Annotated in this window: 47 protein-coding genes (2 of these 47 running past the window's edge); 13 read left to right on the top strand and 34 right to left on the bottom strand. The window is 51.5% G+C overall.

What is annotated here, in order from left to right; translation table 11 throughout:
* On the top strand, positions 1-691 hold the 3' portion of the coding sequence (locus ACJJIE_RS03155; protein ID WP_444893513.1) for a patatin-like phospholipase family protein. Its footprint begins 614 nt before the window's first position; 691 of the gene's 1,305 nt are visible here — the last part of the coding sequence; its start codon lies off the left edge, out of view; the stop codon is at positions 689-691.
* Between the two features lie 44 nt (positions 692-735).
* Here the strand turns inward: ACJJIE_RS03155 and ACJJIE_RS03150 are convergent, their stop codons facing one another.
* Complete coding sequence (locus tag ACJJIE_RS03150; RefSeq protein ID WP_413662420.1) at positions 736-2,415, bottom strand: NAD-dependent malic enzyme; 1,680 nt, start codon at positions 2,413-2,415, stop codon at positions 736-738.
* Between the two features lie 282 nt (positions 2,416-2,697).
* Between ACJJIE_RS03150 and ACJJIE_RS03145 the strand changes: the two genes are divergently transcribed.
* Entirely contained in the window at positions 2,698-4,665 is a 1,968-nt protein-coding gene (locus ACJJIE_RS03145; RefSeq protein ID WP_444893512.1) for a DUF3604 domain-containing protein, read from the top strand.
* Positions 4,666-4,964: 299 nt separating this feature from the next.
* Here ACJJIE_RS03145 and ACJJIE_RS03140 read toward each other — a convergent pair whose 3' ends face one another.
* Both ACJJIE_RS03140 and ACJJIE_RS03135 read right to left on the bottom strand, forming a co-directional pair.
* Entirely contained in the window at positions 4,965-5,414 is a 450-nt protein-coding gene (locus ACJJIE_RS03140) for a GyrI-like domain-containing protein (RefSeq protein WP_444893511.1), read from the bottom strand.
* A gap of 100 nt (positions 5,415-5,514) precedes the next feature.
* Positions 5,515-6,432 carry a helix-turn-helix transcriptional regulator gene (locus ACJJIE_RS03135; protein ID WP_282934675.1) on the bottom strand — a complete coding sequence of 306 codons (918 nt, stop codon included), beginning with the start codon at positions 6,430-6,432 and terminating at the stop codon, positions 5,515-5,517.
* Between the two features lie 842 nt (positions 6,433-7,274).
* Here ACJJIE_RS03135 and ACJJIE_RS03130 point away from each other — a divergent pair.
* On the top strand, positions 7,275-7,610 hold the full coding sequence (locus ACJJIE_RS03130; RefSeq protein WP_282932341.1) for a hypothetical protein: 336 nt from the start codon (positions 7,275-7,277) through the stop codon (positions 7,608-7,610).
* Between the two features lie 93 nt (positions 7,611-7,703).
* Here the strand turns inward: ACJJIE_RS03130 and ACJJIE_RS03125 are convergent, their stop codons facing one another.
* The 16 genes from ACJJIE_RS03125 to ACJJIE_RS03050 form a co-directional block, all read right to left on the bottom strand.
* Entirely contained in the window at positions 7,704-9,287 is a 1,584-nt protein-coding gene (locus ACJJIE_RS03125) for a bifunctional AfsR/SARP family transcriptional regulator/alpha/beta hydrolase (RefSeq protein WP_444893510.1), read from the bottom strand.
* 680 nt (positions 9,288-9,967) lie between these two features.
* The gene (locus ACJJIE_RS03120; RefSeq protein WP_444893509.1) at positions 9,968-10,258 is read right to left on the bottom strand and encodes a YopT-type cysteine protease domain-containing protein; all 291 of its coding nucleotides are present in this window, start codon (positions 10,256-10,258) and stop codon (positions 9,968-9,970) included.
* On the bottom strand, positions 10,233-10,610 hold the full coding sequence (locus ACJJIE_RS03115; RefSeq protein ID WP_282932338.1) for a hypothetical protein: 378 nt from the start codon (positions 10,608-10,610) through the stop codon (positions 10,233-10,235). The genes ACJJIE_RS03120 and ACJJIE_RS03115 overlap by 26 nt, the downstream gene beginning before the upstream one ends.
* 223 nt (positions 10,611-10,833) lie before the next feature.
* Positions 10,834-10,998 carry a hypothetical protein gene (locus ACJJIE_RS03110; protein WP_444893508.1) on the bottom strand — a complete coding sequence of 55 codons (165 nt, stop codon included), beginning with the start codon at positions 10,996-10,998 and terminating at the stop codon, positions 10,834-10,836.
* A gap of 331 nt (positions 10,999-11,329) precedes the next feature.
* Positions 11,330-11,968 carry a LysE family translocator gene (locus tag ACJJIE_RS03105; RefSeq protein WP_282932336.1) on the bottom strand — a complete coding sequence of 213 codons (639 nt, stop codon included), beginning with the start codon at positions 11,966-11,968 and terminating at the stop codon, positions 11,330-11,332.
* Positions 11,969-12,064: 96 nt separating this feature from the next.
* The gene (locus ACJJIE_RS03100; RefSeq protein WP_282932335.1) at positions 12,065-12,529 is read right to left on the bottom strand and encodes a thioesterase family protein; all 465 of its coding nucleotides are present in this window, start codon (positions 12,527-12,529) and stop codon (positions 12,065-12,067) included.
* Positions 12,526-13,923 carry a Si-specific NAD(P)(+) transhydrogenase gene (gene sthA / locus ACJJIE_RS03095; RefSeq protein WP_108733649.1) on the bottom strand — a complete coding sequence of 466 codons (1,398 nt, stop codon included), beginning with the start codon at positions 13,921-13,923 and terminating at the stop codon, positions 12,526-12,528. The genes ACJJIE_RS03100 and sthA overlap by 4 nt, the downstream gene beginning before the upstream one ends.
* Positions 13,924-14,070: 147 nt before the next feature.
* Positions 14,071-14,313 carry a (Na+)-NQR maturation NqrM gene (nqrM, locus tag ACJJIE_RS03090; protein ID WP_444893507.1) on the bottom strand — a complete coding sequence of 81 codons (243 nt, stop codon included), beginning with the start codon at positions 14,311-14,313 and terminating at the stop codon, positions 14,071-14,073.
* The gene (locus ACJJIE_RS03085) at positions 14,310-15,371 is read right to left on the bottom strand and encodes an FAD:protein FMN transferase (protein ID WP_444893506.1); all 1,062 of its coding nucleotides are present in this window, start codon (positions 15,369-15,371) and stop codon (positions 14,310-14,312) included. Before ACJJIE_RS03085 ends, nqrM begins: the two co-directional genes overlap by 4 nt.
* A gap of 14 nt (positions 15,372-15,385) precedes the next feature.
* Positions 15,386-16,609 (bottom strand): NADH:ubiquinone reductase (Na(+)-transporting) subunit F, encoded by a 1,224-nt coding sequence (gene nqrF / locus ACJJIE_RS03080; RefSeq protein ID WP_108733652.1) that lies wholly within the window; start codon positions 16,607-16,609, stop codon positions 15,386-15,388.
* A 17-nt stretch (positions 16,610-16,626) separates the two neighbouring features.
* Entirely contained in the window at positions 16,627-17,235 is a 609-nt protein-coding gene (gene nqrE, locus ACJJIE_RS03075; RefSeq protein ID WP_020413086.1) for an NADH:ubiquinone reductase (Na(+)-transporting) subunit E, read from the bottom strand.
* A gap of 3 nt (positions 17,236-17,238) precedes the next feature.
* Complete coding sequence (locus ACJJIE_RS03070; protein WP_282932331.1) at positions 17,239-17,895, bottom strand: NADH:ubiquinone reductase (Na(+)-transporting) subunit D; 657 nt, start codon at positions 17,893-17,895, stop codon at positions 17,239-17,241.
* Positions 17,896-17,897: 2 nt separating this feature from the next.
* Complete coding sequence (locus ACJJIE_RS03065) at positions 17,898-18,680, bottom strand: Na(+)-translocating NADH-quinone reductase subunit C (RefSeq protein WP_282932330.1); 783 nt, start codon at positions 18,678-18,680, stop codon at positions 17,898-17,900.
* The gene (locus ACJJIE_RS03060; RefSeq protein ID WP_108733655.1) at positions 18,673-19,884 is read right to left on the bottom strand and encodes an NADH:ubiquinone reductase (Na(+)-transporting) subunit B; all 1,212 of its coding nucleotides are present in this window, start codon (positions 19,882-19,884) and stop codon (positions 18,673-18,675) included. The genes ACJJIE_RS03065 and ACJJIE_RS03060 overlap by 8 nt, the downstream gene beginning before the upstream one ends.
* A gap of 2 nt (positions 19,885-19,886) precedes the next feature.
* Complete coding sequence (locus tag ACJJIE_RS03055; RefSeq protein WP_444893505.1) at positions 19,887-21,227, bottom strand: Na(+)-translocating NADH-quinone reductase subunit A; 1,341 nt, start codon at positions 21,225-21,227, stop codon at positions 19,887-19,889.
* A 373-nt stretch (positions 21,228-21,600) separates the two neighbouring features.
* Entirely contained in the window at positions 21,601-23,061 is a 1,461-nt protein-coding gene (locus ACJJIE_RS03050) for a glyceraldehyde-3-phosphate dehydrogenase (protein WP_444894742.1), read from the bottom strand.
* A gap of 304 nt (positions 23,062-23,365) precedes the next feature.
* On the opposite strand from ACJJIE_RS03050, the gene mfd reads away from it, so the two are divergent.
* A complete protein-coding gene (gene mfd / locus ACJJIE_RS03045; RefSeq protein WP_444893504.1) occupies positions 23,366-26,845 on the top strand; it encodes a transcription-repair coupling factor in 3,480 nt (1,159 codons plus the stop codon).
* A gap of 123 nt (positions 26,846-26,968) precedes the next feature.
* Positions 26,969-27,964 (top strand): CsiV family protein, encoded by a 996-nt coding sequence (locus ACJJIE_RS03040; RefSeq protein WP_444893503.1) that lies wholly within the window; start codon positions 26,969-26,971, stop codon positions 27,962-27,964.
* 514 nt (positions 27,965-28,478) lie between these two features.
* Here the strand turns inward: ACJJIE_RS03040 and ACJJIE_RS03035 are convergent.
* The 5 genes from ACJJIE_RS03035 to ACJJIE_RS03015 form a co-directional block, all read right to left on the bottom strand.
* Positions 28,479-28,694, bottom strand: a complete 216-nt coding sequence (locus ACJJIE_RS03035; RefSeq protein WP_020413094.1) for a cold-shock protein — start codon at positions 28,692-28,694, stop codon at positions 28,479-28,481.
* A gap of 299 nt (positions 28,695-28,993) precedes the next feature.
* Complete coding sequence (locus ACJJIE_RS03030) at positions 28,994-30,100, bottom strand: mechanosensitive ion channel family protein (protein WP_282932325.1); 1,107 nt, start codon at positions 30,098-30,100, stop codon at positions 28,994-28,996.
* Positions 30,101-30,181: 81 nt separating this feature from the next.
* Complete coding sequence (nagZ, locus tag ACJJIE_RS03025) at positions 30,182-31,198, bottom strand: beta-N-acetylhexosaminidase (protein ID WP_444893502.1); 1,017 nt, start codon at positions 31,196-31,198, stop codon at positions 30,182-30,184.
* A 33-nt stretch (positions 31,199-31,231) separates the two neighbouring features.
* Complete coding sequence (locus ACJJIE_RS03020) at positions 31,232-31,861, bottom strand: TetR/AcrR family transcriptional regulator (RefSeq protein WP_282932323.1); 630 nt, start codon at positions 31,859-31,861, stop codon at positions 31,232-31,234.
* A gap of 284 nt (positions 31,862-32,145) precedes the next feature.
* Positions 32,146-32,784 (bottom strand): LOG family protein, encoded by a 639-nt coding sequence (locus ACJJIE_RS03015; RefSeq protein ID WP_282932322.1) that lies wholly within the window; start codon positions 32,782-32,784, stop codon positions 32,146-32,148.
* Between the two features lie 160 nt (positions 32,785-32,944).
* Here ACJJIE_RS03015 and lexA point away from each other — a divergent pair, with 160 nt between their 5' ends.
* Positions 32,945-33,550, top strand: coding sequence for a transcriptional repressor LexA (gene lexA / locus ACJJIE_RS03010; protein WP_444893501.1), 606 nt, complete (start codon positions 32,945-32,947; stop codon positions 33,548-33,550).
* A 63-nt stretch (positions 33,551-33,613) separates the two neighbouring features.
* Here the strand turns inward: lexA and ACJJIE_RS03005 are convergent, their stop codons facing one another.
* From ACJJIE_RS03005 to ACJJIE_RS02990, 4 genes are all read right to left on the bottom strand, one after another.
* Complete coding sequence (locus tag ACJJIE_RS03005; RefSeq protein WP_282932320.1) at positions 33,614-33,871, bottom strand: hypothetical protein; 258 nt, start codon at positions 33,869-33,871, stop codon at positions 33,614-33,616.
* Between the two features lie 354 nt (positions 33,872-34,225).
* On the bottom strand, positions 34,226-34,717 hold the full coding sequence (locus ACJJIE_RS03000) for a DUF6586 family protein (RefSeq protein WP_444893500.1): 492 nt from the start codon (positions 34,715-34,717) through the stop codon (positions 34,226-34,228).
* A 3-nt stretch (positions 34,718-34,720) separates the two neighbouring features.
* Positions 34,721-37,408 carry a type I DNA topoisomerase gene (gene topA / locus ACJJIE_RS02995; protein ID WP_444893499.1) on the bottom strand — a complete coding sequence of 896 codons (2,688 nt, stop codon included), beginning with the start codon at positions 37,406-37,408 and terminating at the stop codon, positions 34,721-34,723.
* Between the two features lie 207 nt (positions 37,409-37,615).
* Positions 37,616-38,146, bottom strand: a complete 531-nt coding sequence (locus ACJJIE_RS02990) for a hypothetical protein (protein ID WP_282932317.1) — start codon at positions 38,144-38,146, stop codon at positions 37,616-37,618.
* 145 nt (positions 38,147-38,291) lie between these two features.
* Here ACJJIE_RS02990 and ACJJIE_RS02985 point away from each other — a divergent pair, with 145 nt between their 5' ends.
* Positions 38,292-38,735 carry a universal stress protein gene (locus ACJJIE_RS02985; protein ID WP_282932316.1) on the top strand — a complete coding sequence of 148 codons (444 nt, stop codon included), beginning with the start codon at positions 38,292-38,294 and terminating at the stop codon, positions 38,733-38,735.
* A gap of 48 nt (positions 38,736-38,783) precedes the next feature.
* Here ACJJIE_RS02985 and ACJJIE_RS02980 read toward each other — a convergent pair whose 3' ends face one another.
* Entirely contained in the window at positions 38,784-40,649 is a 1,866-nt protein-coding gene (locus ACJJIE_RS02980) for an ATP-binding cassette domain-containing protein (RefSeq protein WP_444893498.1), read from the bottom strand.
* Positions 40,650-40,805: 156 nt separating this feature from the next.
* Between ACJJIE_RS02980 and ACJJIE_RS02975 the strand changes: the two genes are divergently transcribed.
* Complete coding sequence (locus ACJJIE_RS02975; protein WP_444893497.1) at positions 40,806-42,812, top strand: transglycosylase SLT domain-containing protein; 2,007 nt, start codon at positions 40,806-40,808, stop codon at positions 42,810-42,812.
* Between the two features lies 1 nt (position 42,813).
* On the opposite strand, the gene ACJJIE_RS02970 is transcribed toward ACJJIE_RS02975, so the two are convergent.
* Positions 42,814-43,068, bottom strand: coding sequence for a glutaredoxin family protein (locus ACJJIE_RS02970; RefSeq protein WP_444893496.1), 255 nt, complete (start codon positions 43,066-43,068; stop codon positions 42,814-42,816).
* A complete protein-coding gene (locus tag ACJJIE_RS02965) occupies positions 43,065-43,925 on the bottom strand; it encodes an FHA domain-containing protein (RefSeq protein WP_282932312.1) in 861 nt (286 codons plus the stop codon). The genes ACJJIE_RS02970 and ACJJIE_RS02965 overlap by 4 nt, the downstream gene beginning before the upstream one ends.
* Positions 43,926-44,246: 321 nt before the next feature.
* On the opposite strand from ACJJIE_RS02965, the gene ACJJIE_RS02960 reads away from it, so the two are divergent.
* From ACJJIE_RS02960 to rcsF, 3 genes are read left to right on the top strand one after another with little or no spacing between them, the layout of a single operon-like run.
* Positions 44,247-45,167, top strand: coding sequence for a PP2C family protein-serine/threonine phosphatase (locus ACJJIE_RS02960; RefSeq protein ID WP_282932311.1), 921 nt, complete (start codon positions 44,247-44,249; stop codon positions 45,165-45,167).
* A gap of 17 nt (positions 45,168-45,184) precedes the next feature.
* A complete protein-coding gene (locus ACJJIE_RS02955) occupies positions 45,185-47,575 on the top strand; it encodes a bifunctional serine/threonine-protein kinase/formylglycine-generating enzyme family protein (protein WP_444893495.1) in 2,391 nt (796 codons plus the stop codon).
* A gap of 27 nt (positions 47,576-47,602) precedes the next feature.
* A complete protein-coding gene (rcsF, locus tag ACJJIE_RS02950; RefSeq protein ID WP_282932308.1) occupies positions 47,603-48,016 on the top strand; it encodes an Rcs stress response system protein RcsF in 414 nt (137 codons plus the stop codon).
* A 147-nt stretch (positions 48,017-48,163) separates the two neighbouring features.
* On the opposite strand, the gene rlmKL is transcribed toward rcsF, so the two are convergent.
* Positions 48,164-50,362: a bifunctional 23S rRNA (guanine(2069)-N(7))-methyltransferase RlmK/23S rRNA (guanine(2445)-N(2))-methyltransferase RlmL gene (rlmKL, locus tag ACJJIE_RS02945; protein WP_444893494.1), complete on the bottom strand. Its 2,199-nt coding sequence runs from the start codon at positions 50,360-50,362 to the stop codon at positions 48,164-48,166.
* A gap of 434 nt (positions 50,363-50,796) precedes the next feature.
* Here rlmKL and rmf point away from each other — a divergent pair, with 434 nt between their 5' ends.
* A complete protein-coding gene (gene rmf, locus ACJJIE_RS02940; RefSeq protein WP_108733677.1) occupies positions 50,797-51,048 on the top strand; it encodes a ribosome modulation factor in 252 nt (83 codons plus the stop codon).
* A gap of 63 nt (positions 51,049-51,111) precedes the next feature.
* Here the strand turns inward: rmf and ACJJIE_RS02935 are convergent, their stop codons facing one another.
* Both ACJJIE_RS02935 and ACJJIE_RS02930 read right to left on the bottom strand, forming a co-directional pair.
* Positions 51,112-52,149 carry a quinone-dependent dihydroorotate dehydrogenase gene (locus ACJJIE_RS02935; RefSeq protein WP_413662444.1) on the bottom strand — a complete coding sequence of 346 codons (1,038 nt, stop codon included), beginning with the start codon at positions 52,147-52,149 and terminating at the stop codon, positions 51,112-51,114.
* A 104-nt stretch (positions 52,150-52,253) separates the two neighbouring features.
* Positions 52,254-57,143, bottom strand: coding sequence for an NAD-glutamate dehydrogenase (locus ACJJIE_RS02930; RefSeq protein ID WP_444894741.1), 4,890 nt, complete (start codon positions 57,141-57,143; stop codon positions 52,254-52,256).
* Between the two features lie 315 nt (positions 57,144-57,458).
* Between ACJJIE_RS02930 and ACJJIE_RS02925 the strand changes: the two genes are divergently transcribed.
* Positions 57,459-57,671: the 5' portion of an AAA family ATPase gene (locus ACJJIE_RS02925; protein ID WP_282932305.1), read on the top strand. 759 nt of this gene lie beyond the right edge of the window; only the first 213 of its 972 coding nucleotides appear in the window; its start codon is at positions 57,459-57,461; its stop codon lies beyond the right edge, outside the window.

Raw genomic sequence — 57,671 nt, 5'->3', positions numbered from 1 at the left:
GGTTGCCCTGGTGGCAGCGGATATCACTACAGAGACCCGCGCGGTGTTTCCAGCCAAGGCGCCGCTCTACTTCGATAATCCGAGCGCAGTAAATCCGGCAGAGTTCGTGCGTGCCTCCATGTCGGTACCCGGCTTCTTTAAGCCCTACACCGTAAAGGGCATCCCCCAATTAAGTGAGTGCAATACTGTCGCCGAGAATTGGCGCAGCATTAAAGGCATCGGTGATCCCAAACGATTTTTCCGCGCTGGCTTTCCCAAAGATATTGAATTTGTTGACGGCGGCCTTGTCTCCAACTTCCCTTTCGATATCTTCCATAAACCCATAGGCACCCCCAAATTGCCAACCTTTGGGATCAAGTTGGAAGTGGACCTGTACCAGCCAAAATCAGATAAGGTAGGAAGGTTTGCGATGGGGCTGATCAGCACTTGTCGCAATATGCTCGACAACCATGTGCGCGCGAGCTTGAACGCGGAATACCATGCGCTGGTAAAAGAAATCCCCATTAACCCCACCGATACCGGAGAAAACCCGCACTGGCTGGATTTTTCCATGCCGGACCACCACTGCGAACACCTGTTCCTATCTGGCGTCAATGCAGCAATTGAGTTTTTGAATCAGGGATTCCACTGGGAGGATTACTTGGTGTTGCGCCAACCGGACTCCTTTTATACCGGGGAAAAGCTGGCTTAAATGCAGGCCCGATGCGATAGTCGCAGCGGGCCCAGCACTCTTATTTAGAAAGAGCGACGACGGTAAGAACGGTAATCTGCACGCCAGAAGTTACGCTCTAGCAAACGCTCTAAATGCTCACGGCTCACCTTGGGCGCAACGCCATCCAATTGCGCTTGGGCAGCCACTGCCCTGGCAATATGCATGCTCACTTCGCGAATATCATTCAGGTGTGGCAATAGGGCACCCTCGCCATCTTTCACCACCGGCGCCTGCTCTGCCAGGGCGTTGGATGCTGCCATCAACATACTGTCAGTCACTTTGGATGCACCGGAAGCAATCACGCCGAGGCCAATGCCCGGGAATATGTAGACATTGTTACACTGCGCTACCGCATAGTGATGACCATCGATTTCTACCGCTGCAAAGGGACTGCCGGTAGCCACCAAAGCTTCGCCCTTGGTCCAGCTGAATATCTCAGTTGGAGTCGCTTCAGCACGGGAAGTGGGGTTTGACAGTGGCATCACCAAAGGACGGCGGTGCCCCTTATGCAAAGCTTCGATTACTGGCTGGGTAAACAAGCCACCCTGCCCCGAAACACCAATCAGGATGCTGGGCTCAACATTGCCGATCAGCGTCTCAAGATTCCAGCTGGACACTCCATCGTATTTGCTCGGGTCCTGGGCCAGAGCTGCCTGGAAGTCGTGCAGGCCTTTCATATCGGAAGTCACAAGCCCGTAGCGATCGAACATAAAGATCTGTTCACGAGCCTCGGCATCGGAAAGACCTGCCTGCACTTTTGCACTGACGATTTGCTCGGCAATACCACACCCGGCTGAACCGGCACCCACGATCGTCACCTTTTGCGCGGCGAGGGTTTCTTGCCAGGTTTTACAGGCAGCCAGGATAGTACCCAGTGCTACAGACGCCGTGCCCTGAATATCATCATTAAAACAGCACAGGCGGTCGCGATAGCGCTCTAACAACGGCGTGGCATTGGTTTGGGCAAAGTCCTCAAACTGAACCAATACCTTGGGCCAGCGACGCTTTACCGCTTCAATAAATTGCTCCAGGAATTCATCGTACTCTTCCTGGGAAATCCGCTCATGGCGCCACCCCATATACATGGGATCACTCAGCAAAGTGCGGTTATTGGTGCCAACATCCAAGGTGACAGGCAAGGTATAAGCCGGGCTGATGCCGCCACAGGCGGTATACAGAGAGAGCTTGCCAATAGGGATACCCATGCCGCCGATACCCTGATCACCCAACCCGAGTATCCGCTCGCCATCGGTCACCACAATAACTTTGACGTTCTCTTTAGTGGCGCTGCGCAGAATATCGTCGATATATTCCCGGTCCGGATAGGAGACAAATAATCCCCGGTGGTTGCGATAAATACTGGAAAACTCTTCACAAGCTGCACCGACAGTGGGGGTGTAGATAATCGGCAGCATCTCTTCCGTATGATGTTCGATCAGATAGAAAAACAACGTCTCGTTGTCGTCCTGGATTCCCCTCAGGTAGATATGTTTTTCCAGGCCAGTCTTACACTGCTGGAATTGGAGGTAAGCGCGCTTGGCCTGTTCTTCAATCGTCTCAACGGTATTCGGCAGAAGACCGACCAAATTAAACTCGAGACGCTCTTCCAAGCTAAATGCGCTGCCTTTATTGAGCAGTGGTATTTCCAGTAGGGAGGGGCCTGCGTGGGGGATGTAAAGTGGACGCTTTTCGTTGTTACTCATATGCCTGCTTTTGCCTATCGCCCGAAGCGATGATTATTGCGTAGCCATATTTCAATATGACTGAATTAGCCAACCATGTTCTTGAAGTTGCATAAATGTGCTAACTCAACTTGAGCCGAAGACTATCTATTGTGCCGATAGATAACAAGGCCCCCGGTGTGGCCCAATTCGCGAATAAACAGAGTCGCTCAACTATGCTAGCTGTAATTTATCTTCTCTTCGCAACGAATTCTTTTAAGTTAAAAAGCGATCCGACACATTCAGGAAATGGAGCCGCCATCGATGCACAAGAGCAAAGCTGGATTAACCCTGCTCCTCTTTATTCTTGTACTCAGCCTTTATAGTTGCAGTAAAAAGCCCGACGGAGATAAAAATACAAATTCAAACGCCCGACAGACAGAGGACGCCACTCCAGAAAAACAAAGGCCGCTCACGGCGATGGCACCGGAGATAGAAGCGGAGCTGGAAGCCCAACGGGACAGCGATAAACGCATCGCTCGCAATGTCTATTTTGGCGATACACATGTCCATACTGGCTGGTCGGTAGATGCGGGGTTGGATGGCGCAATTCTTACTCCTGGTGACGCCTATCGATTTGCCCTGGGAGAAACTGTTACCTCCAACAGCGGACTGAAAGCCAAGCTCAGCCGCCCTTACGACTGGTTCATGATCACCGATCATTCAGACGGTATGGGAGTTATCAGCGAGATCGTCGATGGCAACCCGGAAATGATGTCCAATGCCACCTTGAAAAAATGGCACGAGGCATTAATTTCAGGCAGCGAAGAAGCGACCAATGAAGCAAAAAGTGAAGTCATCGTGCTTCAATCAGAAGGCAAACTGCCCGAGCAGGTAATGGACCCGAAATGGATGAAATCCGCCTGGGAAAAAACCGTTGAAGCCGCAGAGAAATATTACAAACCCGGAGAGTTTTCTACCTTTATCGCCTTTGAGTGGACAGTTAACGCCGATGGTGGCGACAACCTGCACCGCAATATTATTTTTCGTGATGGCGCAGACCGCACTAAGACCCTGCTTCCCCTAACTACCTTTGATACCGAGAACCCGGTAAAACTCTGGGAGTGGATGAAAGCCTACGAAGACAAAACCGGCGGCCGGGTACTCGCCATTCCCCACAACGGCAATATGTCTAATGGCCGTATGTTTATCGAGCGGCAGTTTGATGGCTCCGAACTCACTCCGGAGTGGGCACAAATGCGCGCCCGTTATGAACCCCTTTATGAGCTGGTACAGGTAAAGGGACAAAGTGAGTCCCACCCTGCCCTCTCCCCGGAAGATGAATTTGCCAACTGGGATCTGTGGGATAGAGGCAACCTGATCTTAAAGCCCAAGCCCCCCGGTGCCCTGCAATACGAGTACTGGAGGGAGGCACTCAAGTCTGGCCTACGCCTGGAGGAGAAGCTGGGCACCAACCCTTTCGTGCTAGGCGCAAACGCAGCTACCGACACCCATACCGGGCTTTCGACACCGGACCAGGACAACTTCTTTGGCAAGTTCAAGACCCTGGAACCCAGTAACAAGCAGCGCTGGGCATTTCCCCTGCTCAAGGGGGTTGGTGGAGAGTACTTCGGCTGGGAACAAGCTGCCTCAGGCGTTACGGGAGTCTGGGCCAACGAGAATACGCGGGAGGCAATATGGGATGCGATGTACCGCAAAGAGACTTTCGCCACCACAGGCCCCCGGATCTCAGTTCGCTTCTTTGGAGGCTATGACTATAACGATGGGGATATTCACGGTGATCTGGTCGCCAATGGCTATAAAAAAGGCGTACCAATGGGCGGGAAACTACCTCAAGCCAGTGAGGGACAGGTACCGACATTCCTTATCGCAGCACTGAAAGACCCTGAGGGCGCCAACCTGGACCGCATTCAAATCATCAAGGGCTGGCTGGATAGCAGCGGACTCACCCGGGAGAAGATCTTTAATGTGAAGTGGTCTGGAAGCCGTAAACTGGATACCGAGGGAAAACTACCCCCGGTTGGGACTACTGTGGATATGAAGACGGCGGAATACACCAACTCCATCGGCTCCCCTCAGCTAGTCGCGGTATTCAAAGATCCCGACTTTAACCCCAAGGAAAGAGCCGTCTACTACCTGCGCGCCCTGGAGATACCCACACCCCGATGGACTCTATTTGACAAGGTACGCTTCGGTATTGAAATGGATGAAAAAGTACCCCTTACCCAGCAGGGGCGAGCATTCAGCTCGCCAATTTGGTATTCACCCTAGAGTTAAGGAGCCTCTGAATAACTCCGTGATACCTCTGGCATGCAGAGCGGTTCACAATCAAGGCGCGGCTTCGCAGGAATGTCTAGACCTTTCAAGAAGTCGCAACGCGGAGTGTGAATCGCTCTGCAAGCCCCGAAGGGCGGGCCTTGAAGGCCGCACCTGCTGCGTTGCAGCTCTTGCCAAGGGCTACGGCCATTCGCGGCGAGCTGCGCCTAACATCTGCAGCCTTCAAGACTCGCAGAGGCATTACGGAGTTATTCAGAGGCTCCTTAAATAGCCCGTATATATACGCGGTTCAACTACTTGATGGATATGGCTATCTGAACCTCGTTTCCATCCACATACTGCTCAAAATCTGTGGTGAAAGCTCGCTGATGGGGGCAATCCTCCGCAGCGAAATAACTCCAAACCTCACCCCACAAATCAATGGCGACCTGAGGCATTTCCCCTTTGGCTGAAAACATCAGGTATTTGCCGGGCAGTATTTGAATCGACTTGAAATCCTCAGACATATCCTTCGACAACATATCTGAACATGCATAGACATCAAAAAAACCGTTATGGTCAGATTCGTAGTTGGAGTAAACACCAAATACCTTAGGGTTGCCCCTTAATTTGGGGGCAGCCTCTGCGCCGAACCTATCCCAGAGTGGCGCTATTTTTGCCTTTTCCGGATCGGCCTCATTAGCATTCTTAGTACGGGTATAAAAACCCACCAAATCCAGACTCCCTAATTCTCTAACTTCCATATCGACAGGCCATTTTTCTAATTATTTGCAGGAAGCCGAATACTATAACAACTTCTGTAATACTGGCCAGGCATTCAAAGTCACAAAAAATCACAGACGCTTAATCAAGAGCGTCCATGAATTTCTGTCTCACCTCCGAGGGCGGGCGCCCATACATCGACTTATAAAGCTGGGTAAAATAGGACTGGCTTGAGAACCCACTCTCCAGAGCGATATCAACTAATCGCTTATTTGTAGTCTTCAATTGAAGATCAGCATGCTGTAGCCTGCGCTCATTAATCCAGGACTTGGGCGATTCCGACTTGAATACCCGGCTGAACCTATTCTTAAATGATGTAAGACTCATCCCAATATGCTTGGCATAGTTTGCTACAGACCAAGGTTGAGTTACGTTCTCCTCCATAAACCGGCGAAAACTCTCTGTTGCCGGGTTTACTTGACGAAGCAACTCATTAGCCAAGTAACAACCGCAATCCCCTTTTAGCTTCAAAAGGAGTAGCTCTTCCAATTTTAAGTAATTCAAACTTTCATCATTCAGTTCGCTAAATGCACTCAATGAATCCAAAGTGAAGCGCGTCAGATCACACGCAGGGAGAATAAAGGGATCTCTCTTAGGAGCACTTCCCACATGAGTTGCCAGAACAAGTTTGTTTTTAGCTTTTAGCAGTACACGTGTGTGCCGCTTATAAAACCGGGTCAACATTGCCGAGCTGATACTGACACTGATAATCAGTAAACTTTCCCCCTTAGGGAGGTTGCCAACCATAAAACCGCCAACAGCACCAGTTAACCAGACCTGCCCTGACCCCATACGGAACTCACGAATACCACAATTGATACTAGCTACACCGCCAATCACCATTAAAAGGTTAAACCCAGACAAGAATTCAAGTGATACATTTTGACCAGGTGGGACAGTTACCTTTTGAAACTGAAATAAATCATCTGAATAATGGCACTCAAATAAGACCTTCTGTCTCAAAGGAATGCCCAAGTCCTTTTGGTTTGGGAGAATCATGGGGTTCACCGCTAAGATTACATCAATGTTCCTTTAAGCCTCATCTGAAGTAGCTGAGGCCAAGCTACAATCATCGGTCCGATTACTTTCCCTACAACTTCTAGGAACGATCATTAAGAGGGGATCGGAGCCACTATCTGACTCACCTATTAAAGCCAACAACCGTTGAACTGAGCGTTTGAAGCATCAATTGAATATCTAGAATTGTGATATTTTTTATGGAACTAAAGTGCCATACTGCCTGATGTAATCGACACTAAACTGCCAATATGGGCTAGGGTAGATAGCCGCTACAAATCAAAAGTTCGCGGTACACTGTGCAACCACCAAATTTACCAGGGCATCCCCCAATACATTATGCCTGCCCCCTTTACACTTATTTACACTACCTCCAAAAGGCAAGATAAGGCCCTTCGTGCTAATACTTACATTTGAAATTGTCGCCAGATGAAAACTCTAAGTCTTACAACTTGCCCCCTATAAGAACTGCAAAATAACCAAGCTATTCCCCAATGATTCAACTATTGATCAAGTGCTTTTGAAACTAAGAAACAATTAATTTGTACCAGGTAGGTTTTTTACTTAAAATATGAGAAAATGCTCCAAAAGGTATTCTCCAGCTGCTCCACGGCAGAATTTGCACCATCAGAGTGCTTGGAGCTAGGCAGAATATTTACTGATAAACTGAGAGAAATTTACATAAAGCCTATGCAATCAGAAAATTTCATAGCAATACCTAACCTTTATATATCATTTATAAGCTAGTATTTATTAAGATCTTTTCTGTTAATCTTTGGATTTATCAGTATTTAAATCAATAAACTCTTACGCATTTGAGATTTATGTCAACTAGTTATTCTAAAGAATTAAATCGACTTGCCCAACTTATGTGGGAGCAAGAAGCGGAACTGGAACTCAAGCCCCAAGAAGAGAAAGAAGCCGCACCAGAGAAATCCTCAGTAGACAGTGCCCCCAGTGACGTTTTTTGGGGGAAATGGAAGGGGCGGTATATCGTGCTTATGCGCTATATATCAGGAAGAACAACTTCCAATGTGAAATTACCCAATATATATGCCGATGAGGCCGCTGCCCGTTCTGCAGCCCTCGATATCATTCGAAAATTCCCAGAAGCCTCGATCCGTTATCTTTCCGCTAAAGAATTGGCTGTTTATCTGTAGCTAAATTTTCGAGGATCATTTGCTAGAAGCTTCTTGTCCGGGTGGCTGCTCGCCAGCACCACCCTCCCTCCAATAGCCTCACTAAGTTAGCTATTAGTGCTTTGAAATAAATTGGCGAACCTCCTCTACAAATACCTTCGAGGCAGGCTCTCGCCCGAGAAGTAAGTGGCCATCGCTATTGAGACCGACAAATCGAGCACCCGGGATTGCTGAAGCGATTTCGCAACCTGTGTGAACCGGGATACGCTGATCCCCCAATGAATGAATGACCAAGGTAGGCACTGTAACTTTTTTGAGCTTGTCCCGCACATCAATACTGCCAAAAACCGATAGAAAACGGACAGCATTTTCGGGAGAGGTCGTTAGACGCTGGAACTCATTAAACCATGCCAGTTCGGCGGAATTTGCACTCGGCATAAATGACGAAGAAAAAATCTGCCTATAGGCAGGATTGTCCTGCCCCCAACCTGTCGCTGTCAGGGTCATTACAGCCTCACGCTCTTTAACCGTAGCTTCGCTCGCACCAATCCGCCAACCCGCGTGATAACCGCCAAACAAAATAAGCTGCCTGACTCGATTGGGATGCCGAACAGCATACTCAATAGATACTGCTGCTCCCTGAGATATCCCCAGCAGGGTAAAGTTATCGACGCCGCAAGCATCAACTACGGTCTCAAGGTCAGTAACAAATGACTCAAATGAAATATTGTCGACCTCCCAGTCCGAAAGACCATTCCCACGCTCATCGTAACGGATAAACTGGTGATCTAAAGAAAGCTCCTGAAATAGCGGACTCCAAATGGGAGAGTCCCAGTCATGCTCCAAGTGACTCAGCCAATTTGCAGCTTTAACAATAGGAAGCCCTTTTCCCATCTTGGCATAGGCAATACGCACTCCATCACTGGCCGTACAAAATTCAATCTTTTGCTGGGTTAGCAGTTTACGTCCATTAGCCAAATTATCGGCAGCCTCCTGCACTACCTGCTCCCCGAGCTTACAGGGCGACCACGCAATACCTGCTTTGCGGAAACGGTTTGACAGCCTTGAGCGCTCAAGCTCTATTTCACTATCCATCCCCTGTGATGCCATCGCCCGCAGCAACTGCGTCGCAGCATTTGGGTTATAGGGCTCCAACTCTTCCCAGCGGCGAGCCCAAATAAGCTGATCAGGCAAAGGAATCCCCGGATGGGAGGCTAGGCGCGACAACACCCTCCCCCGTAGATGGACGATCTCCTGGCGCTCTGCCAACAACCATTGCTGGAAAAGTTCCTGATCAGGGAGATCGACACCATCCAGGAAAGGCTCTTGTAGCTGTCGATAGATATCCTCCAGCTCCGATGCCAGCAGTTTGGGGGAATCAAGAGTTAAAGCAATTTGGACAATGTCGATAGCCACACCCTCCGTGTCCATACTGACACGCTCTCTGTCGGCTAGTAGGCGCTCTTTATCGGAGTCGTTGACTATCGATCGGATTTTGCTCAAAGACCAGCGCAACGATGCGCGCGGATCATCTGGCAACTCCCAAAATATTTCACACAGGCGATCCCGCCGGTGGGGCCTCGCCGCCAACAACAGAAAAGCCAAAAGGGCTCGGGTTATTTTAGAGGGCGGTAGATTGACCGGACTGCCATCACGAGTGACAAGAAAGTCGCCCAGCATCTGAACTGAAATACCCATGAATGAATTATTTACCCCTGAAAAATGAGATATCTTCTAGAGAGCCCCTGAATAGCTCCGTGATGCCTTTGACTTTCAGAGCGGACCTCAGTCAAGGTGCGGCTTCGCGGGGCCCAAAAGGAGTCACAGCGCAGAGTGATAGTGCATTGAAGGCTGCGGCCATTCACGGCGATGGTGCCCAACACCTACAGCTCCCAAGGTCCACAGAGATATTACGGAATTATTCAGGGGCTCCCTAGCACCCAAGAAATTTCCTGGCAATTTTCTCAAGGAAACCAAATGGCTGCAAACACCATTCATTACAGTTGTGAACCACTTGAACAATAGGCGCCCCACTTCGCTATAACGGGCCCAACGCTTAACAACTGGGCGGCAAAAATAAGGAGTAAAAGGTACCGCACGGTACAAAGGCGAGACTCGAACTTCAAGATTAGTCAGCAGGGGGAATTGCAGCGGACCGCCTAAAAAGTGGCAGGAATCAAATCCCATAGAGGGAGGGCGCGAAGCCGCTACTTACCGGCAACCAAAGCGCCCCTCAGCTTTATACGAAAAAGCTTATCAACTTCATCCGTCGCCAAAAGACAGGGGCATTTATCTCGGACTAGCAGCCCAGTTAATCCCGCCCCCAGAGCAAATGGTAACTATTTATACAAACTCAACACCCTTTTACTGAATTAAACCTAACGGTCTTTGTGCATAAAGAAATCAAACCCAATTGTACGCGTTGTTCTATACAGGCGTGATTTCCGATGGTAATGTTCATACCACTTCCGGAACCTATCATAAGTCAGGAATTTAAACTCGCCCTTATTAGGATCAAAATAATAGCTTGTCTTATTGGCACCTGCCTCTATACGAAATGCTGTTGCATGCCCCCAGCCATTCCCGGCAAATCTCATCATGCTGTAAATAGTGCCAGTTTGCTGCCTAAAGATATCTGATTCTTCAAGCGCACCAAAGCTCTCGTCCAACGTAACCGAAACCTTGCGACTTTAGATAATTCTGAGATTCCACAAGCATTTCACGGCTTTTATGAAATCTCCCCTCCTCACCATTTTTAAACTTAAAACGGTATATGGACGCGTAGCGCTGCGCGACCAGAGCGATCTTGGTGGAATCTATACTGTCGCCAGTAGTCAATGCAGCCTTCAAACCACCATGCAATGATTTAGTAATCCAACTCACCGCCAAGGCTTCACAAACGCCATCTTTCGAAAAGGCGTGCTTTTTAGTAATACTTGAATACCCACCCTGGCTAAACTTCCAGGTTAAAACCCCGCCCATATTAGAGGCATCTACATCAACAGCTGGAAAAATTGGCATTTTATCATCCTCACATCGCAACCGATATCCGGCTTCCATACCATCTGGCATTTATGCAAATAACACACAAATTATTACTTAAAGAAAAACAAAAAAATCTACAAAATAGATATCTTTCTAAAATCCGGAACAAAACGATCAATACAAATACACCACTACCCCGCTTTTACAAAGCTATAAGACTTAAAAATAAGGCAAGCAGCAGTCATTTATTTGAAAAAACTTACTCATATAAAACTATAAGCATGCTATATTTTTGCGGACCACAAGCCCACGATAAGCAACCAATATCACCATCAGGCAAACCAAACATAAAATAATTTTCGCCATTTAAAAAACCCACACCCTCAACAGCGGTATTTTTTAGATATCCCACCCAAATAGACATTCGGAAATTTCCCAGCACGGAAATATAATTAAAGCTAAGTAAACTAATAGTTAAGTTTATATTTACAATCAACAAACCCCAGCCGACAAATAGAGTTAAATCAATAGGCTCTTATTAAACTTTGTACGGGGTACGATAGCGCGACTAAAAAGCAGGGAAATATATACTCTCAAACGCATAAAAAAAGGAATATATACCGATAAACACGGCAAGATTAGAACAGTTAAGAGTAGATCTGGATAAAATGCCCAGTCTATTAGAAATTCGGTTGGACAATGCACCCTTCAAATATTGGCACATGGAGGCAATATTTAAAGGGCACAGCTCAGACTTAAGCGTCCTGGCGAACCACTAGAGCGGCAAAACCAAGCAATACGCTGCCACTAAAACGCTGAATCCATTTCTGTATCATTCCGCCTATAGAAACCGCTCGCCATTGCGACAGCATAATCGCAACCCCCAAGAACCACAGAAAGATAATGGATGCGTGAATCGAGACCAGTAAGAAAGCTTCATAGTAGCTAGCACTACCTACCGAGATAAACTGCGGGAAGGCGGCAAGGTAAAACATCGATACTTTCGGGTTCAGAATCTGGGTCAGGAAACCCTCAGCAAAATTTCGGCACGCATCACCAGGCGCTTTTGCGCTTGGCTGTAATCTATCGGGAGCCCTGTGAGCGGAAGGTCTCGAGAAAGTAGCCACTATCGTTTTTACGCCCAAATAGGCCAAGTAGGCAGCCCCGAGATATTTGATCAGGGTATAAAGTTCAGCCGACTGTAGAATAATCGCCGATAAACCCAGAATTGAGATGGCGCCGTGGGCAAACGTTGCCGAAACCAGCCCCAGAATATTCTCCACACCCGACCTCAGCCCCTTATCGGCCACCGTTTTAACAATGAGGACACTGTTCGGCCCCGGGGAAATTACTAACAAAAGGGAGACTGCGGCAAATGCAAGAATTTCACTCATAACAATAAACACCTTAAAGAAAGCCAATGGATAGGGGGTACATCTAAGGGGTATATCTAAGGAGGTCTCCGAGCCAAGGGTTGGCTCGGACTAAGGTCAATACAGGTAAGTTGCCGTACCGGTAGCAATCAATTCATCCGTGTCGTTAATCAACTCCATTCTCGTTACAACCAGCTTGTTACCGGTGCGCAGAATTGAGCCATGGCAGAGAAAGTGTTCTCCCCTGCCCGGCTTTAGGTAGTCTACACGCATGTCGACCGTACCCAGCTTTAATAGGCGATCCACTTTTTCTTTCCAGTGCACATCTCCCAGATGCTGGTAGGCGGCGACCATTGCGGTCAAACCACCAACCGTATCCAGGGCGGTGGCAATTACGCCACCGTGCAGGATGTTCTTCCACACATTGCCGATCAACTGTGGGTTCAGTTCAAAGCCTGCGGAAAGTGTGAGCGCCTCCAGGTCCAGGTCGCGCATCTCAAGTCCAATTTGTTGATTAAAAGGAATCTGCTCAAAAAATTCCTTTACCAACGCCTGAAACTCACTGGGTGAGGGTTCTGTCATAGGCGGGCAACCCGGTTGAGCCCATCCAGTGCAGCACTGCGATATGCCTCTGCCATGGTGGGGTAGTTAAAGGTGGTATTAACGAAATAATCGATCGAATTATTCGGTGCTGGTTGTTTCATAATGGCCTGGCCAATATGCACAATCTCAGCAGCCTCTGCTCCAAAGCAGTGAATGCCCAGGATTTCGTGAGTCTCGATATGGAACAAAATCTTGAGCATGCCTACGCGCTCACCAGAAATCTGCGCCCGCGCAGTGTGCTTGAACAGTGCGCGGCCCACTTCGTAAGGTACTTTGGCTGCGGTTAGCTCTGATTCGGTTTTACCCACAGAGGAAATCTCTGGAAGGGTATAAATCCCGGTAGGCGCATCTTCAATTACTCGATGGCCACGGCCCGCAATCGCTGCTGCAACCGCACGCCCCTGGTCATAAGAGGCACTGGCAAGGCTGGGCCAGCCAATCACATCACCTACCGCAAAAATATTTTCAATTTCGGTACAGTAATGATCGTCAACGCTCAATTGTCCGCGATGGTTCGCTTCCAGACCGACATTCTCCAGACCGAGGGAGCTGGTGTTACCAGTACGGCCGTTACACCAGAGCAATGCATCCGCATGAATACGTTTGCCGGACTGCATCTCCATAATTACGCCCTGCTCATTGGGCAGTACCCGCGCATACTCCTCCTGGTGGCGAACAGTCACGCCCATATCGCGCAGGTGATAGCTCAGCGCATCAGAAATCTCATCATCGAGAAATTCCAGCAGGCTGTTACGGGTATTAATCAAATCCACCTTAACGCCGAGGCCAGCGAAGATAGACGCGTATTCACAGCCGATAACACCAGCACCATAGATCATAATGGAGTGAGGGGTGTGCTGCATGTCCAGGATCATATCGCTGTCGTAGACCCGTTCGTGATCAAAGTCTACATCGGCGGGGCGATAAGGGCGTGAGCCAGTAGCAATAATAAACTTCTTCGCTGTAATAGTTTCCGCCGCACCATCGGGCATAAGCACCTCGACAGTATGTTCATCGCGGAACTTGGCTTCGCCGACGATTAGCTCAACCCGGTTGCGGGCATAAAATGAAGTGTGCATTTCCACCTGATAGGAAATGACTTTATTCACCGTCTGCATTACCTGGGGGAAAGTAAGGCGGCGGGGTTCACCCAATGCGCGAAAAACGCTCTGGGTGTTATAACGCATCAACTGTTTGACAGAGTGGCGCAGCGCCTTGGAGGGAATGGTACCTTTGTGAGTACAATTACCACCAACCACTTGGCGCTTTTCAATAACCGCAACGCGCATGCCCTTTTTTGCTGCGCTCATTGCGGCGGCCTCTCCAGCCGGGCCAGAACCAATTACTACCAGGTCAAACTTTTGCTCTGCCATTAAATGCTCTAATTCTATTTTCCAAACGGAGTCCACAGCGCGCTAACGCCATTTACTCAATACTAAATATACGGTTATCGACACCACTTGTGCCAATGACATAAAACAACAAGCCCGTTGATCACGGGCTTGTTGGAGAGGGAAAGCTTACTTGCGTTTAGATGCGTCGTAAGCGAGATCTTTGGCAGTCATCTGCTGCTGTCTTTGCCTCTCCTGTTCCTTTTCACACTCATCGTCATCGCCACCGCAGACTGTGCAATCCTGCTTCATGCCGATATTGTTGAGCCCGCCACAAGTTCCCTTTAACGGTTTGTTCTGAACCATGGCCCCGATCGCCATACCGGCAACAACGAGCAACATGGCCACAAAGGCAAATATGAAAATTGTCACTTCTCAGACCTCTCTACATAAGGTTTAAAGCCAGAGCTAGAACGCTCTTCGAAACCTGAATCAGTTTTCACCACCATAAAGACGGCTAGATTATCTCTTTCTGCCAACGCCATGCCGGCATCAGCACCGAGGACATTGATCGCGGTAGCCAGACCATCGGCTTCTGCACAGGTGTCGGCAATAACGGTTACCGATGCCAATTTGTGCTTAATGGACCGCCCGGAGCGTGGGTCAATGCTATGGGAGTAACGAACACCATCCCTTTCGTAGTAGTTGCGGTAGTCTCCACTCGTAGCTACTGCCTTCCCACTCACCGCGATTGGCTCCTGCACCATCTGCCCTGCCGTGCTGGGTACTTCAATGCCAATTACCCAGGTCTTACCCTTTGGATTCACACCCTTAGTTCGCAGTTCACCGCCAATTTCGACCAAGTAGTTTCGAATACCCAGGTCTTCCAATAGCTCCGCAACCCGATCAACTCCATGGCCCTTGGCAATCGCTGAAAGATCCACCTCAACGGGGCGGCTCTTGATAACAGTGTCTGGCTTACGGGTCAGGGTTAACGCATCGGAACCGACGACGGTTAGCAGATCGGCAATGTCTTTATCTGAGGGGATATGCTCCGGTTCGGGCTGGGGACCAAAACCCCACAAGTTGACCAGAGGGCCGACCGTCACCTCGAAAGCGCCTTCACTGCGGCGATAAATATCCAGGGACATTTCCAGTACATCTGCCAAGTGTTGGCTCACCGGGATCGCCTGCCCTACCGGGCTTTGGTTAAAGCGCATTAACTCAGAGTCGTCGATATAGGTCGACATCTCCTGGTTGACCTGCTGCAACTCATCGTCGATCAACTGCTGCAACTCACCCTGCTCCAGCCCAGAGGGCACCTGAACGACGGTGATGTGATAGCTGGTTCCCATGGTGCGGCCAGCCAACTGCCAGGACTCCGGCGAAGGAGCACAAGCCGATAAAATTACAGCCGCCCAAAGCAAAAACAGGGCCGTAAAGACGGGCCCTGTTTTTGAGTTTGTCGGGCCTGTGATTGCTTTTAGCAAGCTAAGCCCTCCAATTATCCGCCGAAGTCATCCAGCAGGATATTTTCATCTTCTACACCCAAGTCCTTGAGCATATTGATGACTGCTGCGTTCATCATGGGCGGCCCACACATGTAGTACTCACAATCTTCCGGAGCCGGGTGGTCCTTCAGGTAGTTTTCATATACCACGTTGTGGATGAATCCTGTGTAACCGGTCCAGTTGTCTTCCGGCTGAGGATCGGACAGAGCCACATGCCACTGGAAGTTATCGAACTCGGAAGCCAGACCGTTGTAGTCATCTTCGTAGAACATCTCGCGCAGGGAGCGCGCGCCGTACCAGAAGCTGATCTTACGGGTGGAGTTCAGGCGCTTGAGCTGATCAAAGATGTGTGAACGCATTGGCGCCATACCGGCACCACCACCGATAAATACCATCTCGTTGTCAGTTTCCTTGGCGAAGAACTCACCAAAGGGACCGTACACCTTAATCTTGTCACCTGCCTTCAGGCTGAATACGTAGGAAGACATCTGACCCGGCGGAATGCCCTCAGTGCGGGGCGGCGGAGTCGCGATACGGATGTTGAACTTAACAACACCTTTCTCTTCCGGGTAGTTAGCCATGGAGTAAGCGCGAACCACAGGCTCGGTCACTTTGGACTCCAGCTTGAAGAAGCCAAAGTGCTCCCAGTCGCCACGGTACTGCTCTTCGACATCGAAGTCGGCAAACTTGACATGGTGAGCCGGAGCTTCCAGCTGTACGTAACCGCCAGCGCGGAAGTCAACGTTTTCACCTTCGGGCAGACGCAGGGTCAGCTCTTTAATAAAGGTGGCCACGTTCGGGTTGGATTCCACAGTGCACTCCCACTGCTTAACACCAAACACCTCTTCCGGCACTTCGATTTCCATGTCTTGCTTAACCGCAACCTGACAGGAAAGACGCTTGCCTTCTTTTGCATCGCGCGGGGTAAAGTGAGCCGCTTCAGTCGGCAGCATATCGCCACCACCGGAATTCACCTTACAGATACACTGCGCACAGCTGCCGCCGCCGCCACAGGCGGAGGCCAGGAACAGGTTGTTGGCAGCCAGGGTTTGCAGCAGCTTGCCGCCGGCCGGTACGGTGAGAGTCTTCTCACCGTTAACCAGGATGTTGACGTTGCCGGTGTTTACCAGGCGCGAGCGGGCCGCAAGGATCACCGCTACCAGCGCCAAAACGATGACGGTAAACATCGCTACGCCGAGGATAATTTCAATACTCATTCTATTGTTTTCCCCGCTTAGATATCGATGCCGCCGAAGGACATGAAGCCCAGGGACATCAGACCAACAGTTACGAAGGTGATACCCAGACCTTTCAGGCCATCCGGAACGTCACTGTACTTCAGCTTTTCACGAATACCGGCCAGAGCGGTAATCGCCAGTGCCCAGCCGAGGCCGGCACCGAAGCCATAGGCAACACTCTCGCCAAACGCGTACTCGCGCTCAACCATGAACAAGGAAGCACCCATGATGGCACAGTTCACGGTAATCAGCGGCAGGAATACACCCAGCGCGTTGTAGAGAGCCGGTACATATTTATCCAGGAACATCTCCAGGATCTGTACCAGTGCCGCAATTACACCGATGTAGGACAACAGGCCGAGGAAGCTCAGGTCCACGTCGGGGTAACCGGCCCAGGCCAGTGCACCGTCTTTCAGCAGGTAGGTGTAGATCAGGTTATTCACCGGTACTGTCAGAGTCAGCACCACGATAACCGCAACACCCAGCCCAATAGCGGCCTCGATCTTCTTCGATACCGCCAGGAAGGTACACATACCGAGGAAGAAGGCCAGCGCCATGTTTTCAACGAAAACGGCGCGGATAATCAAAGAAATATAATGTTCCACGGATTAGGCCTCCTGCGCTTGGGAATTAGGCGCAATCTTGAACTCATCTTCTTCCACCTGTGCCGGTTTCCAGGCACGGATCGCCCAGATGAACAGGCCGATCAGGAAGAATGCACTCGGCGGCAACAGCAGCAGGCCGTTGGGGATATACCAACCGCCGTTGCTCACGGTAGTCAAGATATCTACACCGAACAGTTTGCCGGCACCGAAGAGTTCACGAACCACCGCGAGACCGATCAGGATCACACTGTATCCCAGACCGTTACCAAGACCGTCGAAGAAGCTGGGCAGCGGCGGGTTCTTCATAGCGAAGGCTTCCGCACGGCCCATAACGATACAGTTGGTAATGATCAGACCAACGAATACAGACAGCTGCTTGGAGATGTCGTAAGCCAGGGCCTTGATCAGCTGGTCCACCAGGATTACCAAAGAGGCAATCACGGTCATCTGTACAATGATACGGATGCTGTTCGGGATCTGTTTGCGGATCAGGGATACCGCAACGTTGGAACAGGCCACAACCGAGGTCAGTGCGATACACATTACCAGGGTAACCTGCAGCGAGCTGGTAACAGCCAGTGCAGAACAGATACCCAGGATCTGCAGCGCGATCGGGTTGTTGTTAAAAATCGGCTCTAGCAGAGTATCTTTAATTTTCATGCTTATGCCTCCCCTGCTTTCAGGTTTTTCAGGAAGGGACCATAACCCTGGTTACCCAACCAGAAGTTCACCAGGTTGCTAACGCCCTTACTGGTCAGAGTTGCACCAGACAGACCATCTACTTCGTGAATCGCGTCTGGGCTGTTGGGGTTAACCTGACCCTTGATCACTGCGATATCCACGTCGCCCTGGTTGTTGAAGACTTTCTTACCAATCCACTGGGCCTTCCAGTTGGGGTTGTCAACTTCACCACCCAGTCCCGGAGTTTCCTTGTGCTCGTAGAAGCCGAGGCCCGCTACGGTGTCGAGGTTGCTCTCCAGAGCGAGGAAGCCGTACAGGGTGCCCCACAGGCCATAACCGCGAATCGGCAGAATGATCTTGTCCAGCTTGCCGTCTTTCTCTACCAGGTATACCTCTTTGGTATTTTCCCGGCGGATAATTTTGGCAGTGTCCTCGTCAGCCGGCAGTTTTTCACTGTCAGACGGGATCTTGGCAGCAGCGCGACCGCTGCCACCAGCCGGAGCCTGATCGGTAAACTTACCGGTATTCAGGTCGACGTATTTGATTTTTACGTCGGCGAAGGCCTTTTCGACTTCCGCTTTATCAGCGTGAGAGTCTTTCAACAGGCCGCCAGCCATCAGTACGTTGCGCTTCATGTCCAGCTCGGCATTCGCCTGCTGGGCAGGCTTCAGCATTACCGCAGCGGTGGATACCACTACGGAGCACACCAGGCACATTACCAGCGCGACAATCAGAGTACCGGTTACGGAATCTTTATTAGCCACGTGCCAACCTCCGTTTGATATTGGACTGCACCACAAAGTGGTCAAACAGCGGAGCGAACAGGTTGGCGAACAGGATCGCCAGCATCATGCCTTCCGGGAAGGCCGGGTTCACCACACGAATCAGGACAACCATCACCCCGATCAGGATGCCGTACCACCAGCGACCGGTGTTGGTCATCGCAGCGGATACAGGGTCCGTAGTCATAAAGATCAGACCGAAGGCAAAACCGCCCACTACCAGGTGCCAGTACCAGGGTACCTGGAACATCGGGTTGGTCTCGGAACCAATCATGTTAAACATGAAAGAGGTGGCCATCATGCCCAGCAGAGTGCCGGCTACGATGCGCCAGCTGGCGATCTTCATGCCCATCAGGATTACGCCGGCAATCAGGATAGCCAGGGTAGAAGTTTCACCAATGGAACCATGGATCTGACCGAAGAAAGCGTCGAACCAGGTTACCTGGCCAACAGCAGCATTGACGATACCGTTCTGGATACCTTCGCTGGCCATAACAGACAGCGCAGTAGCACCGGTATAACCGTCAACCGCAGTCCAAACCGCATCTCCAGACATTGCTGCCGGATAGGCAAAGAATACGAAGGCACGGCCGGTAAGAGCCGGGTTGAGGAAGTTCTTGCCGGTACCACCGAATACTTCCTTACCTATAACCACACCGAAGCTGATGCCCATAGCCACCATCCACAGAGGCAGATCCGGCGGACAGGTCAAGGCGAACAGGATGGAGGTTACAAAGAAGCCTTCGTTGACTTCGTGACCGCGCACCGCAGCAAACAGGACTTCCCAGATACCGCCCACAATAAAAGTAACCGCATAAATAGGCAGGAAGTACATAGCGCCGTAGACAAAGTTGTCCCACAGGCTAGCTGGGTTGTAGGAAGTCAGAGCGCCGATAATGGCGTGACGCCAGCCGGACAGATCCGGGTTGGTCATACCTTCCAGAATGGTGTTGGACTGGAAACCGATATTCCACATACCGTAGAACGCCGGGATCATGGCACAAGCCCAAACGGTGATCATAATACGCTTCAGGTCGATACCGTCGCGCACGTGAGCAGTGGTTTTGGTCTTGTCTGCCGGCTGGAACAGACCGGTGTCAATCGCTTCAAACAGGGCGTAGAACTTTTCGAACTTACCGCCTTTGTGAAACTTGGGTTCGATCGAATCGAGGAATTTACGCAACATACTTACCCCTCCTTCTCAATACGGGTCAGGTTGTCCCGCAAAATGGGGCCGTACTCGTACTTGCCCGGACACACAAAGGTGCACAACGCCAGATCTTCTTCGTCCAGCTCCAGTGCGCCCAGCTTCTGCGCCATTGCAGTATCGCCAACGATCAGGGAGCGCAGCAACTGAGTGGGCAGTACATCCAGCGGCATGACTTTCTCATAACTACCGACCGGTACCATGGCACGCTCAGAACCGTTGGTGCTGGTGGTGAAGTTGAACAGCTTGTTCTTCACCAGGCGCGACAGATAAATCGGGAATACAGAGAAACGCTTATTACCAGCACGCAGATAGTGCAGGAACGGACGCTCATCGCCCTCTTCCAGTACAGAAATCTGGTTGTGGTAGCGACCCAGGTAAGCCATCGGGCCAGCAGCGGTGCGGCCACCGAATACAGAGCCGGAGATGATGCGATCGTTATCGCCTTTCAGCTCATCAGAAGTCAGGGTTTCCAGACTGGCACCGAGGCGGGTGCGCAGCAGACGCGGCTGCTTGACCTGAGGGCCTGCCAGGGAAACGACACGATCGGTAAACAGCTTACCGGTGGTAAACAGTTTGCCTACAGCGATCACATCCTGGTAATTAATGGTAAATACACTGCGGTTGCCAGAAACTGGCTTCAGGTAGTGGATGTGGGTACCGGACAGACCTGCCGGATGGGGGCCGGCAAAGGTTTCGCGGCGAATATTCGCTGCGTTCGGTACTGGAATATCCGTATCTGGAGCAGTACAGACGTAAGTGGTTTCTGCCAGCTTGGAAAGAACCTCAACGCCCTGAGAGAAGGCTTTGGGATTCTCAGCAATCACTACTTCTGGATTGGCTGCCAGAGGGTTGGTGTCCATCGCATTGATAAACACAGCTACCGGCTCAGCGTCCAGGGCGGGAACGCGGCTGAACGGGCGGGTGCGCAGTGCGGTCCACATGCCGGACTCAACCAGGTTTTCAACGACCTGTTCGCGAGTAAGACCAGACAGTTTATCTGCGCTGTAGCTTTGGAACTGTTCCGCTGCATCGCCGTCTATGCCAATCACGACGGATTGCAGAACACGACGAGCGCCACGGTTAATCGCAACAACACGACCGGCAGCAGGCGCTGTGTAGCGCACGCCTTCAGTTTTTTTGTCGCTAAACAACAGCTGACCAAGATTGACGCGATCCCCTACAGCCACTGCCATTGTCGGCTTCATCCCGTGATAATCGGGGCCGAGAACAGCAACGGTCTTGATCGCAGGTCCTTTTTGAATGACCTGCTCGGGCGCGCCGGATATGGGTAAGTCCAATCCCCGACGGATCTTTCTCATACGCCTATGCCTAAGTTTCTAGTTTAAAAAATTGCAATAGGACCCACCGTCCCATACCTGGGATGACGGGTCCTATTGTGGAATTCCGTGCTGCGAGGGCTTATGCCGTATCACCCGTGAACCGGGAGGAAGGAAGCTAACTAAAAAGGATGTGCGCGCTAACTTCTCGGCGCACGGCCGCCCCGCAAAATCGCGCGCATTATAAAGATGGGCCAGAGTCATTACCAGTCTGGAAAGTCTTTAAGTGGCACTAAGATTGGAAATTTCTGTTGAAAAAACAGGGATTTGGGGAGATATGGTGCGGCGACTGGAACAGTCGCCGAAACCCCGCAGCCGGATCTGGGTACCGACTGCGGCGAGGAGGCGTGACGCCTTAGTCCTCTTGCGGGAACAACTTGTAACGAACACCAGCCATATCTTCCAGGCAGCGAACTACCTGACAGCTATATCCGAACTCGTTGTCGTACCAGCAGTAGAGCACAGCGTTCTTGCCATCCACGATAGTCGCAGTGGAATCGAATACGCAGGCAACGCGGGAGCCAACAAAATCGCTGGACACCACTTCCGGGGAGTTGGTGAAATCGATCTGCTGACGCAGCGGCGAGTGCAGTGCCACATCGCGCATGTATTCGTTCAGCTCTTCCTTGGTGGTCTCTTTACCCAGGTTCAGGTTAAGGATCGCCATGGAAACATTAGGGGTCGGAACGCGAATTGCGTTACCGGTGAGCTTACCTTTCAACTCGGGAAGCGCTTTGGCAACCGCCTTGGCAGCACCAGTTTCAGTCAGAACCATATTCAGCGCTGCTGCGCGACCGCGACGCTCACCTTTGTGGTAGTTGTCGATCAGGTTCTGGTCGTTGGTGTAGGCGTGTACGGTTTCTACGTGGCCGTGCTCAACGCCGTAGCCATCCATCATCGCTTTCAGGACAGGCACGATGGCGTTAGTGGTACAGGAAGCGGCGGACAGTACCTTGTCTTCCGGCTTGATGTCGCTGCTATTGATACCGTAAACGATATTCTTGATATCGCCCTTGCCCGGTGCAGTCAGCAGCACCTTGGAAGCGCCTGGGCTCTGCAGGTGCTGGCTCAGACCTTCTTCATCACGCCATACACCGGTGCTGTCAACGATAATCGCATCGTCGATACCGTGCTGGGTGTAATCCACTTCCTGAGGGGAGTTGGCGTAGATGATCTTGATTTCGTTACCGTTACAGATCAGGGAGTTGGTCTCCTCGTCCACACGGATAGTGCCCTGGAAGGCGCCATGTACGGAGTCGCGACGCAGCAGAGAAGCGCGCTTCACCAAATCGTTGGGGGCCTTGCCCTTGCGCAGTACGATAGCGCGCAGACGCAGAACATCACCACTACCAGCCTTGTCGATCAGCAGGCGGGCAACCAGACGGCCGATACGACCAAAACCGTAGATCACAACATCTTTGGATTCGGGCAGAGGCTTGCCGGCACCCGCTGCGTCGGACAGCTCTTCACGTACAAACTCGTCCACAGACAAGCCGCGATCGTCGCGCATGTACTTGTTGGTCATGGTTCCCAGGTCGATATGTACGGGACCCAGCTCCATCTTGCAGATGGCTTCCAATACAGGGAAGGTTTCAAACTCGGAGAGTTCATTTTCCTCAACCTGACGCACGAAACGGTGCGCTTTCATAATGCTCAGCACTGAGCGATTAACCAGGTTGCGGCCGTACATATAAATACCGACGTTGCTCTCACGGTTGAGCTTTCCAATCATCGGGATCATGGATTCAGCCAGTGCTTCACGCTGTTTCCAGTCCTTGAAAAAGTCCGCGGGCTTCGGTCGCTTCTGAGTCACTATCGGACACCTCTGCAATGTATTTAGTAGGCAAGAAATACGGCCTTGAAACCACTCAGGACCGCATGGCTGCGCATTATAGTGTTCGCTTTACACTGCGCAACTGAGCAAAAAAGAGCCAAAAAAATGTAGTAAAACTACCTTTTTGTAGTCCACCCGAGCGACATTGCGCAATCCATAAAAAAGCGTAGTTGTTCCCGACTGGAAACACAGGCAGGGTTAACATTCCCTGCAAGCAAAACTGTTCGCGGCTACAATAGCCGACCTCGAAGACATCTCGAATGAATGCGCGGATATATAAGGAAAGATGACAGAAATACAGCCCCTGACCCCACCGAAGTTTCGCTCCTCCAGTGACCGACAATTTTGGGGACAACTGCATGGCGCAGCTGCCGCGCTCGCCATCCTCAACGCGGCACGCAATAACAAAGCGCCCACCCTGTTAATCACAAAGGACAGTCTCGAAGCGCACCGTTTAGAGGTGCAATTGAAATTTTTTAACAAAGCGCGGCGAGATAAGGGGGAAAACGGGGAGCTGGAAATTTTCCATTTTCCCGACTGGGAAATTCTCCCCTACGACACCTTCTCTCCCCACCAGGACATCATCTCGGATCGCCTCGCCACCCTTTACCAGCTGCCGAAAATGGGGGCCGGGATCGTCATAATCCCAGTCAGCACCCTGATGCACCGGCTACCACCCTGCAATTATATTGCTGGCAATGCGCTCATATTGGAGGAGGGGCAGCAGTTTGATATCGATATCCAGCGGAGACTGCTGGAGCAGGCCGGCTACCACTGCGTAGACACCGTCTACGAACACGGTGAATTCGCTGTGCGCGGCTCACTGATGGATATTTTTCCAATGGGTAGCCCCCTACCCTACCGCATCGATCTTTTCGACGATGAAATTGAATCCCTGCGCACCTTTGACCCGGAAACCCAACGCACCATCGACAAGGTGAAAACCATTCACCTTTTACCTGCACGGGAATTTCCTTTACACAAGGCCGCCCTGTCGGGATTCCTGCAAAACTGGCACGGCGAATTCGACAGCGACCCCAGCCAGGTACCGATATATCAGGATATCAGCGCGGGAATTGCCCCGGCGGGTATCGAGTACTACCTGCCCCTATTCTTCGACGGCAATTGCTCCAGCCTGTTCGATTACCTGCCCGAGGGCAGTCAGGCGTTTTTGCAGGGGGATATCCAGCAGGCGCTCGACAGTTTCTGGCGCGAAGTCAGCAACCGCTATGAAAGTCGTCGCGGCGACCTGACCCGTCCCATATTGCCACCGCGCCAGATTTTACTGGAAATTGATGAGCTTAACGGTGCCCTGAAGTCCATGCCCCGGGCAATCTTCTCTGCGGAGAGTCTTCCGGAAGCCCAGGGCAACTGTAATTTTGACACTTCCGTACCCCCCTCACTGCCAGTAGATGGCAAGTCCGAACAACCCCTGGCTGCACTGGAAAGCTACCTGATGGAATACTCCGGTCGGGTGCTTTTTTGTGCTGAAAGTAGCGGGCGCCGCGAGGCACTGCTGGAGCTATTAAAGGGCATACGGCTCAGCCCTCCCAGCTTCCAAAGCTGGCAGGACTTCCTCGCCGCAAAGGACACTATCGGCATTACCGTAGCCCCCATCGATCAAGGGCTGCTGCTTGAGGACCCGCAAATCAACCTGATCGCGGAACCGCAGTTATTTGGTGAACGGGTACTGCAGCAACGCCGCCGTAAAAAAGCCAAAGATGAAGCGGACAACGCGGTTAAAAACCTGGCTGAACTGCGCATGGGCACTCCCGTCGTTCACATTGATCACGGCGTAGGTCGTTATCGCGGCCTACAGCACCTGGAGATCGGCGGGCAACCGGCAGAATTCCTGACCCTGGAATATGCCGACGATGCCAAACTCTACGTACCGGTGGCCAGCCTGCACTTGATCAGCCGCTACTCCGGTGCCGATGAAGCCCTGGCCCCGCTGCACAGAATGGGCAGTGAACAGTGGCAAAAAGCCAAACGCAAAGCCGCCGAGAAAGTCCGCGATGCGGCTGCGGAGCTGCTGGATATCTACGCCCGCCGCGAAGCCCGTATTGGCCATGCCTTCGATAACCCTCAATTGGCCTACCGGGAGTTTTCCGCAGGTTTCCCCTTCGAGGAAACTCCAGATCAACAACAAGCCATCGAGGCAGTTCTGGGGGATATGCTCTCAGATAAGCCGATGGACCGACTGGTTTGCGGCGACGTGGGATTCGGCAAGACAGAAGTGGCCATGCGGGCTGCATTTGTCGCGGCCCACGCAGGTATGCAAGTGGCCATGCTGGTTCCCACCACCCTGCTGGCCCAGCAACACTATCAATCCTTCCAGGATCGCTTTGCCGATTGGCCGATCAATATCGAGGTGATCTCCCGCTTCCGCTCCGGCAAGGAAGTGGACAGCGTGAAAGAGAAGGTTGCCAGCGGCAAGGTGGATATCCTGGTTGGCACCCACAAGCTGCTGCAAAGCGATCTGGACTTTAAAAATCTCGGCCTGCTGATTATCGACGAAGAGCACCGCTTTGGCGTCCGGCAGAAGGAGCGTCTGAAGAGCCTGCGCTCCGAGGTGGATATCCTCAACCTTACCGCCACCCCTATTCCCCGCACCCTGAATATGGCCATGGCCGGTATTCGCGATCTATCGGTGATCGCCACCCCACCAGCACGGCGTCTCTCCGTGAAAACCTTCGTGCGCGAGCGCGATGATGCCTTGGTAAAAGAAGCTATCCTGCGGGAAATCTTGCGCGGCGGTCAGGTGTATTTCCTGCACAACGAAGTCAAAAGCATTGAGCGAATCGCGCGGGAGCTACAGGAGATGATTCCCGAGGCCCGCATCGGCATAGGCCACGGCCAGATGCGCGAACGGGAGCTGGAACAGGTAATGAGTGACTTCTATCACAAGCGCTTTAATGTCCTGGTCTGTACCACCATTATCGAAACCGGTATCGACGTCCCCACAGCCAACACGATACTGATCGAGCGCGCAGACAAGTTCGGCCTGGCCCAGCTTCACCAGTTGCGCGGTCGCGTGGGACGCTCGCACCACCAGGCCTACGCCTACCTACTGACGCCCAACAAGCGCTCCATGACCAATGACGCCGTGAAGCGCCTGGAAGCGATTAGCGAGGCCCAGGATTTAGGTGCAGGCTTTACCCTGGCTACCCACGACCTGGAAATTCGCGGTGCAGGCGAACTGCTAGGTGAGGAACAAAGCGGGCAGATTCAGAGTGTTGGCTTCAACTTGTATATGGAGATGCTCGACAAAGCCGTGAAGGCCATTCGCGAGGGCCGCACACCGAATATTGACGAACCCCTCGAATCCCCTGCGGTGGACGTCAATCTGCGGGTTGCTGCACTGATTCCCGAGGACTACCTGCCCGATGTCCACGGCCGTCTGATCATGTACAAACGCATTGCCAATGCCACCGACGGGCAGCAACTGAAAGAACTTCAGGTAGAGATGATCGACCGTTTCGGGCTACTGCCGGAATCGGTAAAACACTTGTTCCGCACCACGGAGATCAAGTTAAAGGCCGAGAATATGGGCATCCGCAAACTTGAGGCCTCTGCGGCAAGAGGGCGTATCGAATTTGCGGAGAATACCCGTGTAGATCCGCTCACTTTGGTTAAGATGGTGCAAACCCAGCCGGGACGCTACCAGCTGGCCGGCGCAAACCAACTGAATTTCAGTCTCGATGAGGAGGGTACTGATCGCAAGCTCCAGGAAATTAACGAAGTTCTGGAAAAGCTTGCACAGTGATACCATCCGGCAGGCAGCGGCGGGAGCTGGCGGCAAAACTAATTAGTCTCCTACTCCCGCTTAAACGGCCTGTCGGCAATGACACCCTCGGCACCCAAATAGAATTGTTTAAGTGGTAAACCCATGAAAAGGATAATTAGCCTCTGCTCAACCCTGGCACTCACGCTGGCAGCAACCAGTGCCCAGGCCGTCAACTACGCTGGCAATACTTTCGAAATAGAAATGATCGTATTCGAGCGCCCCCAGGGGATGGAAAGAACCGCAGAGACCTGGCCGACGGCACCCCGTCTTCAGTATCCATCAAAGTGGATCGACTTTGACACCCTGCGCACCCCAACTCAGCCAACAGAGGATGAGGTGTTATCGCTTGAAGACATCATCTCGAGCCCAGAAACGAGCGGCCCAGCCGATATTGAATCATCGGAGCTTGAGGGCGACGCATCTACTAGTTCGCAGAACTCTGAGCAAGCACCAAGAAACTTGCTGCTAAGACCTGTACCCAGGCTGCTGGACAACAAAGCCGCCGCAATTTCCAGGGCTGGTGACAGGGTCCTGTTTCACAAGGCCTGGCGCCAGGTTTTAAAAACCAAGAGAAACTCCCCGGCCATTCTGATTGATGGCGGCAGCCAGCTCAGCGGCCACAGCCAGCTTGAGGGATCTATCACCCTGAGTGTCGCTCGCTATTTACATATCAGTACTAATTTGTGGCTCAGCGATTTTTATACGCAACCCGGGGAACACAGTATTCTTCTTCCTCAGCGCCCACAAAATAAAATCGAAAAGCCACTACAAATCCTAACCGGTAATTACAGTGACATTGAAAATTCATATTCACAAAATAACGGGTTTGATATCGAAAATAGTCAGGGCGCAATTAACACAACTGAGCCACTCACACTGGGCGAGCCAGAATTTATAAAAGAAGAGCCATTATATGTAGCCCAGGCTGCGAGACTGCAACACGAGAGACGTTTGCGTAGTGGCCAACTTCATTATATCGACCACCCTGCATTTGGCATTCTTATTGAAGTGCGCACTGTAGCCAAACCCAAAGAAGATTCGCAAAATATGGATATGCTTAATTCCGACCAAGAAAAAGATAACCGTACGGAAAGTTAATTTATTTAAATAATCGACTTTCGCCAATAGCCCCTGCAAATCTTACCGGGGCTATTATTTTAAATATAACTTTAAAACTCTTCACCTCAAACGAATTAATTTCACCATCACTACAAGTACACCCCACCCAACCGATATTTAATCAATTTATCTTTAATCAAAATACAGCCAGCAAACAAGCAAATACCGCCACCCCACAACAACATAAAATTGCAATCAGTGGGGCAATATTCCTGGAGCATTAAAGCAATAATTAGCACAGCGGTATTGAGCACAATAAACTCACTCATATACACACAATTACATTGGGGACTTTAGGCGGGGCGGGATATGACCGAATCTACAAAGAGGGACACAAATGCAACTTAAAGAAGAAGAGCCTATATCCACTGCAAAGTAGCAAACAAAAAAGCGGATCATAAAGATCCGCTTTTCAGAGGCGCTGACAGGGCCGGCGTCAATTGAGCCGCAGGACCCTACACGACAACAGTTCTTTCAACGAGTGATCTATAAATCACTCACAGGGAACAACATCTTCCGCCAGCAGTCCTTTGTCACCTTGTTGCATTTCGAACTCTACCGCCTGCCCCTCATTAAGGGTTTTGTAGCCCTCGCCGCGAATGCTGCGATAGTGAACGAAAATATCTTCAGTTCCTTCTCCACAGGTGATGAAGCCATAACCCCGTGCGTTATTAAACCACTTCACTGTACCTGTAACGCGATCACTCATTGAGAAAACCTCATTATTGTTATTGCGCCTACCTCTTTTACCTCACTGCTCAATTCGGCAAGAGGGGCAAACGCCACCCCATTGTTAACAAACTGCTCCATGCAGAATGCTATCTTGCTTAATCCGATGAGCATATACCCAAAGGACGTACCCTGATTCTTAGATAAAACAGCGCCAGTGTCTAGTTTTCTATGTGAAATAAATACTACGTTTTTCCCAATATGCGTAATTAACCGTCAAAATCTTCAATAGTGCTCAATTAGAAACTAATCATTTGTACCTTATTGCACTCCCATTCCTCAACTGTCTAACGCGGCCTCTCGCGTTAATGAAGGTATATCGGCAATATGTAATGTTGAGGTTGGGAATGCACAGGATGCCCCATATCCCTCAATTATTTTAAGAATCGTTAATAGAACATCCTGTTTTACTTCATGATAACGAACCCAATCGGTAGTGCGGGTAAACGTATATATAAAGAAATCCAAAGAGGAGGAAGCAAAACTATTAAAATTAACAATAAGCGTACGATTAGAATCAATTTCCGGATGTTCCTGTAACATATTTTTAACATCCGCCACGATTGCCGCCATATGATGTGCATCTTCATAACGAATACCAATCGTTTCAAAAATCCTACGATTTAACATACGGGAAGGATTTTCTACCGCAATCTGGGTGAAGATGCCATTGGGAACATAGACGGGTCGCATATCAAAAGTGCGGATTCTGGTCAGGCGCCAACCGATATCTTCCACGGTCCCCTCAATCTCCTTATCGGGGGAGCGAATCCAGTCGCCCACCGCAAAGGGCCGATCCAGATAGATCATCAGACCACCGAAAAAGTTTGCCAGCAGGTCCTTGGCCGCAAAACCGACAGCAAGCCCGCCAATACCACCAAATGCCAAAACACCACTGACGCTATAGCCCAGGAACTGCATGACCACAATTCCCGCCGTGATCACGATTGAGGCCCTGACCAGTTTGCCGATCGCACGTACCGTAGTGGCATCCATCGGCTTGCCCATATAGCGCGGATCGCACAGATTGTGTTCCACGCTGTGTGAGAATCGCCAGGCAAACCAAGCCATCACCAGGATCAAGCCTATTTCCCGCGTCGGTGCAGCCAGGGAGAATATCTCGGCACCAGTGGCGTCCCCCGCTCGCTGGGCAGCGACACTCAAGCCCAGCAGCCATACCAGTACCTGCCCGGGAGGGGAGAGTGCCCCAACCAAAGCATCATCCCAGGGATTAACCGTCTTTTCCGCCTTAATGGCCATGCGCTGCACAAACCGGCCAAATAACCAGGCCAACACCCCAGACGCAAGTACTATGAGGAAAACAGAAACTATCCAGACCCGGTTCTCACCAAGCCAGGACAACAGCACACTCTCAACGGACTCCACTCGAACCCCTCCGCTTTAACCAACAATCAGTAATATCCGTATAACGCCTTCTCAATAGACGACGGTTTTAAACAACTTATCTCAGCGCATTATGGAAGCTAACCACTCCCTGGTTCTGTGCCACCGCGCACTCTTCTCAAGCTCCTCCCAGGAGCCGATCACCGGCCTGCCACCCATAGCCGACAACCGATGAGTGGACTCCGGTTTGGGCACAAAGGTATCCAGTGCCGCCAGCGCCTCAAAAGCGCCGACACGATTGTTGCATACGATACCCATATCACAACCGGCTTCCAGGGCTGCGCGAATCCTATCGCCATAGCCTCCGGCCGCACCCGCCCCTTCCATAGACAGATCATCACTAAAAATCACTCCATTGAATCCCAGCTGTCGCCGCAATACATCCTGCAGCCAATAGCGGGAGAATCCCACCGGCTGGCTATCAATGTTGATGAAGCGGATATGGGCCGGCATCACCGCGGTAAGTTCCTGGGTTCCAATACAATCGATAAACGGAAGTGCATCGGTTGCCATGACCTGATCCAACGAGCGCTTATCCTCTGGCAACTCCACATGACTGTCTTCCAGCACGTGGCCATGCCCCGGAAAATGCTTGCCTGTCGTGGCCATTCCCGCTTCGCGCATCCCTTGGATAAAGGGGCGAGCCAGTGCGGTTAACTGGGCGGGGTCGGGGCAAAAACTCCGATCGCCGATCACCCTGCTGTGACTGTCATCCGCATCCAAAACCGGCGCAAAGCTAAAATCCACTCCTACAGCCAGCAACTCTGCGGCCAGCAGCCACCCCACATCCTGCAACTGCTCGTTACTGGCGACAGCACTGAGGGCCTGCATTGAGGGTATTCGCGTAAAGTCATCGCGAAACCGCTGAACCCTACCACCCTCCTGATCTACCGCTAGCAGGATCTCTGGTCGCACCGCACGGATGGAGTTAACCAATTGGATAAGCTGCTGGCGATCCCGATAGTTTCTCGCAAAAAAGATCAGCCCGCCCACCATCGGATGCCGAAGTAACTCACAGTCTTCCTCGGTGAGTTCAAGCCCCTCGATATCCACCATGACCGGTCCGGGTGGTAAAGACATATTAAGTTCCTTATCGATTTAAGAGTGCGCCCACTAATTATCTACCTTCAACATGGCCGAAGCAGCGGGTACCAATCGCTCAAGAGTCTGGGTCAGGGTACTGTCAGAACCGAAATCCTCCCGCAGGATAGCCTCAATCGCATCGTGGCTCGACAGTGTGAAAATGGTCGCTCCCAGCATAAAGTAGAGGCGCCAATAGAAAGTTTCTGGGTCCAAGCCCGGTAGCGCTTCAGCCAGCAGTCCGGCAAAACGGCGGTAAGTATCCCCGTATCGAGATACGATAAATCGACGCAAATGCCCCTGGAACTGGGTATAAGCCAATCCTAAAAGACGCATAAATCGCTGTGGATCCTTTCCCTCCAGCCCAAGGCTTCCCAACCCAACTCGATACAGGCATTCGATCAGCTCCTCCACCCCCAGGGGCTGCCCCAGGGCAATACGGCGATCAAGCTCTTCTTCCAGAGCGTTAGTGAAAGGCGTTAAAAAGCGTTCAAATACCGCCTGTATCAATTCTTTCTTGGAGCCGAAATGGTAGTTAACTGCCGCCAGATTAACCCCGGCCGTGCTCGTAATTGTTCTCAATGAGGTTTCAGGAAAACCCCGTTCAGCAAACAGCACTTCCGCTGCATCGAGTATCCGGCTGACCGTATCTATCTGGCTCATAAGTATCAAACCACCATTTAAAACATACGTTTAATCGACGCCAGAGTAGCACATTCTCACTGATCTAGAGCCCGCCAGCTAAGCTCTCCACTCAGCAAGGTACAAGAGTAAAAATAACAGGGAAATGTATGTCAGGCGGTAAGATCAATACTGCAGGAGTTGATCTCCCGCCAACTTGTGCAAGTACGCCACCCCACCAGCCGGCATAGCCTTTTAGTCCGGGGGGTAGCTTTAACAAAAATAACTTTGAAAATTTTTTCGGTATTTTAAGATCACCCGATTAATTATTCTTTCACCTGCATATATTTCATAATCAGGGCCGCAGCCTCCTCCACACTATCAACGATATGAAAAAGGTCTAGATCACTGGCATCGATACAATCGCGCTCTAACACTGTATCTACCAACCAATCGTACAGCCCACTCCAGTAACGCTTACCTACCAACACAATTGGGAAACGCCGCACTTTCTGCGTTTGCACCAAGGTAAGAGCTTCAAACAACTCATCCAACGTGCCGTAGCCACCGGGAAGTCCAACGAATCCAAGTGCGTGTTTTACAAACATAAATTTCCGTACAAAAAAGTATCGGAAGTTCAAACTGATGTCCTGATATGGATTTGCCGCCTGTTCAAAAGGCAGCTCTATGTTTAACCCAATTGATGCGCCGGGCTGCCCGAAAGCCCCTCGGTTACAAGCCTCCATCAGCCCCGGCCCACCACCGGTAATCACGGGGATCCCTTCAGCCGCGAGCAACTCTCCCAACTTTACCCCCTGCTGATATTCAGGACTGTCCTCTGTAAATCTCGCCCCTCCAAACACTGTCACTGCACCACCTAACGCTATCAGCCGCTCTATCCCATCTACCAATTCAGACTGAATACGAAGCACTCTCCAGGCTTCCGGCATTTTTGCATCCAACATTATTTTTCCCTCTTTGTCAGTTCCTTCAACGCTTTCTTCTCTCCTTGCTTTCTCCATCAATGTAGCAGCTCACAAAGACTAAAACCTGAGGATTGCGCGAACAATAAATCTGTATATAATTCCAGCAACTGTATATAAATACAGAAAACTAGGTAAATCTATGACCAATCTCACCGCTCGTCAGTCCCAGGTTCTCGACCTGATCAAGTCCTACCTGGATGAAACAGGCTACCCGCCAACGCGGGCAGAAATTGCCCAGGAGCTCGGCTTCCGCTCACCCAATGCCGCCGAGGAACACCTGAAAGCGCTCGCCAGAAAAGGCGCCATTGAGATGGTTGCCGGCGCTTCCCGAGGCATTCGAATTCCGGATCACCAATCCGGCTTGCCGATTGTGGGTAGAGTAGCTGCAGGGAATCCCATACTCGCCAGCGAACATATTGAAGATTATTGCGACTTGCCCGCGAGCTTCTTCCATCCTCCCGCAGATTATTTGTTGAGGGTGCATGGTATGAGTATGCGAGATGCGGGCATTCTCGATGGAGACTTGCTGGCAGTGCAAAAGACCGAGCAGGTGCGCAATGGCCAAATCGTGGTTGCCCGTATCGATGATGAAGTCACTGTGAAGCGCTTTCGCCGCAAGGGAAATCAGGCAACCGTTCAGTTGCTACCTGAAAATGATGACTTTGAGTTAATTCAAGTCGATATGAGAGATAAGAACTTTGTGATTGAGGGATTAGCCGTAGGGGTTATTCGCCAAACGCCTTAAGCCCCTAAAAACGACAACAGCGGCCATTGGCCGCTGTTGATAAGACTCGAACTAACGCTGATGTTAGTGAATAGTATGATTTACCGGCATTAAATCGTCTTCTTCCTCGAAGTAACCAGCCTCAAGATCGTCTAGATTTTGTACGGCTTCAATGCCCGCTTCCAACATAGCCCTTGCCACAGCAACCTTGTTCTTGCGCAGAAACTGAAGGCTTTCTGCAGAAAAAGAAATGCTTACCAAAGGGTCCTCTTTATGGCCAGCACGACGCAAAGCTACATCGCCATTAGCCAGCTCGATTATTTCAAAAGTTTCGGAGGACATTCGCTTTTCCTTCACGGCACAACAGTTTGCGCCCAGTGTACCACAGGCTTGCGATAAGTTTCATTCATCCAATTTGAGGGCTTCTGGCTCCTGACTTTCGAGGCAGTCTATTACCAGTACGCTATATCAAAGAATTACCTAAACCACTCAAGAGATCACAAGAGAAAAGTGAATTGCTTTGCACGTTGCACCGGTTGCGGGTTATGTCGAGTGGGCCACAACTACTCTATTGTGACTCACTCAAAGGACAGCGGACTTTCCCGCAGAGGTGCGCCTAATATCAACAACCTTCAAAATTCGCAGGAATATTACGAATCTATTCAGAAGTTCACCGAGGTCGAGTAAGCGTATTAGTTAACACTCATCCAAGTGAGCGCGCTGCCTCACCACCAACTCACTCAGAGAACGATGCCACTGAAGCAATAACTCTTTGGACAAATGTGCAAACTCGGGCTTGGCAACTTCGTTGTGTAGCGGGATTAAATTAGCCTGTTGCTGTTTTTCATCAGCACCCACAGATATTTTCTGCTGCTCTTCCCAGGCGTAAAGCATATGGGATAACCAACTCTGCGGATCGCCGACCAGGCCGGACAGCTCATTGGCCTCCGCACTAGCCCTACCCTGAACGCCCAGCGCATCAATGATCAACTGCGGAGACTCCGGTTCAAATCCCAGCTGAAGCTGGGCGGCCTGCTCTGCAAGAAAAGCCCGATAGGCCTTGCACAACTGCATCAACGCTGCCTCTTCCAGCGCATCGCGCTGGAGAGGCAAGTCCCACGGCTGTTGCAGCAACAGCTGGCTCTTGCGTAGAGCCGAAGTGACATGAATCGTGTAAGAGTTACTCATTACCTACTTCTTTGCCGCTGTCTTTTTAGCTGCCGGTTTCTTGCGCTTGGCAGCAGTGCTCTTGGTGGAGGCCTCTACTTTCCAACCACCATCGCGATAAAAAGCACGCCAACCGGTCGCCTTGCCCTCTTCCTCAGATTGAACATATTGCTCCTGGGTTTTGCGGCTAAATCGAACTACGGTATCCCGCCCACTGTCATCTTGAGTCGGTGCAGAGAATAGGAAGCTGTATTTTGGATCGATCTCACTCTGGTGAGGCAGCAGCTCTTTAACCAGGGGCGCACGGGTCTCACGGTTTTTCGGGAACTGGCTGGCAGCCAGGAATAGACCCGAGGCACCATCGCGTAGGATATAGTGATCCTCCACTTTGATACAGGCCAATTCCGGCATGGGAACCGGATCCATTTTCGGTGGCGCCGGCTGCCCATTTTTCAGCAGCTTGCGGGTGTTTTTACAGTCTTCATTGGTACAGCCGAAGTACTTGCCAAAGCGACCAGACTTCAACTGCATATCACTGCCACACTTATCGCACTCAATAATGGGGCCGTCATAGCCTTTAATTTTAAAAGTGCCCTGCTCAATCTCGTAGCCATTGCAATCCGGGTTATTGCCACAGATATGCAATTTACGCTGCTCATCTAACAGGTAGCTATCCATAGCCGTGCCGCACTTGCCGCAGCGGCGCTTCTCCCGCAGCAACCTGGATTCAGCTTCCTCGTCCTTATCCGCATCGACCGCCTCATCACCAGAAACCAGGTTCATGGTATTGGTACAACGCTCTTTTGGCGGCAGTGCATATCCAGAGCACCCCAGAAATACACCGGTGGAGCCAGTGCGGATCTGCATATGGCGGCCACATTTGGTGCACTCGATATCCGTGTCTGTCGGCGTATTGCGACGCATACCTGCATCGGCAGACTGGGCTTTTTCCAGGCGCCCGGAAAAGTCCTGATAAAACTCATCGAGCAGTTGCTTCCAACCCTTATCGCCGTCGGCAACCGCATCCAGGGATTCCTCCAGGTTTGCGGTAAATCCGTAGTCCATCAGGTTCTTGAAACTTTCGCTGAGACGGTCGGTAACAATATCCCCCATTTTCTCAGCGTAAAAACGACGGTTTTCCAAGCGGACATAACCACGATCCTGGATCGTGGAAATAATGGAAGCATAGGTGGAGGGGCGTCCGATACCGCGCTTCTCCAGTTCCTTAACCAGGGCCGCTTCACTAAACCGCGCAGGCGGCTTGGTAAAGTGCTGCTTGGGATCCAGCTGTTGCAGGGATAGCTTTTCGCCTACCTTCACATCTGGAAGCACCAGATCTTCATCTTTTTTGCCGCTCGGTGGCGCAACTTTCAGGAAACCATCGAAACGAATTACTCGACCCCGCGCACGCAATTCAAAGTCACCTGCGCTGACCACGATTGAAGAGGAGGTAAATTGGGCAGGCGTCATCTGGCAGGCCACGAACTGCTGCCAAATCAGGTTGTATAACCTCTCCGCATCCCGCTCAACACCGGACAACATATTTGGGGCGATACGAACATCGGATGGGCGAATCGCTTCGTGCGCCTCTTGAGCGCCCTCTTTACTGCTGTAGTTATTGGGGCTTTCTGGAAGATACTTATCGCCGTAATTCTCGGCAATATAATCCCGTGCAGATTCCACAGCCTCTTTACTGAGATTGGTGGAATCTGTACGCATGTAGGTGATATGACCGGCTTCATACAAGCGCTGGGCCAGGGTCATGGTCTTCTTCACACTGAAACCAAGACGGTTACTGGCCGCCTGCTGCAAGGTGGAAGTAATAAATGGTGCGCTGGGCTTGGAGCTGGTTGGCTTATCGTCACGAGCGGAAACAACAAACTCACTGGACTGAAGCTGCTTGGCAGCACTCATTGCCAGCTCTTCGTTGGTAGGACGGAAAGCCTCACCAGCCTGCTTTTTCACCTCGAGGCGCAGCTTGGAAGCCTTTGCCGTCGCCGTATCGGCAAACAGGGTCCAGTACTCTTCCGGGATAAACGCGCGAATCTCCCGCTCCCGCTCAACCACGAGACGGACCGCAACAGATTGCACACGACCCGCAGACAAGCCCCTGGCCACTTTTTCCCACAGTAGAGGGGATACCATATAGCCAACGATTCGATCGAGGAAACGGCGCGCTTGCTGGGCGTTTACCCGATTAATATTCAGACGGCCGGGATCTTTAAAGGCCTCCTGAATCGCAGACTTGGTAATTTCATTAAACACTACCCGGCGGTAGCGATCGTTATCGCCACCAATTGCTTCACGCAAATGCCAGGCAATTGCCTCTCCCTCGCGATCCAAGTCCGTTGCGAGATAGATATGATCGGCGCCTTCGGCGAGTTTTTGTAACTCACTCACCACTTTCTCTTTACCCGGCAGTATCTCGTAGTGGGCTTGCCACTCGTGATCCGGGTCGATCCCCATACGCTTAATCAGCTGATCGCGGTTTTTCTTCCGCTTGTAAGCCTCTTTCGCCTCGGGGGAAAGCTTGCGTGTTTCCGCTGCGCGACGGGCGCGCTCCTTTGCGTCAACCGGCTGTTTATTGCCCCCACCTGTGGGCAAATCGCGAATATGGCCGACACTGGACTTCACAACAAAGTCCTTGCCGAGATATTTATTGATGGTTTTCGCTTTGGCCGGTGATTCGACGATGACCAGTGATTTACCCATAAGCCTTTGATTTCAAATGAAAATTTACTGCTATTGCAAGTCTTTCAAGCCCTCTTATCGGGCTTGTGCTGCGCGAATATATAAGCCTCACTTCAAGCGCGGTCAAGCAAAGCTGACAATTTTCCACTCACAGTCACCAAATTTGGCACTGGGCAGTCCGCCTAAATGGGACTCAGTAGACGCTCTTTTACACCGCTAATACGGCAATCAAGACAGCCCCTCAGTCGCCGCGCGTGAACTCACTTTTCGAATAGCTTCTTCTATTAAGGGGGTGTACTCGTCGAGCGACGCCATCAGTTTCTGGAAGGCTTGATTGCCTCCTGACTCAGGCCACTGAATACCGAGACCCACTGGTGTTGCAGTAATCGCACAGGCGTCCCGAGGGATTTTTTCCAGTAGCTCGCGCAAATATTTCCATGCCCCTTGCGGAGCTGGCTGGCCATCAGCCCAATCCCAAACACCGGAAAAATTCAGCTCGTGCTCAATCCGTTGTTTATCCAAAACCCACCCCACACTCAGGCCTTTACGGTTCTGCCAGCGGTGATAATAGACAGCTGCGGTCCCATCACCCAACGCCGCAGGCAGCGCTTGGATTTGTACGGTAATGCCAGCCTGGGCCGCCCGGCTACGCAAATCTGCAAGACGGCTGTCACGGGCATTGGGCTTGAGCCACATCACCGGCCCCAGCACCAAAGCGATGGCAAATCCGACGATAATCACCGGCAACCAATCAGACATAACCACTCCTCATCAGTGGAAAAAAGTGACTATTGTGCGGTGTTCCGCGTGATCTATGTCAATCGGTTTTTTTTGCGGTAGACTCAAAATAGGTGTCACAAGGGTGTTTTTCACAGTCAATAAAAGGGATAGGAGCAGGTAAATTATGGCGAAATACCGACACATCCTCGTGGGCTTGGACCTGTCAAAAGAATCTTCCCAGGTGCTTGATAGGGCCGCTGATATGGCTGAAGCATTTGGTGCAGAGTTAAGCTTACTTCACGCCATTGAGCCCCTGACTTTTGCCTATGGCGGCGACATCCCAATGGACCTCTCCGAGGTACAGGACCAGCTACAGTCCCAGGCCAAGGAGCAATTGCAAAAAGCCGCCGATCGGCTGGATATCCCCGCAGATCGCCAACATGTAATACTCGGCCAGCCATCTACTGAGATTCATCGCTTAGCCAAAGATATCGAAGCTGACCTAATCATTATTGGCAGCCACGGTCGTCACGGCTTAGCACTACTACTCGGCTCTACCGCCAACGGCGTTCTCCATGGCGCCAAATGCGATGTTCTGGCGATTCGGGTACATATGGAAGACGAATAATCCTTCAAAATTGGGGGAAGCAGCAATGATTGCAGCTTCCCCTTCAACTTAGTCGTCTCCCCCCTCCAGCTCTGACCAGCGTTCAAATGCCTCTTCGAGCTGGGCTTGTCTTTCCGTCAGGGTGTTCAGCTTAGCCTGCACCAACGCCTGCTCCTGCTGATAAAAACTGGGGTCGGCAACCTCTTGCTCAATAGCCCCTATCTCTTCTTCCAAAGACTCAATCAAGGCGGGCAGGCTATCCAGCTCTCTTTGAAGCTTATAGCTCAGTTTCTTTTTCTTCGCCGGAGCCGCCTCCTGGGACTGGGGCTTTTCCTTTGGTTTACTAGCAGCTGGCTTAACTTCTTTCAGCTCAGCGACAAAGCTGCCACCTTGGCGCACAAAATCCCCATAACCACCCACGTATTCACGGATGCGGCCATCCCCCTCAAATGCGAGGCATGAGCCAACCACATTATCCAGGAAAGCACGGTCATGGCTCACCAGCAGAACCGTTCCGCCAAAGTCCAGGAGTAACTGTTCAAGCAGCTCCAGGGTTTCTACATCCAGGTCATTGGTGGGCTCGTCGAGCACCAAAATATTGGCGGGCTGGCTAAACAATTTTGCCAGCAAGGCGCGATTTCGCTCTCCACCACTCAAGGCGCTGACTTTAGTACGGGCTTTAACACCACTAAAAAGAAAATCGGCCAAATAAGACATTACGTGGCGGCTTTTACCACCAATAGTCACTGAGTCGCGCCCTTCGGCGACATTATCGAGCACAGTCAAATCGGGATTCAGCTGATCCCGGCGCTGATCGAAATAGGCCACTTGCTGCTTGGTACCCAGGCGCACACTCCCTCCCTGGGACTTTAGCTCTCCCAGCAGCAGTTTGATCAGGGTACTTTTGCCGACACCATTGGGGCCTATTAGACCAACGCGGTCTCCACGCATCAGCGTGAATGATAAATCCCTGATCAACGGTTGCTCATCGGGATAAGCAAAAGTGACGTCCTTCAGCTCAGCGACCAATTTGCCGGACATCTCACCGCTATCCAGGGCCATCTTGGCTATACCCTGCTGGGACCGGCGCGCTTCCCTTTGGCGACGCAGTGCTTGAAGCGCTCTTACCCGCCCCTCATTACGGGTTCGGCGAGCCTTGATGCCCTGGCGAATCCAGGCCTCTTCCTGTGCCAACTTCTTGTCGAAAAGAGCTTCATTCTTTGCCTCTTCTTCAAGAAGCTTCTCTTTTTCTTCCTGGTAACGGTCGAACTTGCAGCGAAATGTCCGCAGGTGTCCACGATCCAAATCCCATACGCTGGTGGCCAAACGTTGTGCCAGCGCGCGATCGTGGCTCACAAACAGAAGGGCGCCACGATAGCTGGCGAGGAAGTTTTCAAGCCATTCGACAGCAGCAATATCCAGATGGTTGGTTGGCTCATCGAGTATCAAGAGGTCCGGCTCCACCACCAAAGCACGAGCCAGAGCAGCACGGCGTTGCCAACCACCGGAAAGATCGGCAACCTTTTCGTCTGCATCGAGCCCCAAACGATCTAATACACTGTCCACTTTCGGCAGCAGCTCCCAACCGTGAGCCGCTTCGATTTTGGCTTGTAGCTCAGCTGTGGGGGAGTCTCTGTATGCCGACAAAACAGCGCCAATTTCACCCAGTCCCATAGCCACATATCCGTAGACAGAGTCGGGGCAATCGGCAGGTAACTCCTGCTCCAACACCGCTTGAACCATACCGCTGGCACGAACAATCTCGCCGCTATCCGCGTCAACTTGCCCCGCGATCAAGCGCAACAGGCTGGATTTCCCCTCCCCATTACGCCCCACGAGGCATATACGATCTCCACGCTCAACTTTTGCGCTGACATTGTCTGCCAGTACCTGGGTCCCGTAACGAAGACTGACCCCATCCAATAGAAGCAACATAAATAGGCACTACAATTATCAAACCCGAACCTCAATCCCGCTGATGAAAGAAGCGAAGTCGGCTCTTTCGGGTTCTGTGAAAAATCAGCTATTTTACGCGTTTTTACCGTATAGTCAGTCATAGCTGGAAACACACGTCCAACTGAGGTAATTGAGATGTCAGCTGACGCAAAAGGAATCGCGCTTCTTTCCGCCCTAATCATCACCTGTCTCTGCACAGCCGTGCCCACAAATGCACAATCTGTTCAGGCAACCGCTATCGCACCGGAAGTATCCGAAGATGATCGTGCGGCACAGAGAGAAAAGCTGCGCCAAGCCCGGCAGGCGATAAAATACAAGGATCGACGGCAACTTCGAGCACTTAAAGCTGAGCTCAGAGATTATCCCCTCGCTGCTTATATTGACTATTGGGCGCTCAGTGAAAAACTGCACCAACTGCCCTTAAAAGAAGTTGATCAATTCCTGGAGAGCAACAGAGGCACGGCTATTGGCGACTGGATGATGGTCAGGTTGTTGCGCCAACTCGGTAGTCAAAAAAAGTTCTCGACTTACCTGCGCTATTACCAACCTTCGCAACACAGTCGCATCTCCCTCCGCTGCTATTACGCCGATGCCCTATCGCGCCGAGACGGCTATCAGGCAGAGACACAGCAGTTGATATCAGAACTCTGGCTTGTTGGGCGGTCCCAAGTCGAGGAGTGCGACCCCGTTTTTGCCCGCTGGATGAAAAATGGCGGCTTGACGCAGGAACTCGCTTGGAAGCGGCACCTGCTGGCAGTCGAAGAAGGCAACCTCGATTTGGCACGTTATATCGCCAAAAAAATGACGCCAGCCCAAGCAGAGAAAGCCAAACTTTTACGCTCGGTCCATCGCAACCCACAGAAGCTTCTCACCGACACCAGGTTCACCTACAACCCACTGGAATATCGCGATATCGTGTTGCACGGATTGCACCAATTGGCGAAAAAAGACGCGATCAAAGCGGAAACTGCCTGGCACCGCTATCAGGCCAGCTACTTGTTTTCCGATGCCCAACAAGAAGCCATGTTCAAGCACTTGGCGCGTCAATTTGCTCGCCAGGATAATATGCAGCGCTTGCAACAGCTGGTTGAACATCACACAGTGACCGATGGCCGCACCATCGAGTGGCTAGCCAGACAATCCCTACGTGAATTAAATTGGCAACAGGTCGCGTTCTGGATTGACCGCCTACCTGAGGAGAAACAACAACTCGACCGGTGGATATATTGGAAAGCCCGCTCACTGGAAGAGCTGTATGGCACAGGAAGCTCCGAAGCCTCCTCCCACCTTTACCGCAAAGCCGCCCGCAATCGCAGTTACTACGGTTTCCTTGCCGCTGATACCTTGGGGCAACAGTACAGCTTTGAGCACCGGCCTGCACCAATCACCCCCATTCAAGTGCAGGAGATGGCAAAGCGCCCCGAACTGCAGAGAGCCCGAGAATTACAAGCGATAGGCGAACTCTTCCATGCCCGAAGGGAATGGAGCTATGCCACAAGAGCTATGGACCACCAGGAATTACTTGCGGCTGGCAAAGTAGCTAGCGCCTGGGGTTGGTACCATAAATCAATCCAGTCAGTGCTTGCGGCTGACTACCTCGACGACTTGGAACTGCGATTCCCTCTCGCCTTTTCCGATATTGTTCACGATGTGAGCAAACAGGTTGGTGCCCAGAGCTCGGCTCTAGAACCATATCTGATTTACGCTGTGGCACGACAAGAGAGCCACTTTAGCCACGATGCAAAATCCAGCTCCGGGGCCCTGGGACTTATGCAATTGCTCCCATCCACGGCAAAAGCTACTGCGCGCAGAGCGGGGGTGCGCTATCGACGCAGCTGGGACCTATTGAGCCCCAACACCAATATTGCACTGGGCAGCTTTTACTTAAGTAGCTTACTTAACCGCTTTGACAATAACCGCTTTCTGGCAGCTGCCGCCTATAATGCCGGGCCAACCCGCGTAGCGGGATGGCTAAAAGAGACCCGAAAACAGCTGCCCTATGATGTGTGGATTGAAACTATTCCATTCAGGGAAACACGGAATTATGTGCAAAATGTGCTCGCCTATTCAGTGATTTACGCTTACCGCAGCGGCACCAAACTGCAACTATTAAGGGAGAGTGAAGCTGCGAGCCGGCTGTAATTTAAAGCCGCTCCTTCAGCCATTCTTGCAATTGCACCTGGTCAAACGGCCAACCGCAAACATCGTCGGGGTCTCCAAGGCCAACCACCGGAATGCGGATAGAAAAGCGCTCCATTAACGCTTCATCCTCGGCGATATCCACCTCGCGAAGACGCAAGTTGAATTTTTCCAGGGCAGGCCAAATTTCAATTTTGGCTTTTTCGCACAAGCCGCAACCCAAAGTGGTGTAGAGTAAAAGCTCTTTTATATCACTCATCCAAAAACCCCCAAGCTGCTGCCCCAGAAATATCCCGCAACACTCAACGCAAGCCCCACTATTAAAAGCCACGTTTTACTTTTAGCCTTTGGCTTATCGACTTCCCCAGGCACCTCCTCAGGCAGACTGGGTTGCACTGCATAGGGGATTGTATCGGCGTCTCCAGAGACAGAGGAAGAGCTGGGCAATTCGAACTCCGGCAAAGCCGGGCGCACAGCTGTACGATTATTGTCATCAGCAGGACCGACCACCGAGAAACTCAAAGAGTCGAATCTCAGTTCATCTCCTCTGCGCACCCGACTTTCACTTACCTTCCTATTGTTGACAAATGTTCCATTTGCTGAACCTAAATCAATAACAAACAGTAAGCCCTCCCTTACCTCGAGACGGGCGTGCCTGCGCGAAAGGTGAGAAAGCGAAAAGGTAATATCACACTCATCGGAGCGCCCTATTACTGCGCTCTCCTTCACAGGAAATACTTTTCCCGCAATTGCCCGGTGATTGGCACGCAGCGCCCAAGCAACACCTTTATTCGTAACCGACTTGGAAGTATCAGACTTAAGCTTAGTCACCTTGGGGTCGACAACCTGAAGTAAACGGCTACCCACTTTGACCTGATCATTTATTTTTAATCGACAAGGAGTACCAGTTGGCTGGCCGTTAAGTAGTATTCGGGCAGCGCCCGATAAATTGTGAAGGGTCAGAACATCCCCATCCACTGTAATTTTCAAGTGCGACTTCGCTACTGAATCATCCGCTATACACAAGTCACTACTCTGTGCCCGCCCCACAGTTACTCCCGGTGATACCAGCCAAACACTTTGGCTGAGATCATTGATATCGCAAAGTTTGAGCATTGAAATCGCTCCTAAAGCCACAATGGCCGCGTAAAAATTGGCCGATTATTGAAGACAGTGAGCTTAACTAATGTTAAAAAGCAGCCGAAACACTCACTTTTATTGGTAAAGTTGAGTTTATCATGGGCAATATCATTAGCGTGTGATTCGGTTTGCAGCTTAAAATGGCCCAAAGGTCTAGTATTTAACAGATTCAGCGATGACCTATTAAGCATTTGACAAAGAGAACATGTCAAAAGCACAACAGGGAAGAGGCGCGTGATTACCGGAGGGTTATCACCGTTAGAAAGATCAAAATAAATTACAGGTAGTTGCACGCCAGTGAGTGAAGCCAAAGTACGCGAAGTATCACGGCACAGCGGGTCAGTTCAACATAGCAAAAATGCTACACGCAGTGCTGGCGCCACCCATACCGGCTATAAGCGTGAACAGAACGAAGACGCCTATTGGGCCGCAGAAGACAAAGGCATCTGGGTTGTAGCCGATGGCCTGGGCGGTCACCACGCAGGTGAACTCGCCAGCAAGACCGTTGTTGAGGAAATCCAAAAGTCAGCCGAAACTGACAGGCACTACGAGCGTGCCCTGCAAAAAGCACACGCTCTTTTGCTGGGCGACGAGCAAACCACAGCCAATATGGGTTCCACAGCGGTCGTTGTTGCCGAAGAAGGAGACTACTTCCATATTTACTGGGTAGGTGACAGCCGTGCTTATCTATGGGTCCCAGGGGAGTCAAACGGAAAGCTCACCCAACTTACCAGTGACCACTCCTACGTGCAGATGCTTATGGACTCAGGAGCCATCAACTCTGAAGAAGCCGCTATACATCCAAACCGACATGTAATCACCCGATGCATAGGCGGCAGTACCAATCCCAAGCTAGAAGTTGACAGGGTTTCCTATCGGTGGGCTGCGGGACAGAGGCTACTTATCTGTAGTGACGGACTTAGTTCTGAGGTACCAGCAGAATTAATCGCCCAAGTACTTGCAGAAAACAGTGATATCCATAGAGCTACTGAACTCCTGATCGCAGCAGCTCTTGATGCAGGCGGAAAGGACAACGTCACCGTTCAGGTTATTGATGCCCCATCCACAGCGCAGCCCTTTTCCACTATTTCCCCCACTTATCCAATCAATGAATCCAGCCAGACCAACCCGACATACAAAAAGTACAGCCCTCTTGTCCTCCTTTTAGCAGTCGCTTTAGTTGCCGCAACTGCCTATGGACTTTCATTTTTGCTTTGAGCTAGGGAAAGCATTTAATGGAAGTCGTCAATAGCGGTACTTCGTCACTGCAAATACCAGGCTATCGTATCCTGAAGAAAATCAATCAAGGCGGAATGTCCTCGGTTTACCTGGCTGTACAGCGTAGTGTTGGCCGACAGGTAGCCCTGAAAGTTATGTCGCCGGTATTAAATGCCGACCCAATCTTCAGTGAGCGATTTCAGCGAGAAGCGAACATTGTCGGGCAGTTGTCGCACCCCAATATTGTTGGCATCCATGATATTGGACGCTATCGCAGCCTCAACTATATCGCGATGGATTATATGCCCGGCGGCTCAGTTGCCGAGCAGCTGGGCAAAGGTGGACTTGAGCCATTGGAGGCGCTCAACGTAGTGCGCCAGATTGCCATGGCCCTGGATCACTCCCACAGCAAAGGTTATGTGCATCGAGACCTAAAACCAGAAAACATTTTGTTTCGTGAAGATGGGTCGGCCGTACTCAGTGACTTTGGTGTAGCTAGAGCTATCGCAAGAACCACTCGTATGACAAACAGCGGGATGGTTGTAGGGACCCCTCACTACATGAGCCCTGAGCAAGCGCGTGGAGCAGCAGTGGATGGTCGCGCAGACCTTTACAGTCTAGGGGTTGTTTTCTATGAAATGCTTACCGGAGCCGTGCCCTATCAAGCAGATGAAGCCGTCGCTATAGCGATTAAACATCTCACAGACCCGGTGCCAAGACTGCCAGCCCGACATGCACTCTATCAGCCTCTACTCGATCGTTTTCTGGCCAAAGATCCGGACAAGCGCTTTCAGCGCGGACTCGATATTGCCGATGCAGCAGACGATTTAGTCGCGGCACTCGCAGGCAAGCCTGCCAATCAAATCAGTCAGCTGAACAATTCAACCTTAAAAACTTCGAGCCTGGCAAAAGCGCTGATACTGACAATCTATGGCAGTGTGACAGATCGGCTCAATAAAATTACTACCAGCTGGCAGGGAACAGCAACACCAGAGCAACCAGCGCGCAAAGAACAAGACACCGTTGTGCGCCTACGGCAGTTCCTGGCCGAACCGACGAAGCACAGACGCTCCTGGCTAGTGAGTAGTCTGGTGGCCCTTTCCCTCACCACAACTTGGAGCTTGTACAGTATTATTGACCACAAGGCAGGCTGGCGACTTGGTGTACCGGTGCTGGATAGTGCTAGCGATTTTACTGCAGTCTCACTTCTGGGAAGCAAAGAAGAAGATAGCTCTGCAATTCCTGATACAGGTGTTGAACCTGCACTGATAACTTCAGAAGTAAATCACTCTGGCTCACAGGAACAAACCACACAGGTAAGCCCCCCTCTCGTACAGGCTGCCCAAGCCAGGGAAATTCCTTCTAATAACCAGGCACCTGCTCCAATAGAAAATGATGCCTCCATTGAAAAGCTCCCTCCCCAGCCTAATGAACCAGAAGTAAAGAGCGAACCTCCGCTGTACAGTCTGACAATAAACACTGAGCCCTCTGATGCTCGTGTACGGATTATGAATATAGCCCCGCGCTACCTACCAGGCCTAGAATTGGGCCCCGGGAGATATGATGTAGAGGTGAGTAAGCCAGGCTTCAGCAAGGTTCGTCAATGGATCGTGCTTGAAGATAAAGACCTGGAAGTGACTTTCAAGCTGGAGCGAGCCTACTTTATTGGCAAGAGATTCCAGTCCAAGTTGTCCTCAGGTGGACTGGGTCCGAAAATGGTCGCTATCGAAGCCGGTAGTTTTACTATGGGCAACAACCAGCGGCGCTTAGCCAGCCCCGCGCACAAGGTACACGTGAAGCAGGACTTTGCCATATCCATCTTTGAAGTCACTTTTACAGAATACGATCGTTTTGCAGAGGCCACTGGCAGCGCCAAGCCAAGCGATGCCGGCTGGGGACGCGGCGATAGACCAGTTATTAATGTAACCTGGCGGGATGCACAGAGGTACGTAGATTGGCTATCAAAAGAAACGGGCAAGCATTACCGGTTGGCCAGCGAAGCCGAATGGGAGTACGCCGCCAAAGGCGGCAATTCACATCAATACTGGTGGGCTTCCAGCGATGCCCGGGGCAAAGCCAATTGTCGCAGAGGTTGCTTTAGCGAATTCACAAAGCTGTTCAGTACCAGTACAGCTCCAGTAGGGCACTATCAGGCGAATCCGTTTGGCCTTTTTGACACAGCAGGGAACGTGGCTGAGTGGGTGGAAGACTGCTACCAAGCTGGATACACCCCTACAAAAACCACATCGACACCAGTAAAAATTAGCGGCTGCCAGCTTCACACTGTAAGAGGTGGATCGATGCGAGACAGTTCTAACAAGATATCTTCTGACTATAGAAAAGGCCTAAATGAAACAGCCCGTGCCAAGGATGTTGGGATACGTGTTGTGATGGAACTTGATCAATAAAACCTAACAATACAAGAAGGAACTTCAGTGCAAAGATTACTACTCGCTACTTCTTTAATCTTACTTACCGGCTGCAACGGTATAGAGATACAGACAAACGCAGGTACATATGTGTCTGACAAGGTTAAATCCACACTGATTGAAGAGTATTCTTTAGCTGAGATTCATCGAAGCAATGGGACATTACTCGGCACCGTATCAGCCAATAGCTGCCAAGCCTTACCCTCCGATGAAAAACCCGAGCCGGCAAGCATCAAAAAGTCACTAAAAATCAAAACCCATAATCTCGGCGGAAACGCCATAGTTTTTGAGAGTTGCACTACACAAAATTCTGCTGGCTGCCTAAAATTTATCGAATGCAACGGCCTCGCTTATATCGTTCCACAGCACAATGAACAAGAGATCGATAACCCACCATACACTCCCAGTCACGCATTTTGATTTTGCGCCGGTAAGCCGACTGCTTTTAGTAGCCCTTAGAGAGCTCCCATAATATCTGCAGACCTGAAGATCTGCAGATATTACTTGCTGTGAATACGCTTACACTAAAATATTTCAGCAATGTGGAGCCCCATTATTCAAGCGAGTTTATTTTACCCGCAGCTCCCAAACATTGTGAATTTTTGGGTTGCGCTGAAAGTCCTTATCCAAAAGGTTCAGCTTCTCTACCGAATATTCACTGGAAACGTCCTCGTCCATCTTAAAGCTGCGCAAGTTGTTGGAAAACACCAAGCGACCTTGAGGCGACAACAGGGACATACACTGACGAATCAATTTCCCGTGGTCCCTCTGAATATCTAATACCCCGCTCATCTTCGCGGAATTGGAGAAACTCGGGGGGTCCATGAATATTAAATCGTAATGGCCTTTCCTGTTCTGTTGAGCAGATTCAAGCCACTGTAAACAATCGGCCTCGACCAACTGATGGCGATAAGGATCCATGTTATTAGCACGGAAATTTTGTCCCGCCCAGTTTTGATAGGTTCGCGACATATCGACACTAGTGCTTTGCTTGCAACCACCCAGAGCCGCTTGGACCGTCGCACTGGCGGTATAGCAGAAAAGGTTTAGGAATGTTTTACCGGCAGAAATCTCTCGTAGATATTTGCGCACCGGGCGATGATCGAGGAAAAGCCCTGTATCCAGGTAGCTCCACAGATCTACCGCCAACTCAGCACCATACTCCCCAACCCAGAGTTCCTTTCTGGATTCGGTCTGCTTCTGATACTGACTTCCACCCTTACCTCCGCCCTTGTGGCTGTGCCGACGGCGTTCTTTAATACTGACATTCGCGCGAGGCAATTCGAGCACGGACTGAAGGGCCCTTAACAAATCGCGCAAGCGTCCCCGAGCTTTCTCCTCCTCGATAGTGGCCGGCGGACGATACTCCTGCAAATGTGCGTACACGGCGCCATCCAGGGTTTTATAGATATCGATCGCCGCAGCATACTCAGGCAAGTCCGCATCGTAGAGGCGATAACAATCCACGCCACTCCTCGCGGCCCATTTACCCGTAGTGCGCAGATTTTTGCGCAAGCGATTCGCTACCATCTCCGCCTGGGGTGACAACTTCGACCCAGTGGCTTCACTCGCCGCCGCCCCACTTTGCGCGCGAACCTCAAACATCAGCAACTGACTGGGGATACTGCCATTGTATAACTGGTACTGCTTGTGAGAGCGTAAACCGGTGGCATAACCCAGTTCCGGATTGCCGGTAAACACACCGACCAACCAGCCCGGGAACTCCGCTTTTAACTGCCGCCCCAGTTCAAAATAGGTCTCCCGCAAAGCCTCCTGCTCACCCAAGCGCTCACCGTAGGGTGGGTTTGTCAAAACCAATCCCGCTTTGACTTCTCTATGACTCGGTACCCTAAACCCTGCTACTGGGCGGCAACTCACTCGCACCTGGCGCTCCAGACCGGCCCGGGCAATATTAGCTTCAGCCGCAAACAAGACTTTCGCATCGGCATCGTAACCGCGAATCTCTGGCAGTTCGCGAGCCAGGCCAACGCCTTGACGCTGTAATGCCTCCTCGCGAAGCTCATTCCAGATATCGCTTTGGTGGTTCAGCCAACGCTCAAAACCAAAGCTATCCCGCATTAATCCCGGTGCTATATCCGCAGCGATCATCGCCGCCTCCACCAGAATAGTGCCCGAGCCACACATCGGGTCGAGCAATGCTCCACCCTGCTCGGCAATCTTTGGCCAGCCGGCTCGCAGCAACAGCGCTGCCGCAAGGTTCTCTTTCAGTGGGGCTGCACCGATATGGGTTCGGTAGCCACGGCGATGCAAGCTGTCACCGCTTAGATCGATGGCGATATCCAACTTATCCCGATGCAAGCGCAGGGCAACCGTCAAATCTGGATGATGTTTATCAATACTTGGACGGGCTCCCGACTGGCGGCGAAGGCGGTCGACAATAGCATCTTTTGCTTTTTGAGCACCGAACTGACTATTGCGGATCTCTCGATTGGTCCCAGAGAATTGCATCCACAGTTTGCCCGAGGGGCGAATGTGGAGTTCCCAGGGTTGCTCGGCAACTGCTTGGTAGAGGTCTTCAGCGGTGGCTACATGCACCTGCACCAAACGCAACATAATGCGGTTTGCCAAGCGACTCCACAGACAGCAGCGGTAAGCCAGCTTCAGGGAGCCGGAAAAATACACTGCTGCCGGCTGCTCCCTTACAGACCCTGCACCCAGGTCGCGTAATTCATTAGCGAGCAGTCCCTCTATTCCCTTGGGACACGTAGCCGTAAACTCAAATTCTTCGGTTTGTAAATCTGTCAAAATACTTACTCATTAAGCTCCTCCTGTGGAGGAAGTTTTGTGCGCCAATAAAGACCGCCCACTTAAAGCTGCCGGCAACGTCTGCGCCGCCAGTACGCACAAATAAAACTTGGAGGCAAAACCTTTACCGCCCCCAACTAGGGAAATTGAGCATTATCGCCTTGCCCAAAAGAGGACGATTATCCCATTTTGTGGCAGAAGAGAATACGCCCTGCCGTTAATTACTACCTGCCCCATAAGTCATACTGTCAACTAGAGATGTTTTCCGATTCCCACGCAGCCACTTTACTCTTACTAATAAGGTGGATTGGGTCGGTCCGTTCAAAGACTTATTTCCTTCACTAAAATTCATTGAGAGACACCCCAAAATAGAGCCGTTTGCGAACCTGCCGACAAACTGTCCACAGACCGACAAAGTAGAGGTGCCGTATACGATGAAACGCCAAAAACGAAATCACGCCGACAGGGCATTTTACAAGGGCTATTTGGCAGCCCTGAACAACAAGTCTATGGATAGCTGCCCATTTGTCGAAGAGGATCCTCATCAGGAGTGGATCAATGGTTGGCGTGAGGGGCGGGAAGATTACTGGAATGGCTTCGACAGAGTGACCAAGGCGCAAAAACTGGAAATTTATGGCGCCGTTTCTACCGACATCCAATACCCTGACGGGTGGAGTACCATTTAGCGATGGCAAGGGGGCTTATCGTCAAAAGCCCCCCTTTTCCTAGCAGTCAGCAACTGATACAGCTTACCCTTGCTCTGTTCGGCGACGCTCCAAAGCAATTGCCTCTGCCGCCTCACGAATCAATTCAGGCCCCCGATAGATAAAACCGGTATACATCTGTACGGCAGTCGCCCCAGCACGAATCTTTTCAGCCGCACTGTCACCATCAAAAATACCGCCAACCCCAATAATCGGGATCTGCTTGCTCAACTCTTTCGATAACAGCTCGATGACCTTGGTGGATTGAGCTCTCAGGGGTTTTCCGCTCAAACCGCCCTCTTCGCTACCATGGGGCAGCTTGGCGACTGAAGACTTATCGATCGTCGTATTGGTAGCGATCACGCCGTCGATATCGTACTCACACAGCGCCTCAGCTATCTGCGCCACCGCATCGCCTTCCATATCCGGGGCAATCTTGACAGCGACAGGGACGTAGCGATCACTCTTTTGAGCCAGCTCCATCTGCTTGTCTTTGATGCTGCCCAGCAAGCGATTGAGACTGTCACCAAACTGTAGGTCACGTAGCCCTTTGGTATTGGGAGAGGAAACGTTGGCAGTGATGTAGTCGGCGTAGCGGTACACCTTCTCCATACACAGGCAGTAGTCATCGGCGGCCTTTTCCACTGGAGTATCAAAGTTCTTACCTACATTGATCCCCAAGACACCGCTATAACGGCGCTTTTTCACTCGTTCAATCAGGTAGTCAACACCGAGGTTGTTAAAACCCATACGGTTAATAATCGCATCGGCCTCTTCCACCCTAAACAGCCTTGGCAGCGGATTGCCAGGTTGGGGGCGCGGTGTCACGGTGCCTACTTCAACGAATCCAAAACCCAGGGCTCCGAAACCATTGAAGGCCTGCGCATTCTTATCCAGACCAGCGGCCAAACCAACCGGGTTAGGTAGAGTGAGCCCCATCAACTCGACCGGATCATCCGGCACCGACTTTTTGTACAGGGACATCAAACCGAGACGCTCTGCAGCGCCAATGGCATCAATCGACAAATGGTGGGCCCGCTCAGGGTCAAGCGCAAACAAGGCTTTACGCAGTGTTGAATACATACCTTTCCTTACGTGGGGAGGCGAACCCTTCAGAAAAACGAAGGGCTCTATCTTGTGATGACGATACTACAGGGACCTTTGAGCGGCCCCTGGGCTCTATTCCGCTACTGTTCTGCCAGGGTTTCCCGGTCCGCAGTGGCGTGGGCGAGATACATTAGCTCGCGCAAAGCCACAGTGAACATGGCAAAGTCGCCGACAGAAGTAGACTTCAACTCGGCAATCATATTGTGCCAGCGTTGAATTGCGGGCGCCATGATAGCGCTCCAGCGGGACATTGCACCCTCTACATCAAGATTTTCAGCCTTGCCCAAGCGGAGGATGTTCACCGCCAGTGTCGACAACTGGCTGTCCAGGTCATCCATACTGGTCTCCCGAGCCTGCGCCTGCCAGAAGCTGTCTACCGGCAAATCGACGATCAGATTGCCAAACCAATGCAGGTTCAACTCATCCGACAGCCTGAAGTAAACCGTGGCAACTTCCTCTACGGCCGTATCGCTAGCTCGCGCCGACTCGGAAATACCCAGTGCCGAGTAGAGGTAGGTGGGCGACGCCGACAGCAGGGCCAGGGCCTCTGGTACCCCTGCTTCCAGGAGTTTCTGGTAGCGCTGCTCCCATTCGTTAAGGGGCTCGCCACTCAAGACCTGCGGCAACGCTGTAATAACCCGCTGTACCGGCTCCTGGAACAGCTCGCAGTTGGTAGCTGGCTCCAACTCATTGCGGCGATTGCGCAGGAACCACCGGGTTGCCCGGCGCACACGGCCTATCATCGAGTTCAGCAGTTCCGTTTGCAGCTCCGCTGGCACCTTGTAGTCCAGCGCAGCCAGCTGCTCCTGGAAGTCGTGCATCTCGTACACATCGCGAGCGCTGACGTAAGCGGCAGTTACATCGTTCACATCGGCGCCAGTAGCTGTACCGATACGGTTGTAGAAGGTGATACCCATACTGTTAACCATCTCATTGGCGACCTGGGTAGCCACGATCTGGCGCAACAGCGGATGGTCATAGACTTGGTCGCGATAACGCTCGACCAATTTTTCCGGGAATGCAGACTCAACCGCAAAACGCACCCGCTCATTGTCGGTGATTTGTGCATTTTGCAGCTCTTCTTTCAACTTGACCTTCACGTATGAAATTAGAACCGATAATTCAGGGCGGGTCAGGGACTGCCCTTTGTGCTCGCGTTCAGAAATCTGCTCGTTATCAGGAATAAACTCCAGCGCGCGGTTCAATCGGCCGTCGTCTTCCAAAGTGTTGATGGTTCTGCGGTACTCATCCAGGCGCTTGGCAACCTGATATTCCGCCACACTGAGGGCAAAAGTCTGCTCATAGTTATTGTGCAGCACCAATTCACCGACAGCATCGGTCATCCCATCCAGCAGCTCATTGCGCTGCTTTTCCGTCAAATCACCCTGGGCAACGACTTTATCCAGAAGGATCTTGATATTTACCTCGTGGTCAGAACAATCCACACCAGCCGCATTATCGATAAAGTCGGTGTTACAACGCCCGCCATTGAGAGCAAACTCAATACGTCCACGCTGGGTCATACCCAGGTTGCCGCCCTCGCCAAAGACTTTGGCACGCAACTCCCGGCCATCAACGCGCAAGTGATCGTTGGACTTATCACCAACTTCGGAGTCCGTCTCGGTAGTAGCCTTAACATAAGTGCCAATACCGCCATTCCAGATCAGATCCACCGGCGCTCTGAGCAAGGCACTAATCAGCTCGTTGGGGTTCAGTTGATCCTGTTTGATATCAAACGCTTCTTTCATTTCAGGCGTAATAGCAATGGCCTTGGCGCGACGCTCAAAGATACCACCACCTTTGGAAATTAATTTGCGCTCGTAATCTCTCCAGCTCGACCGGGGCAACGCGAACAAACGCTGGCGCTCTTTATAGCTGGATTCTGCATCCGGATTGGGGTCCACAAAAATATGCAGGTGGTTAAAGGCCGCTTTCAGGCAGATATGCTCAGACAGCAACATGCCGTTACCAAAAACATCTCCACCCATATCGCCAATGCCGACAACAGAGAAGTTTTCTTTCTGGACATCCACCCCCATCTCACGGAAGTGGCGCTGCACCGATACCCAGGCTCCACGGGCTGTAATACCCATTTTCTTATGGTCGTATCCCTGGCTGCCACCGGAGGCGAAAGCGTCGCCCATCCAGAAGCCATACTCCCCGGCAATGTCGTTGGCAATATCTGAGAAAGTCGCCGTCCCCTTATCCGCAGCCACTACCAGGTAGGGGTCATCCTCATCCCGGCGAACAACATATTTGGGTGGTACAACTTCGCCGTCTTTCAGATTGTCAGTGATATCCAAAAGGCCGCGAATAAAGGTTTTGTAGCAGGAGATTCCCTCTTCCATCATGGCTTCGCGACTGCCATCGGTAGGCGGGCGTCGAACAACAAATCCACCTTTTGCACCACTGGGTACAATAACCGCATTTTTCACCGCTTGGGCTTTTACCAGGCCCAGAACTTCTGTGCGGAAATCTTCCAGCCGGTCAGACCAACGCAGGCCGCCGCGAGCGACTTTACTGCCGCGCAAGTGCACACCTTCCACACGAGGGGAGTAAACAAAAATCTCAAACTCCGGGCGGGGTTCGGGAATGCCGGGAATATCCCGGGGACTGAATTTGATCGAAATATAATCCTTGGGCTGCCCTTCATCATCCACCTGGAAGAAGTTAGTGCGCAGGGTCGCCAGGATTAATTCCAAATAACGGCGCAGAACCAAATCTTCATTCAGGTTATCAACCGTATCCAAACCATCGTGAATTTTAGCGATCAAGCGCTCGACACGGGGCTGCTCCTGCTTACCAGTGCTTAAACGGGGATCGAACATCGCCCTAAACAAGGCTACCAGGTTGCGGGTGATATCCACGTGGCTGGCCAGGGTAGCGGCAATATAGCTCTGGCTGGCACCAGACTTGGTTTGTTTCAGGTAACGGGCGTAGGCACGAAGCATGGATACTTCGCGCCAGTTAAGGCGGGCGGCCAGCACCAGGCGATTGAAGGCATCGCTTTCCGCCGTATGATTCCAGATCGCCGCGAACGCATCCTGGAACAGGCCACGGGATGCCTGCGCATCAATTTTGGTGGGCAGACCAAATTCCAGATGGAATTCGTGCATCCACACATCGGTATAGCCACGGGGGCGAATCGTATAGGGGAATTCACCAATAACCCGCAAGCCCAGATTTTCCAGCACGGGAATCACGTCGGAGAGCGTCAGGCCGCTGCCCCAGTTGAATACCTTGAACCGCAGGCTGCCCTGAGCGGCCCCCACCGGCTGGTAGAAACTCATTGCCACCCGGTTATCTTCACTGAGGCTCTGAACGGCTGCTACATCCTGCACCGCAATACGAGGCTCAAAGTCTTCACGGTACCCCGCCGGGAAGGCGCGGCCAAAAGTACGATAGAGACGACTGCCCTCTTCTTCCCCGCTATTTTCAATTAGTGATCTTTGGAAAACATCTTCCCAGGAGCGGGTAATATCCACAATTTGCGCCTCCAGCAGCGCGACATCAAAATCAACAGGCTCATCGGGGGACACGCGGAAAACAAAATGAACCCGCGCGAGAATGGATTCGGAGAAGAAAGTGGTGAAGTCCGAGTCCTTCGCATTAATCGCTTTGGCAATATGCGCGCAAATCACCTCGCGCACATCACTGTTAAACAGCTCACGGGGAACGTATACCGTGGCAGTAACAAATTTACCAAAGGGGTCGCGACGCATAAACAGACGAAGGTGAGCCCGCTCATTTAACTGCAGCACACCCATTACCACGTCAAACAGCTCTTTGGTGCTGCCCTGGAAAAGTTCATCCCTTGGGAAGGTATCGAGAATCCGGCGCAGGGCTTTGCCATCGTGCCCCTGTCCGGAGAGACCGCTAGACTCGATGATCGAGGCCATCTTGCGGCGAATAATCGGAATTTTCGCCGGGCTCTCGGTGTAAACCGGCGAGGTATAAAGCCCCATAAACGCCGCTTCACCAATCACCTCACCCTCGGTGTTGTAGCGCTTAATCATCACGTAGTCCGAATAGGCCGTGCGGTGCACCCGGGACTTAACGGAGGACTTGGCAAATGTCAGGTAATTGGGCCCTTGGTAGAAACGCTGCTTCCCCTCACTAAAAGAGGTTTCCAGCATCGGCGCAGCCTCTTCCAGCTTTTTGAAAATACCGAGCCTGCGGTCTTCAACTTCATTGAGGATTTTTTTATCCCCGACAACACTGAACTCGTATTCGCGATATCCCAGGAAGGTGAAGTTACCATCGCGCATCCACTGTAAAAATGCACTAGCTTCCAATAGGTTGGTGTCTTCGTCTGGAAGTCCCGCCTGTAACTGTCCCTCCATTGCGCTGCAGGTTTCCAGCATCGGGACATAGTCGTCCACTACCAGCTCCACATCGCCGAGTACGTCTTTTAAGCCAGTCATCATGCCTGAAGCGAACTCAGATGAAGTGTCGTGATTAATCTCGACATAAATCATCGCTTCGTTCGTGATGCGCTTCCCTTTTGCCTGCGGCTTTTCACCCAGTAACTCTTCCTCTGGCGGCAACAGGCGAGTCAGTTTCCCCTTGGCATCGCGTTCGACTCGAACTACCGTACTCTTTATCGAATGAGTCACTGTATTTCGGCGATTGATCTCCATGCGAATGGAGTCCACCAGAAATGGCATATCCCGCTGCAGCACGCCAATGACCGTATGCGAGCACTCCCAACCATCGTCTTCGAGGCGGGGGTTAAAAACCTTCACCTTGGGTAGGCCGCCCGGGCGCTGTTGAATAAAGTTCCACCAGGTGTATATGCAGCCATAGACGTCAACAAGACGACGACCGGCCAGATCCTCTAATGGGTACTGATTGAGGAACTGCTGGGCAAAAGCCACAACGGGTTCGGCTTCGCTGGTCAGCTTGTCACGAATCAGCTCGCAAATCTGCGCAACTAATTCTTCACGGCTGTCGGTAATAACCGTCGCCATATTCACGGGGAACCTCCCAATCTCATTTTTGTCACATCGAATCCAAACACTGTAGATCCGAAAAGGTCATCATCTCAGCCCATACGCAGCTGCAGGGTCGAGTCCTAAAAATTACACTTTCAGTCAGACAGTGAGGAGAAGTCCATTCCACCTCAGAATCTAGTCGGCTCGGCAGAGGCCTACGTCTCAGGAGTTGCCTCTTCATTTGGTGCCGCTAAAATCATCAGTCGCCACCTTCTCGGCGGCGACTATATATAGATGGTAGAAAGCCAGCCAGGTCCGTGCGGCGGCTAAATTCTCAGAAGAAGAGATACTATGGAAGCAAACCAGACTATTAGGGATCATATCGCCGCTTTGGGCGATTGGTTGGAAGAGCAGATTATCGGTCAAGAGAGATTGGTTAACCGATTGCTGATCGCCATGCTGGCCGATGGCCACCTTTTGGTGGAGGGAGCGCCAGGCCTGGCCAAAACCAAGGCCATTAAAACACTGGGCGAAGCTATTGAGGGTGACTTCCATCGCGTTCAA

The organism is Microbulbifer maximicatervae (SeqCode) (genome assembly GCF_052467325.1).
Note: the sequence above shows the minus strand (reverse complement) of the source record. Positions and strands in the feature narration are given on the sequence as shown.

Bases quoted from the DNA above. Each gene is read 5' to 3' on its own strand.
- ACJJIE_RS03110 (WP_444893508.1), bottom strand. From the start codon at position 10,998: ATGTCTATTTGGGTGGGATATCTAAAAAATACCGCTGTTGAGGGTGTG.
- mfd (WP_444893504.1), top strand. From the start codon at position 23,366: ATGACAGAAATACAGCCCCTGACCCCACCGAAGTTTCGCTCCTCCAGT.
- ACJJIE_RS03150 (WP_413662420.1), bottom strand. From the start codon at position 2,415: ATGAGTAACAACGAAAAGCGTCCACTTTACATCCCCCACGCAGGCCCC.
- ACJJIE_RS02965 (WP_282932312.1), bottom strand. From the start codon at position 43,925: ATGCTCAAACTTTGCGATATCAATGATCTCAGCCAAAGTGTTTGGCTG.
- ACJJIE_RS03125 (WP_444893510.1), bottom strand. From the start codon at position 9,287: ATGGGTATTTCAGTTCAGATGCTGGGCGACTTTCTTGTCACTCGTGAT.
- ACJJIE_RS03130 (WP_282932341.1), top strand. From the start codon at position 7,275: ATGTCAACTAGTTATTCTAAAGAATTAAATCGACTTGCCCAACTTATG.
- ACJJIE_RS03035 (WP_020413094.1), bottom strand. From the start codon at position 28,694: ATGAGTGATCGCGTTACAGGTACAGTGAAGTGGTTTAATAACGCACGG.
- ACJJIE_RS02990 (WP_282932317.1), bottom strand. From the start codon at position 38,146: ATGTCTGATTGGTTGCCGGTGATTATCGTCGGATTTGCCATCGCTTTG.
- topA (WP_444893499.1), bottom strand. From the start codon at position 37,408: ATGGGTAAATCACTGGTCATCGTCGAATCACCGGCCAAAGCGAAAACC.
- ACJJIE_RS03055 (WP_444893505.1), bottom strand. From the start codon at position 21,227: ATGAGAAAGATCCGTCGGGGATTGGACTTACCCATATCCGGCGCGCCC.
- ACJJIE_RS02980 (WP_444893498.1), bottom strand. From the start codon at position 40,649: ATGTTGCTTCTATTGGATGGGGTCAGTCTTCGTTACGGGACCCAGGTA.
- ACJJIE_RS03005 (WP_282932320.1), bottom strand. From the start codon at position 33,871: ATGTCCTCCGAAACTTTTGAAATAATCGAGCTGGCTAATGGCGATGTA.
- ACJJIE_RS03020 (WP_282932323.1), bottom strand. From the start codon at position 31,861: ATGAGCCAGATAGATACGGTCAGCCGGATACTCGATGCAGCGGAAGTG.
- ACJJIE_RS03040 (WP_444893503.1), top strand. From the start codon at position 26,969: ATGAAAAGGATAATTAGCCTCTGCTCAACCCTGGCACTCACGCTGGCA.
- ACJJIE_RS03000 (WP_444893500.1), bottom strand. From the start codon at position 34,717: ATGAGTAACTCTTACACGATTCATGTCACTTCGGCTCTACGCAAGAGC.
- ACJJIE_RS03115 (WP_282932338.1), bottom strand. From the start codon at position 10,610: ATGCCAATTTTTCCAGCTGTTGATGTAGATGCCTCTAATATGGGCGGG.
- ACJJIE_RS03105 (WP_282932336.1), bottom strand. From the start codon at position 11,968: ATGAGTGAAATTCTTGCATTTGCCGCAGTCTCCCTTTTGTTAGTAATT.
- ACJJIE_RS02955 (WP_444893495.1), top strand. From the start codon at position 45,185: ATGGAAGTCGTCAATAGCGGTACTTCGTCACTGCAAATACCAGGCTAT.
- ACJJIE_RS03100 (WP_282932335.1), bottom strand. From the start codon at position 12,529: ATGACAGAACCCTCACCCAGTGAGTTTCAGGCGTTGGTAAAGGAATTT.
- lexA (WP_444893501.1), top strand. From the start codon at position 32,945: ATGACCAATCTCACCGCTCGTCAGTCCCAGGTTCTCGACCTGATCAAG.
- ACJJIE_RS03070 (WP_282932331.1), bottom strand. From the start codon at position 17,895: ATGAAAATTAAAGATACTCTGCTAGAGCCGATTTTTAACAACAACCCG.
- ACJJIE_RS03140 (WP_444893511.1), bottom strand. From the start codon at position 5,414: ATGGAAGTTAGAGAATTAGGGAGTCTGGATTTGGTGGGTTTTTATACC.
- ACJJIE_RS02935 (WP_413662444.1), bottom strand. From the start codon at position 52,149: ATGTATTCAACACTGCGTAAAGCCTTGTTTGCGCTTGACCCTGAGCGG.
- ACJJIE_RS03060 (WP_108733655.1), bottom strand. From the start codon at position 19,884: ATGTTGCGTAAATTCCTCGATTCGATCGAACCCAAGTTTCACAAAGGC.
- ACJJIE_RS03015 (WP_282932322.1), bottom strand. From the start codon at position 32,784: ATGTTGGATGCAAAAATGCCGGAAGCCTGGAGAGTGCTTCGTATTCAG.
- ACJJIE_RS02970 (WP_444893496.1), bottom strand. From the start codon at position 43,068: ATGAGTGATATAAAAGAGCTTTTACTCTACACCACTTTGGGTTGCGGC.
- nagZ (WP_444893502.1), bottom strand. From the start codon at position 31,198: ATGTCTTTACCACCCGGACCGGTCATGGTGGATATCGAGGGGCTTGAA.
- ACJJIE_RS03135 (WP_282934675.1), bottom strand. From the start codon at position 6,432: ATGATTCTCCCAAACCAAAAGGACTTGGGCATTCCTTTGAGACAGAAG.
- rmf (WP_108733677.1), top strand. From the start codon at position 50,797: ATGAAACGCCAAAAACGAAATCACGCCGACAGGGCATTTTACAAGGGC.
- ACJJIE_RS02975 (WP_444893497.1), top strand. From the start codon at position 40,806: ATGTCAGCTGACGCAAAAGGAATCGCGCTTCTTTCCGCCCTAATCATC.
- nqrF (WP_108733652.1), bottom strand. From the start codon at position 16,609: ATGAGTATTGAAATTATCCTCGGCGTAGCGATGTTTACCGTCATCGTT.
- ACJJIE_RS02930 (WP_444894741.1), bottom strand. From the start codon at position 57,143: ATGGCGACGGTTATTACCGACAGCCGTGAAGAATTAGTTGCGCAGATT.
- ACJJIE_RS03145 (WP_444893512.1), top strand. From the start codon at position 2,698: ATGCACAAGAGCAAAGCTGGATTAACCCTGCTCCTCTTTATTCTTGTA.
- sthA (WP_108733649.1), bottom strand. From the start codon at position 13,923: ATGGCAGAGCAAAAGTTTGACCTGGTAGTAATTGGTTCTGGCCCGGCT.
- ACJJIE_RS02985 (WP_282932316.1), top strand. From the start codon at position 38,292: ATGGCGAAATACCGACACATCCTCGTGGGCTTGGACCTGTCAAAAGAA.